Origin of the sequence: Helicobacter sp., assembly GCF_017502485.1 — a bacterium.
GTDB lineage: Bacteria > Campylobacterota > Campylobacteria > Campylobacterales > Helicobacteraceae > Helicobacter_B.
Window position 1 is genome coordinate 1 of sequence record NZ_JAFVUX010000003.1, and the last position, 57671, is coordinate 57671.

Genomic DNA, 57671 nt, shown 5'->3' on the forward strand with positions numbered 1-57671 from the left:
ATCGCTAGAATCTACTTTTTGATTGTGGATTGCTTCGGCTTCGCCTTGCAATGACGAATGGGGCTGGATTGCTTGGGATTCTAAGGGGAGCTGGATAGAGTCTATAAGCTTGATAAAAATCCCTACAATTTCTTTGTAAAACTCTTTGGTAACAGGCTCTAGGGAAAAGGCAGATTCTAGGGCTTGCTTATCTTTACTTGTAGAATCTATGAGAGCTTTTAGCTGCTTTTGTGCGGTGTGAGTGGGGATAGAGCTACCTAGCACGAAGCTTTGGCGGCGGAGATTGCTATGGGTGGGTTTATTAGCCTCAAAGTCAAAGCCTGTGGTGATAAGGCTTAAGCGGAACTCTTTGGTATCGCTTGGGTCATAAAAGCACGCTAGGATATGGGAGGCGTTATTTTTAGCGATTTTGGCTAGCTCTTTATTTAGCGTGTGTGCTACCTACTTCAAATGCGAATACTTGCAGGATATTGCTAGATTCTAGCTCTATGTCTTGGCAGATTGGGGGTGTAGGCGTGGATTATATGCCCATCTTTGTAGGGCGTGGTGGGGGAGTTTAGCAGCTGGGCTTGTGGGAAGGCTTCTTGGATAAAGTCTTTGAAATACTCTGGGTTGTAGGGGGATTTGATAAAGTTTTGTAGGGTCATTGTTTGCTCCAAGGTTTATGGGGTTACTTGTAGGTGATGGGCATTTAAGTGCTAGGTCGTTTAAGTGTGCTTAAAAGACCTAGCAGGTAGCACTACAATCGCGCTAGATTCTAGCTATAGGGTATTAAACAAATCTGTAGAGAGATATCTCTCGGCAGTGTCATTAAGCATTGTTAGCACCTTTTTGCTTGGATTTTCTTTGGCGATCTTTTGGGCGATGGCGACATTTGCCCCGCTTGATATGCCCACCATCACACCGATTCTAGCGAGCTGCTGGGCGCAAGCGATTGCTTGCTCATTTTCCACACACACGATAGAATCTATCACGCTAGTGTTTAGGATTTTGGGGATGAAGTTTGCTCCTATGCCTTGGATCTTGTGTCCAGCGGCGCACCCTTGGCTAAGTAGCGGGGAGGCAGCAGGCTCGACACCGATGATTTGCAAGCCAGAAACCTTCTCTTTTAGCACCTCGCCTACACCACTAATGCTCCCACCTGTGCCAAAGCCTGCGACAAAATAGCCAAGATCACCATTAAAGCTCTCATAAATTTCCAACGCTGTGGTGCGCCTGTGCGCTTCTTTGTTGGCTAGATTTTCAAACTGGCTTGGCATAAAAGAGTTGGGGATACTCTCTAGCAGTCTGCTAGCTTCATCAAGCGCACCTTTCATGCCTTGTGCGGCTGGGGTCAGCACAAGCTTCGCGCCAAAGAGTGCCATCATCTTGCGGCGTTCTATGCTCATAGATTCTGGCATTGTGATAATGATCTTTAGTCCAAGGCTAGCGCAAATCATCGCAAGAGATATGCCCATATTGCCACTGGTGCATTCTACTATGATGGTGTCTTTTGTGATTTGCTTGCGATCAAGCGCATCTTGTATCATCGCAAAAGCGGCGCGATCCTTAACCGAGTGGCTTGGGTTGAGAAACTCGCACTTGCCATAGAGATTTGGGGCAAATTGATGAAGGTGGAGAATGGGCGTGCGACCGATTAGATCCGTGATAGTATGGGCTATAGGCATAAAAATCCTTTGTGGTGAAGTGGGTCTCAAGCTACCAATATTTGTAGCATATTGTCAAGCAAGTGCCAGAATCTAGCCCATCTCTTGAGTCCCACTTGTTACCAAAGTGCCTGCACTTTGGTGCTAGAATCTAGCTTTTATCGCTACTTAGGCTAGTTGCTCGTGCGGTAGCGGAACTGACCCTTTTTAAAGACAATATCAAGTCCCCCGATGCTATAGAGCCACTTGTTTTCTATGGTATTTTTGATAAAAGCTGCAAGTTCGCCTCTAACCCCCCTGCCAAAGACCATTCCCACGCCATCTGTATGCCCTATAGAGCAAACCGTGCCTTTATGGTGGAATACAAAGGGGCGTGTGAAGGGCTTATTAGCAAGCTTAGCGATAAAAAGCTCAGTGATATAGTCACCCATTTGTGCGGATAGTTGAGCGGTGGGAGCGTGGATAATGTCTTTGTCCCTAGCTTGCGCGCTATCGCCCACGACATAGATGTTTGGGTAGGCTTCACATTGTAGCTGGGCATTTACGGGGATTCTACCCTTTTTATTTGGTAGGATTGATTGCTCAATGATCTCGCTACCTTTAACCCCAGCACTCCAAATAATCGTATTCCCTAGAATCTCTAGTGGCTCATCTTGCCCTTTATAGCGAGCGATCACGCGATCATCACGCACTTCTTCAATTGTAGCATTTGAGACAATGCGCACACCAAGCTTTTTAAGCTTGGTTTCTGCTGCTGTGGCAAGCTTGTCATTAAACACGGGCAAAATATGCTCCGATCGCCCTATGCAAGTGATCTTAGGCAAGGAGCGATCAATCCCACAAATAAGGCATAGTTCATCAAGTTGTGTAGCGAGCTCAGCGGTAAATTCTATCCCTGTAAAGCCTGTGCCACACACGATTACAGAGAGATCTTGGACATTTTTTGTGTGGGTGTATTCTTTGAATTTATTTTCGATATTCTTCATAAGTTTTAGTGCGGCATTGAGTGAAGATAGGCGGTAGGTGTTTTTACCCACGCCCTTAATGCCCAAATGATCTGGGCGAAAACCAAGAGCTATGATAAGGTAGTCGTACTCATAAGCTCCGCCATTGCCTATGATTTTGTTCTCCTGTGGGCAAAGCTCTATAATTTTGTCTTTGATGAAGCGGATTTTCTTGGGATCTAGAATCTTGCGGTAGAAGATTCTAGCTTTGCGCGAGCTTAGAGTACCTATGGCAACTTTGTGTAAAAGTGTGGTTTGGTAGTGATAGTCGTGCTTGCTAATAAGCGTAATGTCTGCTTGGGTTTTGAGCTTGCGCTGTAAGCCTAGAGCAGCCTTAAGCCCACCATAGCCACCACCGATGATAAGAACTTTAGGGCGTGATTGTGTCTCTTGCATTAACACTCCTTAACTCTAAAATCCCACTATAGTAACCCAAAAGCCTTTATAAATAAATTAAAAGATTTTTTACTTTTTAGGATTTGGTGGTAGGCTTGCGTTTGGAGTAAGGATCTAGCTTAGATTCTAACCCAGCTAGAATCTAGTTGAGAAAAGTTAGGGCTACATACTAGAATCATATTGTGTAAGGAAGTGCGGGATTGGTAAAGCCCATAGAAATATGGGCAGTATTGATTATAGTGCTGCTTTAGCCTGCTGGACAACCGAAGCAAAAGCCTGAGGGTCGCTGATAGCCATATCTGCTAGGATTTTTCTATCAAGCTCAATATTAGCGCGTTTTAATCCGTGGATAAATTTAGAGTAGCTAATATCATTGATTCTGCACGCAGCATTTATGCGCACGATCCATAGGCTTCTAAAATCTCTTTTTTTCTGCTTTCTATCACGAAACGCATAGCACAAGCTTCTCTCTAGTTGCTCTTTAGCCTTGCGGAAATGTTTCCTACGCCCGCTGTAAAATCCGCGTGCTAGTTTTAATATTTTCTTGTGTCGTCTGCGCCTGACAACGCCTGTTTTAACTCTCATTGTTTCTCCTTGACCTTATATGTAGGTGTAGCTTTCGCTAATCTTTCCCTATTGTAGGGGGACTTGAACTTATGCTTGACACAATAGATTCTTTACAGAATCTAAATTCGCGCTATGCACGAAATGGGGGGACTTAAGCCGTGCTTTACGCTTTGGCGACTTTTTTGTCAAAATATGACTGCGGAATGCCGAGCCACGCTTGACAAGATTTTTCTTACACTTGAAGCGTTTGGCTGCCCCGCGATTTGTCTTCATCTTTGGCATTGTCTTCTCTCCTTTCATAAGATAGGCATAAATGCTTGCAAAACAACATAAGGGCGGATTCTACCACGAGTTTGCTAAAAACTTCTTTATAGTTTGGTGGTGTTATTTAGTGTGCTTAGGTAGATTCTAGGCTATGGGTATTGCTGGCGCGAGTAGCGACCGCCTTGTTTAGGCGGCGGGCTTTAAGGCTTTGCGTGGATTTTGGTGTAGTTATAGGGCGATAGGTTTTCATCAAGCTCAAGTAGTCGCTTATTTGGCGCACGATTTACATCTTTTTCATCAGGCTCATTGTAATAGAGATCGCCTTTTTTATGTCCTTCCATATCTACTGGGTAGCGCAACTCGCCGGGTGCGTATTTTTGCATATCCTTAAAGCCTAGGTTTGATGGTGTGATATGGATATTATCTTTTGCTGCAAGAGAGACAAGTAGGGCTTGTGCTTCTTTTGCCATAGCGATTGACTGCCCCATAATCCTAGCCGCTTCTGTTGGGTTGTGGAATCCTGTGGAGTTTTCCGCATTGACAAAATCTGCTCGCATTTGTGATTTGCGGTGAAGATCAAGCACTGTATTAAGGGCTTGAGAGATTTTCTTGTCATCTGCTATGCCATCAGTTTGGTATTTAGTTAGTCCTCCCATTTGCGCACGCACCTTGGTAATATCTTCTATTAGGCTTACGATCGCATACTCTGCACTTCTTTGCATAGAGGCAATAGAGGTTTGGATATTGAATACCTGCTTTTTAAGATACTCTTCTGATTGTCTATGGCAGGTTTTACACGATGCATTAATATCATTAAGTGGAGAGACAAATTGATGGCTTGTAACTTTCTTTGCACCATTGCGTGTGTATGGCATATGGCAATCCGCGCAAGATATACCATTTTGCGCGTGGATTCCACCGCTTGCTAGCTCTGTCTCTGGGTGCTGGATTTTAATCATAGGGGCCTTAGTGTCTTTATGCACCCAATCTTGCGGGAATTTGTCCTTGATTTTTTCATAGTAGTCATCAAACATTTCAATCTTAAATGGCTCACCCTTTTTCCACTCACTCCAAGGGAAAACAAGCATTGTTCCATCTACGCTAACTTGTGTAGGCTTATTGCCATTGCGCCAATAGTCAATTTGCTCATAAGTTTTTTGTGTGCCATCAAGCCATTTGGCATTTGGATCATTGGCAATACTCTCACCTATTGTGGTGACTTTGCCAGCAGGGGCGAAGTAGTATTCAACATGGCATTGTGAGCAAACAAGCGTGCGCATCTCTTGGCGCGTGGCTTTCACGCCTTGATTCTCATCAATCTCATAACCCCTCGAGACAAGCGCATTGACAAGAGCTGGGCGAGTGATGCGCAGGCTCATATCTTTAGGTGAGTGGCAGTCTGCACAAGTAAGCCCCATTCTCGTGCCACCGTGAAGCCCTAGGTGCTCTGGGCTATCTGGTGCTTGCTCATTAAAGACTGGGACATTTTTGATCATTGTCCAATATTTTGCGCTATTAAATGCTAAAAAATCGCCTTTAGAAACATTTTCTAAAAGCCAAGGACTCCAGCCACTATGGCAGTTCATACAAGCTGTGGGCTGCCCACCAAATGCTTTAAGCCCAGAAGCATTGAGAAAGTCTTTGTTATTGCGAGCTGTTTTCATCTGGTCAGCTTGGATATAGAAGTGGTGTCGCTCTTCATTGAAGTCTTTGGAGAAGGGATACCCAGCCCACATTTTTACAAGCTGTGGGAATCTATCAAGCTTGTTGTAGGAGAGATTCCCACCAAAATCAGTGGATTTGGGTGCAAGTGCCGCACCGCTTAAGTACATATCCAAATAGTCCGGGAATTTCTCCCCCCAAGTGCTTAGGCGCGGATCGCTATCACTAAGCCCAGCAGAAGCCCCTATGTTAAGCGCAGTTTGCTCGCCTTTTTTCCGTCCTATATCTGCTGTGATATACGCGACCAATGCTCCTATAAGGATCGTTACAGCTAGTGCAATCCATAATGTCTTTTTACCCATTTAACTCTCCTTTAATATGTGTTAAAAATCCCGTAAATGCCCTACATTATGGTGACAGGAGATGCAATCCAAGCTATTATTGACTGGATTTTTGCTCTCTTTGCCACCTTTGGTAGGATTAATTGCGTTATGTGCGTAGTTGCCGTGACAGCGCATACAATTTTCCTTGACCCACGCTTTGGTGTCTGCATTCGCAGTAAAGTTTGTCGGTAGATGCTTATCAAATGTAAAATGGTAGGCGTGATCTAGTCCTGTATAAGCCTTAGCTAGCCATTTGCGTGTAAATGAGTGTGGCAAATGGCACTCAATACACTCTACGCCTTGATGTGAGCTCTTCGTCCAATCGTGATAGACCTCATTCATCACATGGCAATTATTGCACGCAACAGAATCATTTGAGAGATAGCTTAACGCATTTGCATTGTATAGTCCATAAATACCATTACCGATGATAAAGCCAAATACACAAACTAGAGTAAATGCGAAGAGAGATTTTTTGCCCATTTGATCTCCTTGCTAACCCAACACAATCCTAAGCTACTCTGCAATACAAGTTGTGAATACTTGGGATTGTATAGAGATAGTCCTTATGAATTCCTAAAAACATCTAAAGTTAGGAACTAGTGAAAGTATATGGGGTATATTATATCTGCAACGCTCTTTAGCTATACTTCCGTGTTTGCAATCTTTAGAGGTGCAATCATAAAGGACTTTTATGCAAAAGCTTATCATTATTGATACATTTGGGTTTTTTTTCCGTAGTTTTTACGCGCTTCCACCTTTGCAAAATTCTCAAGGTTTCCCTACGGGGCTGCTCACAGGCTTTGCCAATCTCATTATGAAGCTTTATAAAAGTAATCCACAAGATTATATTGTTTTCGCCCTAGAAGGTGGAGGGCAAAATATCCGTAAGCATATTTATAAAGACTACAAAGCAAATCGCCAAGAAACTCCCCAAGAGTTGCTACTGCAGCTTCCTGTCGCCATTGAGTGGATTGAGAAAATGCAGCTTGTGAAAATTGCAAAAGAGGGTTATGAGGCAGATGATGTAATCGCTTCTTTGGCTCATCTAGCCAAGGTTAAAGGCATACAAACCCAAATCATCAGCCACGACAAAGATCTCTACCAGCTTATTGACGATGATGTATTTTTACTTGATCCTGTACGACAAGTAGAGATTAGACAGGAGCAGTGCCAGCAGAAGTTTGGCGTGCTACCGCATTTGTTTATCGACTATCAAAGCTTAGTAGGGGATACAAGCGATAATGTCCCGGGCATTAAAGGCATAGGCGCAAAGACTGCTTGCAAGCTTTTGGAGCATTTTGGCTCGCTTGATGCGATGTATGCGAGAGAAAATGAGCTAGAAGAAGTCATTAGCAAACGCCTAGCTCAAGCTATAAGAGAGCAAAAATCAAGCGCACTTCTTAGTAGAAAGCTTGTAACGCTCGTAAAAGACTTGCCTTTAGATGTAGATTTTCAAGTACTTGCTATGCCAGAGAAAAATCCCTTGCATTTAATCATCGATGAGCTAAGTCGCTATGAATTTACTAAAATCGTCCAGCGACTCTCAGGCGAGCCTATGAATGTTAAACACGAAGTGACACTAAAGCCTAAATCTCTAGAATCTACCTCTACAACATTTACCTACAAAGCGCATACCTTGTGGAATCTAGAGCAGATACAAGCCCTACTTACGCCTCTGCCTAAAGATACAAAAATCGCCTATGATTGCGAGAGCACAGGGCTTGATACAAGAAAGGCGGAGCTTGTGGGCTTTAGTTTTTGCTTTGATGGCAAAAATGCTTACTATGTCCCTGTGGCACACACCTACCTAGGCGCGCCAAGCCAACTCTCCTTAGCAGATACAAAAGCGGCATTAGAGCTACTTTTCTCCTACCCACTTATTGGACATAATCTCAAATACGATTTGCAGATTGCCAAAAAGCTAGGCATAGAGCCAAAGCGCGAGATTTATGATTCTATGATTTTGGCGTGGCTTTATGATAGTGCTAGCAAGGTGGGCTTAGATGAGCAAATGCGCAAGTGGTTTAGTTACACAATGCTCCCTTTTAGCGAGGTGCTTGGTAGCAAGCAGAATTTCGCTGAAGTGCTAATAGAATCTGCCACAGAGTATGCTGCAGAAGATGCAGCCGCTTGCTTCGCGCTTTTTCATATAATCTCTACCACCCTAGAATCCAAAGGCTTGCAGCAGCTATCCATCCTTGCTCAAAGCTTGGAGTTTCCTTTTATCCAAGTGCTTGTGGCAATGGAGGACAATGGTATCAGTATTGATACCAAATATTTCCAAGCACTCTCCACGCGCTTTAGTAAGGATCTTTTGGCACTAGAGCAAGAGATTTTCACACTTTGCAATGATGTCTTTAACCTAAATTCCCCAAAGCAGCTAGGCACTATGCTCTTTGACAAGCTTGGATTAAAGGCGCAGCGACAGATTAAAGGCGGATATAGCACTGATGAAAAGACTCTACAAGCCCTGCTAGATGCCCACCCTGTAATCCCGAAAATTTTAGAATACCGAGAAGCAAGCAAGCTGAAAAATACCTATGTAGAGCCACTATTGAAGCATAATGACACAGGTAGAATCTATACTTCATTTCTGCAAAGTGGCACTGCTACTGGTCGTCTAAGCTCCAAGAATCCAAATCTCCAAAATATCCCCGTGCGTAGTGAGCAAGGCAGACTAATCCGAGCGGGATTCCGCGCTAAGAGTGAAGACTATACACTACTCTCGATTGATTATTCGCAAATTGAGCTGCGATTGCTCGCGCATTTTTCGCAGGATTCCGCGCTGGTTGAAGCATTTTGCAATCACTTAGACATTCACTTGCAAACCGCTAGCATTTTGTTTTCGCCCAAGCAAGCGCAAGAGAAGAGACACATTGCTAAAAGCATTAACTTTGGACTCATTTACGGTATGGGTGCGCGTAAGCTTGCTCAAACACTAGGTATAAGCTTTAACGAAGCAAAGTCCTATATCCAAAGCTATTTTGACTTTTTCCCATCAGTGAAGACATTTTTAAAATCTAAAGAGCAAGAGATTTTGCACAATGGCTATGCGCAGACGCTGCTAGGGCATAGAAGGCATTTTGACTTTAGTAACGCCACAGATTTTATGCGCGCTAATTACTTGCGAGAGGGAGTTAATACGATTTTCCAAGGTAGCGCGGCTGATCTTATCAAAATGGCTATGCTAAAAATCCACGCTCATATCCAAGGCTCAAATATTGCTATGCTTTTACAAGTGCATGATGAGCTAATCTTTGAGCTACCCAAACAAAACGCCCTAGAATCCGCCAAAGAAATTACCTATATTATGGATAATATCTATCCTCTAGCTATTCCGCTAGAATCTAGCGTTTCATTAGGAGATAGCTGGGCAGATCTCAAGTAGCCAAAGCCCACTCATATTCCTAGGATCTAACATTGTTATACTTTGTGTGGGAAGCTAGAATCTGCATTGCTATCATTGCGAGCAAGTCCGTTAGATTCTAGCTAGGCAATGTTTAGATAGAGTGCTTAGAGAATCTCTGCGGTGCTTTCATCAATAATTTGCGCACGCAAGATCTTTTGTGTGCTTTGGTTTAGGACTTTGATAATCTGCCCTTGTGTGCCATTTTGCAAGGCTTGCACTTGGGTTTGTAGAGATAGATTTTGGCTTTTTATAATTGCTGTGATCATCTCGCCCTTGCGTACTAGTACGCGCTCTTTTATCTTATCTAGCGTGATAATGTTCCCGGAGCCGATAAGCGATCTCGCAGAGACCTTCCCTAGCGCACTTTGTGGCAGGAGTTTGGTGTTTTTAAGCAGTGCAAGCTTACTGCGCTGCGTGGTGGTATTTTGGCTTGTTATGTCCGCATTTGTGCTAATGAGTGCTGTGGCTTTGATGACACTTAGTTCCGCATCAATGCTATAAGAGATAGGCACAGATACTACACTTGCGCCATTGTGGATTTTAGCAATAAGCGTGCCACTAGATTTTGCAAGTGCATTGGGTGAAAGTGTGCAGATGTTTGGAGCTTGGCAGGAGAGATTGTGCTCTTGTGCTGATTGTGGGGCTTGCAGGCTAATTTGTGTAATGTGGATGTCGTAGTCTTTATACATAGTAGTGTAGGCTTGGGTGATATATTGTTTGAGTGATGACTCTTGCGCTACAAGAGCGTGCGTGAGTAGAATGATTACAGCTAGATACTTCACATCATACCCTTTGCACGAAGTCTGCAAGTAGCAAGCGGACATTCCCACCAAAGTTAATGCGTAAATACACTTGTTCGCCAACCTTACGCACTTCTTGCACAATGCCTAGCCCAAAGATTTTGTGCTTAATCGCACAACCCTTGCTAAAATCTTGACTAGATTCTAGCCCTTGAGAGTTTATGCTAGGCTCATTATCGCTATGCGCATTTGTATCTTCTGGGAGAAGCTTGGCTTCTTTGATGAAGCGTGATCGCGCTAGAGTCTCTCGCTTGCCCTTATAGAATCGTGAATGCGCGTGTGAGACAAAGAGCTTCTCTCTAGCGCGCGTGAAAGCAACATACGCTAGCCTACGCTCTTCTTGCAAGTCGCCCTCTTCGCGCAAAAGTGGAAAAAATCCTTCTTCACAGCCAATGATAAATACATACTCAAATTCCAGCCCCTTAGAGCTATGCACACTCATACAGCTGATACTCTCGCCCACTTCAACATCAGTGCTAGAGCTTAGACTTAACTCATAGAGCAAGTCATCAAGCCCACAATGTGGGTTTTGCATAAAAAAGTCGCGAAAATAGCCATAAAACTCTTCAATATTTGCGCGCCTATCAATATCATCAAAGCTCGTCTCCACACGCAGAGCGAAGCTCTCATCAAAAGCGTCTAAAAACCCTAGCGCACTCTCTTGTAGCTTTACTTGAAGTATTTCTAGTGAGTCAAAGAGTGTGCGCAGTTGTTTATTTTGCGCAGGGGATAGGATAGAATCTAGCACACCTTGCTTATAGGCTTCATAAACGCTAAGGCTATGCGCACTAGCAGTGCTAAAGATCTTTTCTTGCGCAACTTTGCCAAGTGATCGCTTAGGGACATTGATGATACGAGAGAGAGAAAAATCATCATTAAGGTTTAGCACCACGCGGAAATATGCTAGCACATCTTTAATCTCTGCGCGCTCATAGAATCTAGTCGCGCCAATAAGTTTATAGGGGATTTTGGCGCGATTTAAGCCCTCTTCTATGCTGCGAGAGAGAGCATTGAGCCGAAAGAGTATGGCAATTTGTGTAGGAGCAATACTATTTTGCAAAAGTGCAGCAATCTTGCTAGCAATGGTGTTTGCCTCTTGTGTTTCATCACTATGGCTAAGTAACACTATCTCATCGCCATCCCCCCTAGTATTTACTAAGTCTTTGCCAAGGCGGGAAGTATTATGAGCGATAAGTGCGTTTGCTGCGCGCAGAATCGGTTCTTTGGAGCGGTAGTTTTGTGCTAGGGTAATGGTCTTTGCGTCAAAAATTTGTGCAAAATGCAAGATGTGAGTAATATCTGCCCCCCTCCAACTATAAATGCTTTGATCATCATCACCTACGACACAAAGGTTATTATGCGTGGTGCAGAGCTTTTGCAGTAAAGAGACTTGCAAGAAGTTGGTATCTTGGTATTCATCGACCATAATGTAGAGATATCGCTCACTCATCATTGTGGCGATTTCAGCATTGCTAGCTAGAATCTCATAGCTTTTTAGTAGTAGATCATCAAAATCAAGCATATTGTTTTTCTCTAGGAATGCTTGGTAGTCTTGGTAGGCTTTGCTTAGGTCTTGATAGTTTTGATTTTTTGCTTGTTTTTGTGCTTGGCTTGGGGTAATTAGCTTATTTTTACAGCTAGAGATATAGCCTAGAATCTGTGCTGGACTAAAGTGCGCATAGCTAAAATCCAGCTTTTTAACAATACGCTTTTGATCATCACCATCAAGCAAAATGAAGTCGTGCTTGCGCCCTAGATGGTGGATATGTTCACGCAAAAAGAGTAGTCCAAAGCGATGGAATGTGCAAAGCAATGGCGGGTGTAAGGGGGGGCAGCTCTCGCCTAGAATCTGCAATGCCCTAAGGCGCATTTCATTTGCGGCTTTGTTGGTGAAAGTTAGTGTTAGGGTGGATTGTGGTGCGATGCCTACGACTTTGATGAGATAGGCTAGGCGCGTGGTAATTGTCTTTGTTTTTCCACTACCAGCACCTGCTAGGATAAGCAATGCCCCATCAATATGCTGCGCAGCTTCTGCTTGAGCGGGGTTTAGCGTAGAGAGTAGGGTGTCCATAAACTACTTTGCAAGTGTGCTAGTGTTAGATTCTAGCTCGTAGGAGTAGATCTTTTGCGTATCGATTTGGAAGTCAAAAAACTCGGAGCGAAAATTTGCTAAAGACACGAAGTTGTAGTTTGTCGCAGCTGCTTTGTAGTTTTGGGCGGCTTGATAGAGTAACCCTAGGGCATAGCGTGCTTCATAGGCGGTTGGGGTCTCCATTTTAGCAAGTTGTAAAAGTAGGGTCGCATTAGCATAGTTCCCAGCACCCACGGCAGAAACTGCTGTGAGAAAGCGCGTATGACTATCGTCTTCTTTAAGTTCATCAACAAGCATATTAAAAATCGCATAGGCTTTTTGGAAGTCTTTTTGGTAGATACTAATTGTCCCAAGTGTTTGCAAAGTGCCTCGAGGGTCATTATCTTTAGCGGTTAGGTGGTTTTGCATAATGCGTGCTTGATTTTGTAAAGAGCCTGTGATAAAGCCCGTATAGACATAGAGCTCTCTAGGCAAAGCTCCGCCGTAATATAGCGGGCGTAGATCTAGGGTGTTGGAGTTAAATAAGTTATACATATTGAGACTAATATCTTGCAAGCTCTCGCCAAAGCTTTTAGTAAGCACGGCTAAAATATTTACGACCACATCATTTGGAAAAACAGCTTTAAGCGCGTTGATATTAGCTAGCATACTTTGCTTGTCTTTGTTTTTAAGCGCATAGACAAACTCTAGCGCGTAGTAAATAGGCTCTTTGACTTTGGCTTGTGCGACCCAGTCGCTTTCTTGGATTTGGTTGCCATTGAGATAGTTTAGAAAGTTTTCTATAAATGTGTGTTTGATTGGATCTTGGGTGTGGTCTTGAATCTCGTGATTTTGGAAAGATTGCACCATATCAAACACCACGCGCTCGGTATCTTTGTGGCTAAATCGACCTGCGAGTACCGCAAAGATACCAGAGAGATAATCGCTTTGATCAAGATAATATGAGCGGATAAAATGTGCATAAGCATCATCATACCGCCCAAGCTGCGCATAGACTAGCCCTAGGTTGTAGTATAAGATCGCGTGGTTTGGGTTAGTCTTTGTAGCATTTTTAAGAAATACTAATGCTTGTCGTAGATCCTTACTCTCAAGCACGACAAGTGTGCGGATAATTTCTTTGTCGATTTTGGCGGTCGTAGCGGAGCGCAGAAGGATATTTTTTCCTTCTGTGATATTGAGCTGAGCAAAGTTGCTTGCTTGGGTGATTTCTTCTAATGCGCGCTTTGCATCAAACACCCGATATGGCGCGAAGTAAAAGAGCATTTTGTAGCCGATTTTGTCCTTATTCTCAAAGTCGCGCTCCCAAAAGGTCTTTTGTGCGATGCCCACATCAAAGAGCTCTGGATTGATGATGACTTTAATGGGGTAGGTGGTCTTTGCCTGTTCGTGGATTTTCTTGCTTGAAGCGATGGAATCTAAGCTTGCTGCTGCTGCTGCATAGTTGCCAAGCTTTAGCTCAACAATTTGCAGTGCCATAAGGGCTTCTACATCACTTGGGTGCTGTTGTAGGAATTTTACTAAATGATTTCTTGCTGGAGTGTATTCACCCTTGCGCGCATAAAGCAGCCCGATAGCTTTGTTGTCTTCTGGGCGTGCGGCAGCTTGTAAATGTGTTAAAGCATTTGTATCATCGCCAAAGATAGTAAAAATATGGGCAGCTAGGCGGTTGTTTTGCGCACTAAAGTCTAGGGAATTTGGATTAAGCAAGGGGCTTAGGGCTTCAAAATACTTGTCTTTATAGTAGGAGACAAGCGCGTAGACATAGCTATAAAATGGTTCGTTGATAATCTCGCTTAGGTTGTCATTAGCGACTTTCACATAGTGTCCATATAAATCAAATCGATCTAGCTTCAGCGCTGCTACTGCGGCATTAATCGCACTTGCAGAGACATTTTGCCCCGTTTGGATCGAGTCGTTGTAAGCTACGATGGCATCTTGATAGAGCTGGGATTTTAGCTCCATTGTGCCTAAATTGTAGCTAGCGATAGACTGGGAAAAATCAGCGATTTTGCGGAGTACTTCATATGCTTCTTGACGATAGCCTTGATCATAGAGTACATTGCCTTTGATGATGAGATTGGCGACACTAGAATCTGGCGTGTCGTCATTGGGAGCAGGAAGTGGCGTGCTAATGAGCTTTTGCACTTCTTCTTGGGAGATTTCATTTGCTACGCTCTTTTGTGCTGTTTCTTGTTTAGGGTTTTTTGTATTTTTGTTTGGCATAAGTGCTAGAATCAGCAGTAAAAGTAGCAACACAAGTAGTACTGCTCCTCCTCCTAGCACACTATAAAAGGCGATTTTGTTTTCCTTAAGCTTTTGGATTTGGGGGCTAAGGCTAGCAAATAGTCCTTGCATAGGAGTTAGAATATTTTGTAATTTTTCATTAAGCCCATTAGACTCGGTGATTTGGGTCTGTTCTTGCCCTTCTTGGATGCTATTTACATCTGCCATAGCTTTATATCTTATAAGTAGGATTCTAGGATTTTGGGGATTGTTATAGAACCATCTTTTTGCTGGTGGTTTTCCATAATGGCTACAAGTGTGCGCCCTACGGCTAGTGAAGAGCCATTAAGCGTGTGGGCGAAGTGGTTTTTGCCATTTTCTTTGTAACGGATTTTAGCACGCCTTGCTTGAAAGTCGCGCGTGTTGCTAATAGAACTTATCTCGCGGTAGCATCCCTGCCCAGGTAGCCACACTTCTATGTCAATGGTATTGCTCGCGCTAAAGCCTAGATCTCCGCTACACAAGCGCATAAAGCGATGAGGTAGCTCCAAATCGCTTAAAATCTTGCTAGCAGTGCGTAGCATCTTCTCTTGCATTGTGTCGCTAGATTCTGGGTGGGTTATGGCAACTAGCTCGACTTTATCGAACTGATGCTCGCGGATAATGCCTCTTGTATCGCGCCCAGCACTGCCAGCTTCTTTGCGGAAGCAGGGCGTTTGAGCAGTTAGGCAAATGGGCAGGTCATTAGCATTGATGATACAGTCATTATAGAGATTTGTAAGCGTGATTTCTGCAGTGGAGATGAGGTAGAGACTATGCCCCCTTTTCTTTATGCCTTTAGATTCTACTTCGCTAGAATCTGGCTCTTCAAAGCTAGAGAGCTTAAACATATCATCTTCAAACTTTGGTAGTTGCCCTGTGCCAAAGAGCATAGCACTATTAACAATCACTGGGGTGCTAACAAGCTCAAAGCCTGCCTTGCGATTGCTATCGATCATAAAGTTTATAAGCGCGCGAGAGAGTAGCGCACCTTCCTTGCGTAGCACAGAGAATCGACTTTTAGCCAGCTTTACCCCAGCAGTAAAGTCGATCCAGCCATTTTGCTCTGCTAGCTCAAAATGCTCTTTAGGAGTGAAGTCAAACTCTCTAGGATCTAGAATCCGCTCTAGCTCGACATTCTCACTCTCGTCTTTGCCACTTGGTGTGTGGGAGTCTGGGAGATTGGGGATAGTGGCAAGGCTAGATTCTAGCTCTTCTTGCAAAGTTCGCACAACTTCTTGCGCTTGGGTTATGCTGTGCTTGTTAGACTCTAGCTCTTTGCGCAAAGACTCTAGCGCACTAGAATCCACCCCTTGCGTTTTTTGCGCGCCAAATAGTTTGGAGTTTTTATTTTGCAGCTCTTGGAGTGATTCTAGGGACTGCTTGGCACTTTTGAGCTTAGTGGCTAGGGTGCTTAGGTCTTGCAAGATACTAGAATCCACTTGCCTTTTGCCTAGGGCAGAAGCGACATAGTCAAAATCTTGTAGTAAAAGTTTAGTATCTATCATTGCTAGCCTTACAAGGGGGAGTTTATGCGTGATTTTAGCAAAAATGTAGTGGGTTTGCACGCACCTTGTCTAAAAGCTCTCGCCAAACCACTGTGCTATGGAGCTGCGGATCGTCTGGCGTAGCTGGATTCCAGCGATGATGTCTGTGGCTAGGGCTTTTTGCAATAGGCTCACTGCACCGTTGCGAAACTTGCTTAGATATGGGTGGTCAATCTGCGCCCAATCCCCTAGAAAGACGATACGGCTATCATCTCCAAGTCTTGTGCCAATGAGTTTGATTGTGGCATTTGAAGCATTTTGCACCTCATCAAATATCACAAACTTCTTGCGGATAGTGATTCCCCTAGCGTGCGCAATATCAACGACTTGAATATTGTGTTTTTTTAAAAAATATTCCGTGGCATTTTCCTTGTGGATTGTATTGACATTACCACGGTACTCAAGGTAGCTCTTTAGTGAGCTAGAGCGCAAGGAGTCGATGATGAAATTGATCGCACTATAAAGTGGATACATAAAGTAGCCTAGCTTTTGGTCTTCATCGCCCTTGCGGAATCCAAGCTCAGCTTCTTTATCATTAGCAGTGATGGTATTGCGCAGGTATATGATGCCATCAACCATCTCTTGCTTAATCAGCTCTAATCCCGCTTGAAGTGCGATAAGTGTCTTGCCAGAGCCTGTTGAGCCTGTGGCTATTGTGGCGACATTATGCGGATGGGTAAGTAGGCAAAAGAGCATTTTTTGATCCAAATTAATGGGGGTTACATAGGGAGTAGCTTTATCTATCATTGCATCTAAATCCCACTCTTCAAAGCGACCCTGTAGCTTTATGCCAAATCGTTTTTTCCCCGTGAGATAAAGCGAGCTATCGGTGTTATCTTGCTCATCGATATGGATTAGACTCCACTCTTTTAGTGTTTTAAATGTCTTTGTTTTCTCAAGCTGAGCTAAAGGAGTGTCTTTATGGAGAAAGAAGCTATGCCAGAAGTTAATCTCGCTAGGGTTTTCCACACGATCGCGGAAGAGCGATTGGGCATTAAGCCCACTTGCTTTGGTGCGGATTTTTAGCGATATATCATTGGTGAGTAAAGTGAGCCCATAGTCTTTGGCGATTTCTGCGATCCTTGCGTCATTTAGCCCATACTCTAGGTGTTTGGTTTTGTAGCTCGCGCGGTAGATGATTGTAATAGGGATTGCGCCTTGCTTGCTCTCATAGTAGGCTATGTATAAAAAGTCCTGCTCCTTTGGAGGAAATGGCAACTCTTGCCTGCTTGCTTTAGCGCTACTTGTGGTGCGCTTATCAAAATCCCCAATATTGCGGAAGAACTCTCGCGCTAAAAAGCCTACTTCGTGTGAGGTTTTCTTCTTATCAAGCTCTTCTAGCACGATATCACTTATACATAAGGTGTTTTTGGCATTGTCGTAGAGATGGATGATGTTTTCAGGGTCATCGAGTATGATAGAAGTGTCAATGAGATAGGACTTTTTTGGCATTTGTGCTATGCTTTTTTGACAAAGCAGGTTTTTATCACAATTGTGCCAAGCTTGGGAAGCTTAGCTTCTATCTCGTCATCATTATCATTTAGGCGGATATTTTTAACCATAGTGCCGCGCTTTATCGTGCTTGAAACACCCTTTACTTTAAGATCTTTTGTGATAGTTACGCTATCTCCAGAATCTAGTGGGCTTCCGTTGGCATCTTTTGGCATTGCTACTCCTTATGGTAGTGTGCTTGGGATTATAGCGCAAATGTGCTAAAGCGTTAGATTTATCCTAACATCTCGCTGAACCTTGCTCTTTACTTACTATTTATATAGCTAAACGCTAGCGGTAGATTTTGCTACTTACTCCACTTGCTTCAAAACGGCTATAAAGTTTTATAAAACCTCTCACTTCAATCAGGGAGATGAAGTTCTCCAAGCATACGCGGCATACGCGAGAGCAAATTATCGCAGTGTGGGAGCAAGCCAAAGGCAAGCCAGATTAATGACACTATTTCTTAGCCTACATAACACACCAAAATGCGCAAATCGCCAATCACATTCGCGATATAAGCACTGCGCTTGATAGCGTTATCGCTCAAATAATAGCAAGAAGCTTTAAGTAGGCTAGAATCTAGCTAATACCTAGATATGTAACGCGCTTTAAGGGCTACTTGCAAGCAGGCGGGCAAAACACTATAATCGCGCTAGATTCTAGGTGGAGGTAGTATGAGCGCGCAGGAGCTAGGGAAGTTTGGATTCTCACATTTGCTAGAGCTTGCGACTTTCGCGCCAAGTGGGTATGAGAGCACAATGCTTATGGACTCTCTTCATAATGGGGCGCAAGGTGCGCTAGAAGTACAGATCCTAGCTTATAAAAGTTATGCCAAAGTGTTGCAAATCTCCGCCTACGCACTCGCTTTTTCTCAGCCTATCACATTGACATTTTTTCACCCAAAGCCTTATATCAAAAGGCTTTTTGCACTAGATTCTGTGGTATTTGTGCAAGGAGTTTTGCGCGATGATGGTGGGAAATTTTCAATAATCCAGCCAAAGACTATCTACGAGATCAATACCATAATCCCAAAGTTTAAAACTACGCATAAAAATGCAGATATGATAAGACTAACCCAAAGCTTAATTACACAAGAAGCTCTGCAGGAGTGCGGACTGCCTAGTGATGTGGCAAGCTCTCTTGTGCGCATTTTTCACCCGGACAAAGAGTTTTTCCGCGCATTTTGTGTGCGTAAGGGCTTTGATGAGAATACCCTTTATGCACTTAAGTTTTGTGAGATTTACTGCCATCTTTTGCGCCTAAGCACAAAGCGCACAGACTATGCTGCCAAATACCGCTGCATTGGTGATTATCAAGCGTGGGTAAGGAGCTTGCCTTTTGCTCTCACTAGTGCCCAGCAGCGTGTGTGTGCGCAAATTGCCAGCGATCTAGCCAGCACAAAAGCGGCAAAAAGACTTGTGATGGGCGATGTGGGCTGTGGGAAAACGATGGTAATTTTAGCTAGTGTGATGATGGCTTATCCTAAGAAATCCTTGCTTATGGCACCTACAAGCGTGCTAGCAAAGCAGCTCTACGAGCAGGCTCTACTCTACTTACCAAAATCACTAAATATCACTTATATTAGCGCAGAATCTAAGCAGGATTTGCAAGGGCTTTTTGCTTCGCAGGTGGATTTTATCATTGGTACGCAAGCATTGCTCTATCGCGAGATTAGCGGAGAGGAGATTGCGCTTGTGATGAGCGATGAGCAGCATAGATTTGGCGTGAAGCAACGGTATTACTTAGAGAAGCTTGCGACCATAGATTCTACTTCAAAGCCCCATATTTTGCAGTTTTCTGCCACGCCAATCCCTCGTACAATGGCTATGCTAGAATCTAAAATGATTGATGTAAGCATTATTGATGAGCTACCTTATCCTAAAGACATTACTACCACAATCATTTCTAAGCCGTGCTTCCCAGAGCTACTAGCCCATATTAGTGCAGAAGTGGAGGCTGCACGCCAAGTAGCCATCATCTATCCGCTTGTAGAAGAGAGCCAAGTAAGCCAATATCTCTCGCTAAAAGAAGGTGAGGGCTTTTGGCGTGCTAGATTCTCGCAGGTATATAGCACTTCTGGGCAGGACAAAGAAAAGGAAAAGGTGCTAGAAGAGTTTGCACAAAATGGCTCAATATTACTAGCTACCACGCTTATAGAAGTAGGGATTTCTCTGCCAAAGCTCTCTACCATTGTGATTATCGCGCCAGAGAAGCTAGGGTTGGCGACTTTGCACCAGCTAAGGGGCAGGGTGAGTCGCAATGGGCTTAAAGGCTACTGCTATCTCTATACACATACACCAGATTCTGTGCGATTAAGGGAGTTCGCGACGCATTTGAGTGGATTTGACATAGCCCAAATTGATCTCAAATACCGCAAGGGTGGAGACTTGCTCGATGGCAAGCGACAAAGTGGCACACAGTGGGTATGGGCTGATTTAAGTGAAGATGAAGCGATATTTGATCGCGCTAATGCGTGCCTAAGTGACGAAAAATCGATACCCAAATAGCGCGCAGTAGTAGCCAAGCAGCGCGAAGAAATACGACACAATGGTTGTAAAGACAAACAAATACACCACAAACTTTATCCCCCCAGCTTCTCTGCCAAAGGTAATGGTTGCTGCAAAGCAAGGGATATAAAACATCACAAAGATAATAAAAGCAATCGCCGTTGGGAAAGAAATGCTATCGCGCAAGTTTTGTTGTAAGGTGGTGGATTCTTCATTGACATCATCACCTAGTGCGTAGAGGACTCCAAGTGTTGAGACGACCACTTCCTTCGCCGCAAAGCCCGCTACAATTGAGATAGAGAGCCGCCAGTCAAAATCTAGGGGCGCAAAGATTGGGCGCAGGGCTTCACCGATCCTACCGGAGTAAGTTTGGCGCAAGAAGTTTTCATTGTATTCATTGTGTAAATACCATAGCTTCTCTTGTTGTTGCTCTTCGTTGAGTGCGCGAAACTGCTCAGAATCTACCAGCACAGCACGCTTAGCTTCATACTCTTTGGCAAGGGTTGGAGATTTGGGGTATTGAGAGGCAAACCAAATAAGCACGGATCCTAGGAAAATAAATCCCGCTGCCTTTTTCAAAAACATCACCACTTTGCTCCACACGCTAAACCACATTACACGCCAATTTGGCATTCTATACTTTGGCATTTCCATTACAAAGGGCTCCTCATACCCAGCAAAGACAGAGAGCTTGAGCAGCTTGGCAAGCAGTAGCGCGACAATCGTGCCAAAGAGATAAATCCCAAAAAGCACAATACCGGCATATTTTGGGTCAAAAAACGCCCCCACAAATAGCACATAAATAGGCAAGCGTGCGCTACAACTCATAAACCCTATGACAAATAGCGTGATTAGGCGTTCGTTGCGATTTTTTAGCGTGCGAGTAGCCATATAAGCTGGCACAGAGCAGCCAAAGCCCGCTATAAGCGGGATAAAGCTCTTGCCGTGTAAGCCAAATTTATGGAAAAAGCCATCGAGCAAAAAGGCTATGCGTGCCATATAGCCGCTAGATTCTAGTAGCGCGATCCCAAAATACAACACAATAATGAGTGGCAAAAATGCCATAATCGTCCCTACTCCGCCGATGACTCCATCACACAGCAAGGAGGCAAAGTCCTTTATCACAATATGCTCTTTAATCACTTCCGCTAGATTCGCAAACCCTAGCTCAATATAGTCTTTAAAAAATCCGCCCACATAAAAGATCATTTCAAATAGCACAAACATTAGTAGTAGAAAAATAGGAATCCCAAAGACCTTATGCAATAAGAGTGAGTCCATATCTTTGGTTTTTTGTAAGATAGACTTTGGGTAGGTGATTGTCTCTTTAGCTGCGCCTTGGGCGTAGGCTATGGCATCGTGATGGAAGATTCTAGTGATGTTTTTCTCCCCACTTGCAAGTGATAGCTCTTGGCGTGCGCTACTTACACACTGAAGGATCTCGTGGTAGCAGGGCTTATCGTGCAAGTAGATATAAAGCGCACTATCTTGCTTGATGAGCAGGATTGCAAGCTGCCTTGCTGATAGGGGCGAGCTAGCGTATGGGTAGGTTTGTAGCTCATAAAAGGACTGCTGGGTGATAAATAGCTCCACTTTGGCGATAGACTTTTCAATCTTGTCATTATAAATGCGCTTTGGCGCGCACAGGGGTTTTTGCGCATAGGATATGAGCGTATCAAGCAAGAGATCTAGATTCTCACCTGTACTAGCAGAGATGGGCACACAGGGCACACCTAGAATCTCACTTAAGAGTTTGTGGTTGATGTTAATTTGCTCATCTCGTGCTTCATCAATCATATTAAGCCCTAACACCATCTTTACCCCAAGGTCCATAATCTGCCCGCTTAGGGCGAGATTGCGCGAAAGATTGGTAGAATCTAGCACATTTAGCACGATGTCATACTGCCTAGATTCTAGGAAGTCTTTGGTGATTTTTTCCTCTGGGGAGTAGTGGTTGAGTGAGTAGGAGCCGGGTAGGTCGATGATGATGATACGCGTGCTTTGGTAGGTGAAGACTGCTTGAGTTTTTTCAATGGTTACACCACTGAAGTTGCCTACTTTTAGATGTGAGCCACTAAGGGCATTGATCAGCGAGCTTTTGCCGACATTTGGCTGCCCAATGAGTGCTATGGTGAGTGTTTGTATGGGTGATTTTGTAGTGTGGGACATAGAATTTATCCTTTGAACAATTGCTTTAATTATTGAATTATAGTGCTAATCTAAGATTGATTATTATAACCCATAAAGTGTAAATTGCTTAAGTGATAATTTTTCTAAGATGCTCTCCGTGTTAGCTTGGAGCTATCTTGCTTGATTTTAAGCTTCACGCACTACAATAACATTAGAATCCAATAAAGCCTTAAAGAATCTCATCAAAAGAGTCAAAATGCTAGCACTACAAGCTTTGCAGCAGGCACAAGATCGGCTTGCTCCAATTATCGAGTATATCCCACTCTCCCTTGCCCCTAAGCTTTCTTCGCGCTTTGGTACGCATATTTATTTGAAAAAGGAAAACCTCCAACGCACAGGGGCGTTCAAAATCCGTGGCGCGTTTAATAAAATCGCTTCTATGAGCGAAGATGAAAGAGCAAGGGGAGTGATTGCCGCAAGTGCTGGGAATCACGCACAGGGTGTAGCTTACTCCGCTAGGCATTTTGCTATCCCCGCTGTGATTGTGATGCCAGAATCCACTCCGTTGCTTAAGGTCCAGGCTACTAGAGAGCTGGGTGCGGAAGTGGTGCTATGTGGCAATAATTATGATGAGTCCTATGCTAAAGCGTGTGCAATAGCGCAAGATAGGGGCTTAAGCTTTATCCACCCTTTTGCTGATGAAGCCGTTATGGCAGGACAGGGAACTATCGCGCTTGAGATGATTGCTGAAAGGGAGCTAGACATTGTGCTTGTGCCTATTGGTGGGGGCGGACTCATAGGTGGGATCGCTTCTGCTTATCACCACTTAAGCCCACACACTAAGATCATTGGCATAACGGCTAAGGGCGCACCAGCTATGAAAGAGAGCTTTACTCATAAGCATATATGCAACGCAGAATCTGTGCGTACCATTGCTGATGGAATTGCCGTGCGCGATGTGAATGCGCTAAATTTCTCTTATGTGCAGACATTGGTGAGTGATATTATTGAAGTTGATGATGAGGAGATCGCTTCAGCGATTTTGTATCTACTAGAAAATCAAAAGCTCGTGGTAGAAGGAGCTGGGGCTGTGGGCGTGGCAGCTCTCTTGCACAATAAACTTGCTCTAAGTGCAAATGATCGCGTGGGTGTGGTGTTAAGTGGCGGGAATATTGATGTAACAATGCTTAATTTGATTATCCAAAAAGGCTTAATTAAAACAATGCGCAAATTCCAATTCCAAGTGTTGCTTGTCGATAAGCCCGGAGCTTTGCAAGCTTTAAGCGATATCTTTGTCCAAGCACGAGCAAATATCGTGCAAATTGACTATGATAGGACTAGTACCAATCTAGCCTATGGTGATGCGTATGTGATTATTTCGCTTGAGATTAAGGGGCAGGAGCATAAGCAGATGATTTGCGATGTTTTGCGTGCAAATGGCTATGACTTTACAGAGATTCTCTAAAGTAGTGCAAGAGTTTTTCGCGCGCTCTACTTTACTAGTGCGCTTGTGGCTACATAGGCGGTCGCTTCCTAAGGGTCGTAAATATGATCTTGTAGATGTTGGGTTTTTGGGGGGTGTGCTTGGGAGCGTTTTGCTCTTAGTGTATATGGTTGGGGAGATTTCCATTAGCTACAAGGAGCTTATTAAGCTACATAGTAGCGAGTCGTGGCTATTTGCGTGGCTAAGAGTATGTGTGGAGATTTTTGGTAGTAATGACTATGCCCTGCGCTCTAGCTTGATTGCTGTGCATAGTTGCAATATGTGGCTTATGTATATGATAGGAAGAACCTATCTGCGTAAAAAGCGTGATAGTCTCTTCTTAGTGCTGTTATACGCGCTTTTACCCGGTGTGAATCTATCAGCGTTGCTACTTTATGAGAGTGGGTTTATCATTTTTATTTTACTAGTGATTTGCTTTATCCAGCTGCGGTTTAAACGAGTGCCTTATGTGCTTATCTGTCTAGCTGGTATGCTGGATTTGGTGTTTTGTGTGTTATTTATCGCGCTTGGAATCTATGCGATTTTACATAGGAAGAGTAGGGCACTTATAGTTGCACTTGCGGGGTTTGGGGTTAATATGTTTTTGCACTCTAGTTCTATTGCTGGCGTGCCTGAAGCCTACTCTCTTGATGTGTTAGGCGCATTTGCTATGCTTTTTTCTCCATTGTTGTTTTTGTATTATATCTACACGCTATATGCGGCTATTACTAGGCATAAAGATTACTCCCTAATGGTGTTAATAAGCGTAAGTGGGCTGATATTCAGCTTGCTTTTATCCCTGCGGCAAGAAATTGACATCACTAAGTTTGCGCCTTTGTGTGTTGTGGGACTACCTGTTTTGGTGTATGGATTCTACAATGATATGCGCGTGCGCTTGAAAATGTATCGCACACGATTTAAGGTGCGTATAGGGCTAGTTTTTTTTGTACTGTGTGTTGAGAGCTTTTGTCTCTTTGGCAATAAGCTTACTTACCTTTTTAGCGATCAGGCAAATTTTGCGCGCAACTACTACATTGCAAAAGATGTAGCAAGCGCGCTAAAAAGTCGCGGTATAGAGAATCTAAAAGTGCAAAACAGGACACTTGCTTTACGGCTTGGATTCTACGGGGTTTTGGCGGGTAATGAGGCGTGCTTGTATGAAGAACCTACCCCCATAACTCAAAAAAGCGAGACGATAGAGATTGTGTATGTGGGGAGGGTTGTGGCTAGATATAAGCTTGTGAGAAGCAATGCGTGCCGCATTTAGTGCGTTTGAGCTAGTTGTTTCCATTGCGATTTTGGGTGTGTTTGTAAGCTTTGCTATGCCAAGCAGTGCGCATACACTACACCAAGCAGCGCAAATCACACTTGCTTATATCCGCTATACTCAGCATTTAGCCCTAAATGACTCACTAGTGTTTTTTACCCCTAAGCAAACTGCCTCCCTAACAAGTTTGCATCCTTCCATTGACCCCCACAAGCTTTTAGACTCTAGTAAAAACTTCTGGCAAATCCAATTCCACCAAAGCGGAATCTACACACTAAATAGCTTTAGTGTGTTTTTTGACACGCCACGATTTTCACCTACCACAGATAGAGACAATCAACCCCAGTCCGGCGATCTCATCGCCATAAATGGGAAAAATAAACGCTGCTTATCAGGGTATAGTAATGTCAATATCTCCATAGAGTGTCGCAATAATAGTGAGATTCTCGTGCGCTTATATGAAAGCTTTGGGGTAGAATCTATTAGCTTAAGCACAGAGCTTGCCTGCCAAGAGCTATGGACATTTCGCGTGGAATTTGACCGATTTGGTAAGCCTTTTTGTGCTAAAAATGCCAGAACCTTGCAGACTCCTATGCAAATCACGCTTAAAAAAGGCGCGCATACAAAACATATTTGTATTTTGCCACATAGTGGCTACGCCTTTATCGCACCTAGGTGCTAAAGGAGTTCTGCTATAATGCGCGCTAATTTGACTCCAAAGGCAAGGTGTGCTTACTAGCAAGATACGACAAACCCTACTGATGTGGCTTTTGTTTATGGGATTCTCCTATGCTACGCTATCGCAAGAGAGTCCGCTTAATATCCGGTACAAAGACCCTGCCACAATGTCGCTTAAAGAGCTACAAAATGAGCTAATCTCTATTAATACCACTTTAACAACAAGCAACAATCCTTGGCTAAAGCGCTACACAGATTATGCCAACTACAATCGCATCATGCGCCAAATGCACACGCTTCAAGATGAGATCTTACATATCAATGCTCATGACATTGGTGCGCTTAATGAAAAGCGTCTAGCCATAGAGACCTTGGAGCGACAGCTTGATTTGCTAAAGGATGCTAAAAGCGATCCTTTTAGAGACTTGATCCAAAAACCAGAGATAAGCGAAGTGCCTGCTATCACCAATCCTTTTGCCATCATTGGTGGGCTATCTTTCATCAATAATTTGCAAAACACAAAAGCCACATTTGTAAGCAATAAAGAAAGCCTAGAAATCGTGCTAGCACTTATTGAGCGTAAATGCAGACTACTTGAGCAGCTAAACAAGATTGACAAATCCAAAGTCCAAAAAGAGCTAGCCCTTGTGCAAGCAGAGCTACTAGAGTTTCAAAGTGCTTATAACATCATCTCCACAAGCATTGATATTTATAACAAACGCTATGATGAAGTCTATACCCTGCTCTCACACCAAATACAAAAGCAAACTTTCAAGCTTATATATATCGCTTTAGCCATTCTTGTTAGCATAGGGTTGGCATTGGGGCTTAAGCTTCTCATCAAGCGATATATCATCGACAATGAGCGCACCTACACAGCAAATAAAATTATCAATTTTTTTAATATCACCATTATTGTGCTTATTTTGCTCTTTGCCTATTTGGAGAATGTAACTTATCTAGTTGCGGTGCTGGGGTTTGCTTCTGCTGGGCTTGCTATTGCGATGAAAGATTTATTTATGAGTATTTTAGGGTGGTTTGTGATTGTGATTGGAGGGAGCGTGCATGTGGGAGATAGGGTGCGCGTGGAGAAAGATGGCAGTGTCTATGTGGGTGATGTCTTAGATATTTCTATGCTGCGTATTACAATGTATGAAGATGTAACCTTAACTAGCTTTGCACACAATCGTCGAGCCGGGCGTATAGTTTTTATCCCTAATAACTTCGTCTTTACGATGATGATTGCTAATTACACACACAATGGTATGCAAACGGTGTGGGATGGGATAGATTTTTGCATCACTTTTGATTCTAATCATCAAAAAGCCTTGCAAATCGCCCTTGATATTACGGTCAAGCATTCTAAATCTTACACTCAGCTTACTAAAAGCCGCTTGCGCAAAATGCGTGATCGCTATTCGCTTAAGCACGCTAATGTCGATCCTAGGGTGTATAGCTTTATCGCGCCAAATGGTATTACTATCTCTGTGTGGTATCAAACAAACGCCTATGCTACGCTAACATTGCGCAGTCAAATATCGCTAGAGATCACACAAGCCTTTTTGCAAGAGCCAGATATTTTCATCGCCTACGAGACGACTAAGTTTGTCCAAACGCCTTATGACGGCTTTGGCGATAAATCCCATTGAGAAGGCGTTGTATGAAAGAGATAAAACAAGAAAAACCAAAAGTGTTTTTCAAAACTTTTGGCTGTCGTACTAATCTTTATGACACACAGATTATGCGTGAGAATCTAGGGGAGTTTGATCATACTTTGGAAGAAGAGTGCGCGCAGGTGGTGGTGATAAACTCCTGCACGGTAACAAATGGCGCGGATTCTGGTGTGCGTAGCTATGTAAGAAAAGTAAGAGGTATGGGCAAGTCTGTGGTGTTTGCAGGCTGTGGTGTAAAGACGCAGGGTAGGGCGTTGTTTGATAAAGGCTTGGTTGATGGTGTGTTAGGGCATAGCCATAAGGAATCAATAGCGCAGGCTTTAGATAAGCTCGCACAAGGGGAGAAGTTCTTTTATGAAGATAGCTTAGAGCATTTGGATTCTACTATTGTGAGTGAGTTTGTGGGCAAATCGCGTGCTTTTATCAAAATCCAAGAGGGTTGTGATTTTGCCTGTAGCTATTGCATTATCCCCTCTGTGCGTGGCAAATCACGCTCCCTACCACTTAAGCAGATTGTAAGGCAGGTGCAGGTGCTTGTAGATTCTGGTGTGCAAGAAGTCGTGCTTACAGGCACAAATGTTGGGAGCTATGGGCGAGATAGCAACAGCTCTTTACCAAAGCTTTTGCGCGCATTATTTGCACTAGATGGCTTAAAGCGCGTGCGTATCGGTAGCCTTGAGCCAAGCCAAATTGATGAAGAGTTTTGCGAGCTACTAGCCCACTCAAAGCTAGAGCGGCATTTGCATATTGCTTTGCAGCATTCTCATAATGCAATGCTAGCACTAATGAATCGTGCCAATCGCTTTGAGAGTGATTATGAGCTATTGCACAAAGTCGCAGCTCTAGACTATGCCATTGGCACAGATTACATTGTGGGACACCCCGGAGAGAGTGAGAAGATATGGGAGCAAGCTTTGAGTAATGTCCGCACACTTCCACTAACTCATATCCACCCTTTTGTGTATTCTGTGCGCTCTGGGACTGCTTCTGCTAGTATGGGCGATCGTGTCAATGGCACTCTGGCTAAAGAGCGTCTCCATAGTCTCAATACACATATACAAGAAGCAAACCTTATCTTCCGTCAAAAAAGAATGGCGCAAAATAAGCCTCTGCAAGTGCTTATTGAAAAACAATTAGGTGATGTGTATGTCGGGCTTGATGAGCATTTTAATAAAATTTTTATAGAATCTAAGCAGGATTTAGGGCGGTGGGTAGAAATTGTAGAGTATGAGATTAAGGAGCATAACTATGCCAAAATCTAAGCATCTTTTGGTAGTGATTGTGGGCGTGGTGGTGTTTTTGATCCTAGTGCTAGTCCTAGTGTTGAAGGATAATGCTAAGGTCATTTCAGCTGCCACGCTAGAAAATGCCTTGCAAAAAAGTTTCATTATAAAGCTTTGGGAAAAAGATGATTATCTCTACGCTCAAACAAAAGATGCTCGGGTATATAAGATTCTGCGCTCTCAAGTAAATCCCGCCATCATCAAAACTATGCCCATAGATAGAGCATACACAAAGTGGTTTGTGTATGGTGTCGCTGCTTTGCTTATGCTAGTTATTGTCGCTGTGGTAGCGGCTTTAGTGCGCGCGCGCAAATCACACCTAAATATCACGCCAATTAATGCCACCGCGCTCAAAGATTCACTAGAATCCACCATCGTGCCACTATACTCTAATATGCGCTTTAGCGATGTGGCGGGTATTGATGAGGTTAAAGCGGAGCTATTGGAGATTGTAGATTTTCTAAAATATCCGCAAAAATACCAGCGATTTGGTGTCAAACTCCCCAAGGGTATACTGCTTAGTGGTGTGCCCGGCGTGGGCAAGACACTTCTAGCTAAAGCTCTTGCTGGGGAGAGTGGAGTGCCATTTTTCTACCAAAGTGGCTCTGGCTTTGTGGAAATGTATGTGGGTGTGGGTGCAAGAAGAGTACGCGAGCTTTTTAGTAGGGCAAAGGCTAGTGCACCTTGCATTATCTTCATCGATGAAATTGATGCAATTGGCAAAGCGCGCAAAGAGGGCAGCAATAATAGCGAGCGAGAATCTACCTTAAACCAACTGCTTGTAGAGATGGATGGTTTTAGCGATAATAGTGGCGTGGTCGTGCTTGCAGCTACAAATCATATTGATGCGCTTGATCCCGCGCTTTTGCGTAGTGGGCGATTTGATAGGAAGCTTTTCATCGAGCTGCCTAATAAGCAAGAAAGAGAGCAGATTCTATCAATGTATCTTGCCAGCAAGCCAAATACCCTAGCCCAAACGATCCCCCAAATCGCTAGTGAGACTTCAGGTTTTAGTGGTGCAAGCCTTGCAAGCCTTGTCAATGAAGCAGCACTTAATGCTATCCGCAATCAATCCCTTACAATCTCTAAACGCGACTTTGATGAGGTGTATAGCAAAATCCACAGTGGGCTAAAGCGGTTGCCTCTGCTAGAATCTAGCTTGCGTGATGTGTATGCAATCTATCACGCAAGTAAATTGCTCTATGCGCTACATAATGGGCTAATTGTGCAAAAGGTAACATTGTTTGAGACACTTTTGGCGCACTTTTCTGCCCACACGCTAAGCCATAGTGAGCTACTTAAGCGAGTTGGATTCTATCTTGTAGGTGATAGGGCTACGCGTGCGGTGTTTAAGGATAGTTTTGGAGTGTTTGGAGAGGATTATCAAAGGGCGTGCAAGCTCATTGGCGATGGGCAGAAGCTTGGACTAGTTAGTGTGCAGGAGAATTTACCTAGCGCATTTGTCTTTTCTAGTTCTAGTAGTGGGATTGAAGCGATAGACTCTCTTACAAACTTTGTTTTACGCAATAGGGAGGCGATTTTCACCATAGCAGCAGTGCTACTCCAAGAAGAAAGGCTTGAGATAGAAGAAAGGTTTGAGGGTGGGCAAGATTCTATTTCGAGCTTTATGCACTACTATGCAAAAAGAGCTGAAAACTCGATTGTATCGCGCTTACAGGGCTATTTGATATAGCCTAGTTTATAAAGCTCATTAGCTATACGCACGACAATGGGTCCAGCATTACCACCACTTTGCCCGTGTTCAATCAGCGTGGTAATGGCATATTGAGGGTTATGTGCTGGGACAAATGCTGTCATCCACCCGTGTGATCGGTGAAAGTAGGCTAGCTCACTCTCTTTGGCACGCTTTTTTACTTCTTGTGGGATTGAAGTAACTTGCGCGGTCCCTGTTTTGCAAGCAATTTTGACCTGTGCGCCATAGACTCTGCGCGTGCCTGTGCCTCCGGGCGCATTGCACGCTTCTACCATACCCTTTTGGATAGCGGGGAGCTTTGTCTTTTGTAGGTCATTTAGGACATTTTTTGGATCTATGATGTTTTCATCATTGTTTTGCTTTTTTAGGAAGTGCGGCGTGGTGAGCTTGCCACTTGCAAGCAAGGCGGTGTAGCGTGCGATTTGCATAGGGGTGGCTAGGAAGTAGCCCTGCCCGATGGAGGTTTGCACTGTGTCACCCACATACCAAGTGTGTCCATAACGCTGGGCTTTCCAATTTGGCGAAGGGAGAATCCCTCTAGACTCCCCGGGGAAATCCACACCCGTGCGTTCGCCAAAGCCCATAGTCCTAAGCACATTTGTCATATTATCAATTCCAACCACTTGTGAGAGTTTATAGAAATACACATCTACGGATTCTCGCAAGGCTTTAAACATATCCGAGCTTCCGTGTCCACCTTGCTTCCAGTCGCGGAACTGCCATTCGCCGATTTTGATTGAGTAGGGTGTGTCAATTTTGGTCCATTCATTGATATCACCATATTCTAAAATCGCCATTGCGACGCCCATTTTGATAACAGAGCCGGGTGGATATTGCCCATTGACAAAGCGATTGATAAGTGGCGTGTGCGGGTTATCAGTAAGTGTGCGCCACTTTGCCACACTAATACCCCCTACAAAGTCGTTTAAGTCATACTCTGGATAACTCCCAGCTGCTAGAATCTCACCATTTCGCACATCAAGCACGATTACTGCACCATTTTGCTCGCTGTATTCTTCATCGATTGCTCGCTGGAGCTTGGCATCGATGGTTAGAGTGATGTTATTTTGTGTTTGTGGGGAGAACTCTTCTGCTTCGGATACGCGCTGATTATAGGCATTGACAATACTATTGCGATAACCCAGCTGCCCTTGTAAAATCGTATTGTAGTGCCGCTCTATACCCTCTTTGCCAATGATGGAGGTGTATTTACTCACAGGATCATAGAAAACATCATTTTTATCTGCTCTGCCGACATAGCCGATAATGTGTGAGGCAAGCGAGCCATGTGGATAAAATCGGCGGAAAGTAGGCTGTACGCGGATATTGTCTTCTTGTATAAGGGCTGCGTAAGCTGTTTGTATATCATTGCTTGGAATATGGTCGATGACTTTGATAAGGTCGTGGTTATAGGCAGAGTTTTGCTTAGTGTAGGCTTGTATAAGTTCATCGAAGTTTTGATCTGGGAGATGCTTGATGATCATAGCAATAGCAGCGCGCAAGTCTTTGTCATTAAGGAGTGGCTCTAAATACACGCTGAAAAACAGCTCATTAACAGCCAAAGGCTCGCCATTTCGATCAAAGATTAGTCCCCGAGCTGGCACAAGCACTTCTTGCTTAGAGATATTGCGCTTAGCGATTCTCTCATAGTGGTCGTGCCTCTGGATTGTGATGATAAAAATGCGCAGTATTAGGATAATCCACACAAGCATAAAGACAAGTAAGACGATTTTATAAGGGATGCCAAGGCTTTTCATCATCTATCTCTGCTTAAGTTTTTCATACAAAATTCCCACGCATGACTCACATAAAAAATACACGATAAACACACTATGGAGTCTAAACTCAAGCCTAGAGCCAAACATTTCAAAAATATACATCACAAAAAAGTAACTAAGATAGAGCATACCCACATACCAAAAGACAAAGAGAGCGTTATGTCCAAAGATTAAGTTAAATTTCTCTGTAATGATATAGCGCACGATCAAAAACACTAGTGGCAAAATTCCTAGTGGCAACTGATTTTGTGCTTCTAAAATCACTAGACAAATGAGAATCCCAATAGTGGCAATGAGATTTTGTCTTTGATGAATGTCCATAAAAATGATAAATAGCAGTCCAATTAGCGGAGGCAAAAACAAAAATATGCGATTGCACATTGTCCAAATAAAAAACCCACAACAAAGCAGAGCGACTTTAGTGATCTCTTTGTAAGTGCTGTTTTTCATCTTTTGGACCATAATGCTTCCTTAGTCATTGCTACCCAAAAGCGCGCGCAATATACTCACCCGTGTCATATCAAGGAGAGTTTGCGGATCTTGTGGGGATTTGGGGCGGTAGATTGTTTGTGCTATTGTAGCGTTATTTGTGGTGATTAGTGTTCCTTTTTGGCGTAGCTTTGCTAGCTCGTTTTTGGTAAGCTTATCGGCTTTAGTGTAGATGGGTAGCAAGATTTGATCATTAAGGAGAATCGCTTGAATCTGGCGTGCCAGATTCTCATCAATGGGGAGATTTCTATGTCTTGCATCAATTAAGTGGATAAAGACTTTGATACTTCTTCGATGCTGTAAAAATTCCCAAAGATTGCATTGCCAAAGCGCTTGCTCTTGTTTAGAGATTTTGGCATAGCCAATGCCGGGCAAGTCGATAAGTGATATAGGGATACTACTAGATTTAGCACTATCAAACCATACAGAGGAAAAAAAATTAATAAGTCGTGTTTTGCCCGGGGTGGAAGAGCTTTTGGCAAGATTAGATTCTAGGAGGGTGTTGATAAAGGTGCTTTTGCCTACATTGCTTCGCCCTAGCATAACAATTTCACTTGTGTTTGGGGCTGGACACTCACTAAGCTTGCTTGCAGAAGTGAGAAAACTGGCATTTGAGATAGTGATCATTATGGACTGCTAGAATCTAGCGGAGTAGATTCTGGCTCTAGAATAGAATCTACTTGCCTAGATTTTGACTCTGGTTGTTTGATTTCGGGGCTATTTTTGTTGTTTTGCATATCGTTTAGATCGATGATTACACGCACAGGGGCGTTGTTACTGCTCTCAACATTGGCAAAGTTGTTGTCGTTGTTGAGTGTGATTCTCTCTCCTTTTAGGAAGTTTGGCTTGCCGATTTCTTGTACTTGGGCTCTGCCAATGAGCTGATATTCATTAGCCTCGACGAGATAGATAAGCGTATCGCTTTTGCCCTTAAGTCTTCTGCCATCTCGGGTAAGTAGGAGAAAATCTACATTCCCCATAGCTTCAAGCTTGAGTGGCTTGCGCGCTTTATTGACATAGATTCTCACTTCATCGGCATTAAGCTTGTCTTCACCTTTGACCATTTTGACCTTGCCTGTGGCTATGGTAACACCCTTTTTCTCATCAGCAAAGACCTTTTGTGCTTGTATATCAAGCTCTTGTGCCAAAGCAACACCAACAAGCACGCTAACAAACGCGCCTAAGCGCATTAGCTGGCGTATAGATTCTAGCGCATCTATGATCACTTCCCATCCTTTCGCGCTTGCAAGTCTATCTTAGCAGTAACGCTACTTGCAGTTGTGGTTTGAAGTTTTTGATTATAGATGATATTTTGTCCTTCCATACTACCTTCCACTGAGCTCGCCCAAAATGCCCCACTCCCTGTGAAAACCTCATTTTTTGCATCGTATTTCGCGCGCTTGCTATAAAAGACTTCGCCACTGTTTTTCGCATAGACACCGCCTTTGTTGAATGTATAGATATTGTCTGTACGCGTAATTTCTTGCCCATAGACATATTCGATTATGCGCGGTGCATTGGGTATGTGCGGCTGGATTTTGTGCAAAATTGTTTCAAAGCTTTGTTCATATTCTGCATAGCGCAGGGCTTTTGTGCCTTTGATATGTGTTTCTACGCCTGTATTTGTAGCTTGGTAAATAGAGAAGTCATAGAGTTCTACAAGGGGTATTTGTGATTGCTTGAGTAAGATTGCTTGAGTATCTCTAGCAAAGGTTACGATAAAGGCAAGAATCCCAGTAAGTGTTAGTGCGAAAAACCAATGCATACCATAAGCGATATTGCAATAATGCTTTAGCGCATAGATGGGCTTGCGCCATTTTGGATTGTGTAAAATGTGTGAGTTATTCATAGAGAGCTAAAAATTCTTGGTATTCTTCTTCATTGCGCCGCAGGATAAACTCTATCATTTCTCTAACAGCTCCATAGCCACCCCTGCAAGATAGCACCACATCAGCCTTTGTATGCATATATGGATTGGCATTAGCCGGAGCAAAGCACAAGCTAGATTCTCTAAACATACCTAGGTCATTAATATCATCGCCTATGCAAGCTACTTCATCTTTGGAGAGATTAAGTCCAGAGATTATGTTTCTAGCGATTATGGACTTATCTTCCACACCCATAAAAATCCTAGTAATCCCAAGCTCACTAGCTCTTTTTCGCAATGACTTAGACTCTCGCCCAGAGATGATGGCAATCTCTCGCCCAAGTTTTAGCCATGCTACAATCCCTAGTCCATCGTGGATATGAAAGGATTTTGCTTCATAAGTGCCACTATCTAGCTCAAGGAGATTTATCGTGCCATCAGTGAGTGTGCCATCAACATCAAGCAGTAGTAAGCGTATCATAGGCAGCCTTTAGTGCTTGGGATTGTTATGCGATCATTTTTGCTTAATGCCCTGCGCAAAGCCACGCCAAATGCCTTAAACGCAGCTTCTGTGATATGGTGGAGGTTTTTGCCCCTTTTTAGCACGATATGCGCGCTAATATTGGCATTGAAGCATATCGCGCGAAACCACTCTTCTACAAGCTCCACATCAAACTCCCCCACTTTCCCACGATAGTTCTCTCCCATATCAAATACCAAAAACGCGCGATTGCTAATATCAATATCACACTCCACACACGCTTCATCCATTACCACAGCAGCATTGCCAAATCGCTCTATCTGGGATGCAGGGTAAATGCTTTGTGCCAAAAGCTTGCCAAGCACAATCCCGCTATCTTCTACGCTATGGTGAAAATCCACTTCTATATCGCCTTTACACTCTAGCCTTGTGTCAAAAAGCGCGTGCTTGCTGAAGGCTTCTAGCATATGGGTGAAAAACCCAATGTCTGTTTGTATTGTGCTTGTGCCACTTCCGTAAATCTCTAATGATGCGGTAATTTGTGTCTCTTTTGTCAATCGCTCTAGCTGCTGCATATTGCTCCTTATCCTAGAATCTAGCTCGTTAATCTCGCACGATTACGGGACTTAGATTGTGCGACTTGGCGAAGTCTTGTGCTTCTTCTTCACTTTGGAATCCTTGCAAAAAGACCCGATATAAGCCATCTTGCTCTTTGATGCGCGCATTATAGTCTGTATCGCTGTATTTTTGCTTAGTAGATTCTGCACCATTTTTTTGCTTAAACACTCCTAGCTGTAGCGAAAACGACCCACCAGAGACTGATTGACTCTCGCTATCACCTACTTCAAATTCATCTTGGATCGCCTCATTTGAGACACTAAGGGAGTTTTGGTAGTGCTTATCGACTTTCCCACCAAAACCTATGACTTCTATACGCACTTTTGCTGTGCCTTTTTGAACCATATCAATGTCTTTTGCCGCGGCATTAGAGAGATCGATAATGCGCCCATCGACAAAAGGACCACGATCATTGATACGCACAATGGTTGTCTTGCCATTGTCTTTATTAAAGACTTTTACAATAGTATTCATTGGTAGAGTTTTGCTAGCAGCAGTGTGGGCGTGCATATTGTAAGTCTCACCATTTGAGGTAGCTTTGGCGTGGAAGTTTGGACCATACCAGCTAGCAATACCATCAAAGGTTTTACCTACTTTCACTTGTGTGGGGTAATACCACTTCCCAGCGATTTGGTAAGGGCGCATAGTCGCGCGCTGGATTGCTTCACTCTCTCGCATACCACGCAAAAGTGAGGCATTATTCCCGCTAAAGCTATCACTTGGGGCATTGCTCGCACTAAAATTACTGCCGGATTTACCATTTTTACCAAGGCTAAAGACATCGCCATCAAAGGTTTGGTTGATATAGTTTGGCGTAAGTGCGCTTGTGGAGCGATATGACTGCAGAGAATCATAATCGCTAAAAGCTCCAATACCCCCGCTATACACGCTTTCGTTTGCACAACCCACTATAAATACCGCGACAATGCCCATCAAAGCCCATGTAACGCCTAGGAGAGTGAAAATATTATGGTAGGGTCGTTGGGCTTGCATTTTAATTTTGCGTGATTTTTTGTAGTATGGGGATTATGATTTTTTGGTTAGCAAAAATTGTTTGCTTGCTGGAGAAGTTGTTGCTAAGCTTTAGTTCTTCCATACTTATGCCGTATTTTTTAGCAATAGAAGCAAGACTCTCGCCTTTTTTGACTTTATGAAAGATAAAGTTTGCAGTGGCAACGGTGTGTGGGTTGAAGTTTTGCTTGAAGTATGCGAGCCTGTCATAAGGGATATAAATGGCGTATTGCTTGCTTGATTGTGGGAGAAAATTGTAAGTTAGGTGGCGGTTGTATTTCTTAATGTCAGCTAGGCTCATTCCAGCACTTGCTGCGATACTTGCAAGCAGTGTGCCGCCCTTTACCTGCACTTGGGCTAGTGTGTCAAACGCGCCTCGATTTAGGAGATACTCTCTATTAACAGATTGCATTTTTTGTGTATTGCTAAAGGCTAGGGACATACTTAAAATCGTGCGGATATATTGGCGTGTCTCGCCGGGGAGATATTTTTCCTGCTCATCAAGTAGCACTTCTAGCTTGCTACTGCCAGCACGCTCAATTGCTTTTTTGAGTCGCCCAAGTCCGCAGTTATACGCCATTGCTGCGAGATACCACTCTCCTGTGGCATTGTAGAGAAACTGCAAATATTTAATGGCTGCTTGCGTGCTTTTTATAGGGTCTCTGCGTTCATCGATATAGTCGTTAATCACAAGTCCTAAGTCTTTAGCGGTATAGGGCATAAACTGCCAAATCCCTACCGCGCGCTTTTTGCTGTATGCTCTTGATGAGAAGCCAGACTCTGCCATCGCTAGGAACAAAAATTCTTGTGGAATCCCCGCTTGCACGATCATTGAGCGGATAATGGGGATAAACTCATAGCTTGCATCAAACTGCTGCACAAAGCGTGTCCAGCGCGTATCAGTGCTGGTGGATTGCAAAATAGCGTTAGTTTGCAAGGTGTTTAAAAACTCCACGCCAACACCTAGAGAATGCAGCGTAGAAGCAGTGTGATTGTCAGGTATAAAGCCTCCTGCTTGCACACTTGTAAGCAAACTTGCTAATAAGAGCCCCTTGGCAAAGTTCTTGCGTGCCTGCGTTTTAGCAGTGGTCATACAATTGCGCATATTTGTGCGTTGCAATAGTGGTGATGAAAGCGACACGCTCTACTCCTTACATTTTAGAAAGACTAGAATCTTATAGGTTTCAATGGATTTGGTGATTAAAAAAGTTGCGATTATAGCAGATTTTCTAGCGATCATAATACCCATTACCTAAATCTTGCGCCCTAGCTTGTGCTAATGGCAAAGAGTGTGTGAGCATTATTGGTGCTTATTGTTGCTAGCTGTTCTTGTGTAGTTGATAGAATCTCAGCAACTCTTTGGGCAATTAGTGGGATATATTCTGGGCTATTGCGTTGCCCTCTGTGTGGGTGGGGCGTGAGATAGGGTGCATCAGTTTCTAGCACGATGCGCTCCAGAGGGATTTTGGGCAACACCTCTACAAGCCGTCTAGCATTTTTAAATGTCGCCACCCCGCCAATGCCATAATAGAATCTATCACTAAGTTTTAGCAAAATTTCATCAGCATTATAGCAGTGCAAAACTCCGCGCGCCTTTGGGTACTGGGATAGAATCTCATAGGCATCATTGCTGGATTCTCTTATATGCACAATCAGTGGCAAATCCCGCGTTATCGCCTGCTCAATATGTGTGATAAAAACTTCTGTTTGGTTGTGTTTTTGCTCTTGCTTTGGAAAAGAGTCTAAGAAGTGGTAATAATCTAGCCCGCACTCACCTATAGCTACGCATTTTGGCTCATCAAGCAGACTGAAACACTCTTGCAAGGTAGTGTGGTTTGTATTAGCATTGCTGTGGCTAATCTCGCAAGGGTGTAGCCCGCAAGCAAAGTAAATATGCGGATACTGCGTGGCTATCTTTCTTGCGCGCGCAAGTGTATCAGGGCTAGCAGCTGGGATAATACACCCCTTTACCCCTAGTTTTTGCGCGCGTTCTACAACTTCATCTAAATCCGTTTCATAACGCTCATCATCAAGGTGGCAATGTGTATCGATAAATATTGACATTATAGATTCTTTTAGCATAAGTTTTAGGCACATTGTATCCTAAAGATTCTTGTAATGCTACATCATAGGCTAATGCCTTGCATACAAAGTTTTGCTACAATGCGCACTATGTCTTAATAATCATAATTAACAGGATTTGGGATGTTTAGTGGATTGGTGCGAGAGATCGCAAAGGTGCGTGCGCTAGAGAATAATATTTTGCGACTTGAGAGTACATATACACCGCAAATTGGTGATAGTATCGCAGTAAATGGTATGTGCCTAACGGCAATAACACTCCATAGCGATGGATTCTCCCTAGAGATTTCTAAGCACTCTGCACAAAGTGTCGCCATAGAAAACTACACGAAATTTGTGCATATTGAGCCAGCGTTGCGGGCGGACTCTCGGCTAGATGGGCATTTTGTGCAGGGGCATATTGATAGTATTGGCACAATTACTGCCATAGATTCTCACGCGAACCAAACACTCTTTACCATCGCAGTAGATGAGCGCACACTAGGGCTTGTGATCCCACAAGGCTCAATCACAATCGATGGCATTAGTCTAACGATTTCTAGCGTGGGGGAGAGAGCTTTTACACTGACTATCATTCCCCACACAATGCAAAATACTCTATTTTCCAGCTATAAGGTAGGTAGGCGTGTAAATATTGAGACAGATGTCCTCGTGCGCTCAGTTGCGCATATTCTTGCTAAAATGAGCAATGCAGAATCTATGCGCGCTTTTGCTAGATCTATCATAAGTCCAGTGCCAAACTGGAGCGAGCTTGATGATATTGTCCTGAGGTATTAAAGCATATGCAAAAGGCAGTAGCTCTAGCCTATGATGTCAAGCAAGATAACGCACCAAGGGTGCTAGCAAGTGGTAAGGGTACTATCGCAGAAAAGATTATCGCCAAAGCCAAAGAATATGATGTCCCACTCTTTGCCAATGATGAGCTAGTGGATATGCTTTTGCAAGTGGAGATTGAGAGTGAGATTCCAGCAGAGCTGTATGAAGCAGTTGTGCGGGTCTTTGTTTGGCTTAATCGCCTAGAGTCTAATGCCCAGCTAAGTCGCACATAGTGGAGTTTTTATGCAGGCGGTGAGATTCTTGGGACTTGTTGCTTGTATCGCTATTTGTAGCGCGTATTTGCAAGGTTGCTTCTTGCAGGATTTTAATAAGCAAGCCCGCCAAGAAGGTTATAATGCATTTTCATCAAAAAAACCTTCGAGCAATCCCACAGACTTTGCAAAAAAAGCAGAATCTATGCGCGAAAAAGCGTTAAAGCAGGGTGCGAAGGATTCTAGGAGGGTGGAATCTAGCGCACTTGGCGCACTTTTGTCTCAGCAAAAGCAGTGGAAATCAACTCCCTATGTCTCTGGTGGTGCGAAAAAGAGTGGTGCAGATTGTAGTGGCTTTGTGCAAAGTGTTTTTAGCGAGAGCTTTTCTGTGCAGCTCCCTCGCACCACGATTGATCAAATGAAAGGTGGTAAGAAACTGGGTGGTAAGCAGGTGAACCGGAGCAAGCTACGCACAGGGGATTTGGTGTTTTTTAAAACAGGGCGAGGCGCACTTGGCTATCATGTGGGGATTTATCTTGAAAATGGAGAGTTCTTGCACCTATCGGCAAAAGGTGGCGCGAAAATTGCTAGCTTGTCTAATAGCTATTGGTCTCCTAAGTTTATCAAAGCTGTGCGCTATGATATGCCCTAGAATGTGCAAGGATAATGTTTGAGAGTGTTTAGAGGTTTGTGTCTCTATGTAGTTTGTGGTTATGTGGCTTTAAGTGCGCTATCTTTAGAAGAAGCAATCAGTAAGGCTCTGCGCCACTCGGCTAAAGTGCAAAGCCAGATGAACTATGCCTATGCTGCTACTTACAACAAATACTCCACTTATGCCAACTTCTTGCCCACGCTTAGTAGTGGCTACACATATAGCTACAATGCTCCAAGTCTCTCGCCACACTATTCTTTAAACGACATAAACTTAAGTGCGAGTATGAATCTCTTCCGCGGTTTTAAGGACTACTTGACCACTGCAGAATCTAAGCAGAATCTTAGTCGCCAGCAGTTTTTGCTTCATAGTGCTAAAGCAGATGTAGTCCTAAACACTCGACTTGCTTATATCAAAATTTTGCAGAGCAAAGCCCTGCTAAACACTGCGCAAGAGTCTGCACGCTTGCTCAATGAACAACTTAAAAAGGCGAACTCCTTCTACCAGCAAGGCTTGCGCGCTAAAAATGAAGTGCTCACAATGCAGCTACAACTCTCCAATGCGAATATTTCACTAGAAAATGCCAAGATGAATCTTGCTTACGCGCTCAATGAGCTAGAAAATCTCCTTGGGGAGAAGGTAGAAGTAGGGCAGATAGAAGAGATACAAAAGGTGCATCTACATCAATACGATAGGGCAAGCCTAATCGCCCAGATTCTAGAGCGCAATCCTGATTACCTTCTAGTCAAGTCCCAAGCAAAATCCGCGCAGATAACATTCCAAATGACAAAGGCGCAGTTTCTCCCTCAGCTTGATATAACAGGCATTAAGCATTGGTATATCGATGGCGCAGGCAAGGCAAACAACTACTACGGCTTACAATCGCAAGTGCGATTAAACTTCACGCTCAATCTTTTCAATGGCTTACGCGACGGCTTTGCCTATCAGGTTAAAAAGTATGATATGTATGCTCTTAGGCAAAATCTCGTGCAGTATGAGCGCAATGCTGCTTTGCAAATTGATGGGCTTTTGCGTGATTATGCTAATGCCAAGCATCAGCTCACCATCTCTCAAAGCTCTTTGCATCAAGCTAAAGAAAACTACATTATCACAAACAACCGCTACTTGCAGAATCTCTCCACTTATACTGAGCTAATCAACGCCCAACTATTGCTTACAACAATGCAGACAAACATCAACCAAGCGCGCTATAATATCGTAAGTATTCAGTCTAGAATCGAGCGTCTAACTAACCCTTAAAGTAGATTCTAGCCCCACTTGCTATTTGTGGCAAGGTGAGCCAAACTAGAGCAAAGGCTTTCTATGCTTACGATAATCAAACACAATCTTGGCGTGTATTTTATGGTGCTCGCCTGCTTAGAGTTTGCCCTAATTGGTGCTTGTGCGAAGATTTTGAGCGAAGATGGACTTCCTAGCATTGAGATTATGTTTTTCCGCAATGCTCTTGGGACACTTTTTATGTTTTATCTCTTGCGCAAAGTTAAGGTCCATAAAGATGGTGGGCATTTTCTCTTGTTACTTTTTCGCGGATTAGCTGGGACAATCTCTTTGTATTTGTTTTTTTATAATATTGCACATATTTCACTTGGTGGGGCATTTGCTTTCCAAAAGATCTCCCCCATTTTTATTACACTTATTGCGTTTTTTCTCTTCAAAGAAAACATAGGACTAAGGGGCTGGCTTGGGATTTTCATCGCATTTTCTGGGGTGCTTTGCATCTTCCAGCCTTTTGATTCTAGCCTTGCACAAGTTGATAGCAAAAATGCCCTGCTTGGTATTGTCAGTGGGTTTTTCGCTGCACTTGCACTCATTAGTGTGCGCGGACTGCGCAATTTCTACCCCGCAGAGTATATTGCTTTTTCATTTATTGCTATTGGGACGATTCTGCCGTTTTTCTCTATGTTTATTGGGGTGTTTTACGCACCTAGCGGGGCGGACTTTTTTATCGCGCCATTTGTTATGCCAAGTGCGAAATCGTGGATTTTTATAGGCATTATGGGGGCTATTGGCGTGCTTTATCAAATCCACATTACCAAAAGCTATGGCGTAGCAAAAAAGGCAGGGGTAGTTGCAGGGGTGAGCTACCTTGATGTGGTGTTTTCTGTGTTGATTGGTGTGGTGTTTGATGGTTTCCCTAGCACGCTAATGCTTCTTGGTATTGGGGCGATTGTCTTTGGGGGGTTGATTTTGGTGTTTAGGAAATTATAGCCTTTGCTATAATAGGGCAAAAACAAAGGCGGTCGTATGATTCTTAGTGTCCCAGCTACAAGTGCCAACCTTGGACCCGGGCTTGATGTACTTGGGCTTAGCTTAGATTTTCGCAATGAGTTTCATATCACTCAAGCGCGTAAAAGTAGCGTAGAGATCTATGGAGAGGGGCAGGGGGTGCAGCGGTTTTTGGAGGATAATATGTTTGTAAAGATTTTTCGCAAGACTTTAGAGCAGCTGCAAGGTGGTGCTGGGGAGTTTCGCTTTGAGTTTTATAACAAAATCCCTGTGTCAAGAGGTATGGGCTCTAGTTCGGCGGTGATTGTAGGAGCGATTGCAGCAGCCTATAAGGTCGCAAATGTTCCCATCGATAAGCAAGGGATAATAGAGCAGGCTCTAGCGTATGAGCCACACCCTGATAATATCGCACCCGCGACTTTTGGAGGTTTTACAATCTCTATGCTAGGGGGCAGAGCGGATTCTGGCAAGGTATTTTCTATTAAGCACACTATGCCTGCATATTTGCGTGCAGTAATGGTGATCCCCAACCGCTCCATTTCTACGAAGTATTCTCGCCAAAGTCTGCCTAAAAAATACACCAGCTATGATGTCATCTACAATATGTCGCATACAAGTGTTCTAAGCGCGGCGATTATGCAAGAAAGATGGGATTTACTAAGGCTTGCTAGTAGAGATAAGCTCCACCAAGAGCGTAGGATGCGCCAATATCCTGTGCTTTTTAGCGTGCAAAAGTGCGCGCTAGAAAATGGTGCGCTAATGAGCACGCTTTCAGGTAGCGGGAGTAGTTTTTTTAATCTCTGCTTAGAGAGCGATATGAGCCACTTGCTCCAAGCCTTGCAAGATAGATTCCAGCACTTTCGTGTGATCCCTATGCGGCTTGATAATGGTGGGCTAATCTTTAGCGATGAGAAGATATAGGGCTAGATTCTAGCTTTTGTTGAATGGATTGATCTCGCCAAGTAGGTTGAGTGCTTGAGAGCGTTTGTTACTCTCCACACTTTTATGGGCATCGTTTAGAGCGGAGATAAGTAGAATCTGCAGTGATTCTTTATCCTCTAGCAAAGAATCATCAATACTAATATCAACCACTTCTCCAGCACCATTCATACTAACCCCCACAAGCCCTCCTCCGCTTTTGGCTGTGATAATAGAGTCTTGTGCGCTAGATTCTAGCTCTTTGATCTGCTCTTGCATCGTGTTTAACAGGGATTGAAACTGATTTATATCAAACATTCTTGCTCCTATTGTTGTAATAAGTGATTGTTTTCATCGACAAAGGCGATTTTTGGCTTATGGGCTTTGGCTTCATCTGCTTCCATACTTGCATAAGCGATGATAATTACCACATCACCTACGCAAGCAAGCCTAGCAGCCGCACCATTTATACATACCATTCCGCTACCACTCTCCCCTAGCATTACATAAGTGCTAAATCTTGCGCCATTATTGACATTGACTACATCAACTTTCATACCTTCAAGCAACCCCACTGCCTTACATAGCTGCTTATCAATGGTGATAGAGCCGACATAGTTGATATTAGCATCACTCACACGAGCGCGATGGATTTTGGCATAGAGCATTTCAAAGTGCATAGATCCTCCTATAATGTATCAATATAGCCATCTTGCGGCAGGATTAGCGCAATATCGCGTGGTAGATAGAGCAAAATCTTATCAAAAAATATTTTATGGCTAAGCATATCGCCACAGACAAAGACTTGTCCCAAGGCGTAGTTCTGTGCCATATCGCGCACGAAGTTCCCTATAAACTCCGCTAGAGAATCTAGCACGCCAAAGGCTATCATCTCGCGCTCAACGCCTGCAAGCGCAAAGCTCATACAGCTGCGTAAGATTCTAGGGTAGTCAAGCTCCAAGCCACCTTGGGCAGTTTTTTTAAGCTTATAGTCAATGCGCGGACCTTTATCGCGCAAGCATAGCTTGGCATAATTTAGCAAGCTTTCTTTAGCATAATCATCGCTTGCACTACTCTTACAAAATCCAAGAACTCGCGCAATAATGGCAAATATATCAGTAAGGTTTTTTGAGATTCTAGGGGTAGAATCTAGGCTAGATTCTAGTGCGTTCAATGTTCCAAAATGTGCCTGATAGTTTGCTAGTAGTCTATCTGCACCCTTATACTCACGCGCTAGAGTCTCTAGCATAAAAGCTTCACTGCTAGCAAAGCACACAGGTAAAGCTTGCTTATAGCTCATACCATCATAAATCCATATCGCGCTATTATGAGAGAGAGAGAGATAGCACACAAGCATAAGGCTAGCATTTTGCTCACGCTGTGTTTTGGGCTTTAGAGTGTTAGGTTCTAGGGATTTGGTTTGTTCTTGTGCTATATCTTGGCGCGGATAATGCATATCGATAATACCAAGCAGATCGCGCTTGCTCTTGCGATCGTGTAGGTAGATTCCATCACGCCCATAAATAACACGCTCTAGCTTTGGTGCAGCATACAAAGAGGTGTATGTCAAGTGGGGAGACTTCTTGCTCTTGCGGATAAAGACATACTCTACCCCACAAGTGCGCGCACAAGAGCCTAGCAACATAAGCATAGGATCAAAAGCTAGCAGGCATTCAATCTCCACACCACTTACCAAAAGTTCATCGCTGAAGATGTTTTTGGGGCAGAGTTTCATACTAGGCTTTTCCACACTAGCAAGGCAGGATAGCTGGGCAGAATCTATACGCATAAAGCTTTGTAATGCTCCCATTTCCCAAAACATTAGCACGCTAGATTCTAGAGGCTTTGTAGATAGCTCATAGCACCCTCGTGTAGTGGCAACGATGATTGGCTGCGTGGAGAGAGAGCGAGCTAGAGAATCCAAGCAGGAAAACAGCGCGCTAGGAGTGATTGGCTTTAGACTTTGGCTAGAATCTTTCGCGTATATATGGGAGAGAAACTGCTTGCATAGGCGCGTAAAGCTAGAATCTCGCTTCTCAAAGCTCTGTATTAGTGCTAGGGTATCGCTTACCATAGGCAGGGGTTTAGTGCATTTGCGCACATTGTGGTAAAAGCGCAAGGAAGACTTACTCATATACTCTGGCTCTATATGATCAAAGACCACATACATACTTAAAGGCAAGGCGCGTGATAGCTCATTGGCAAACTCTAACACACGCTCGCCAAAATCCTTGGGCTTGGAGTCAGCGCACTGGCTGGTAGAATCTAGCGATCTTGGGGATTTTTGTTTTGTGGGCGAATAATCTTTGGTATCAGGGCTTTTTAGAATAAAGGCGTATTGATAGGGCAGATTTGTCTCGATAAATTCTTTGGCATAGGCAAGATTATACGCTTTGGCTATGCGTGTTAAGATTGCTTCAAATGGCGTGATATAGGAGATAGGCTTGCTTGTATGAAAGATAAAGGCGAGCAAGCTAGTAGCCTTTGTAGGAGTTGTCGGCGATGGTTTGGATAGGAGTAGAATCTATCTTTTTGCTATCAAAGCCGAGGGTTTGCAACTGGTTTAATACCTCTTGCTCTAAAGTCGCAAAGTGCGCGAGAAGCTCGCGTGATAGATTAAATGTGGTATCCTCGCCTATGATTTTTGGCACGATACCTATGATATGTAAAGGTGGGAGATCGCCAAGAAGCTCAATCATTCTTAGTGTTTGGAGCATTTCGACTTCGTGCGCACTTCCAGCCCAAGTGATAGCATCAGGGATTGCAGAAAATGGGAAGCTATACACATCGCCAACTTGCGCACCCTCGACATTAACGGTATCAAGCACAATCACAGAATCATACTCCACAATCATGGGGATAAGGGCTTGTGCGAGTGTGCCACCATCGACAAACTCCACGCTATGGCTTGATGAGGTGAATGTATAATTGACTTTCAGGTAGTTGCATAAATGCACGCCAATCCCCTCGTCGCCAAAAAGGATATTGCCTATCCCCAGCACCAAAACACGCAAACTTAGACTTTCAAATCGTTTTGATAGCGCACACCACTAATGATCGCATCTGCTCCACCATTTGGGTACTTCACAGAATTCCACACGACAAGATAAACATGCACGGGGATAAAAACCACAAATGCCCAAGTCAAAATATGATGAATCACACGGACATTTGCTAGTCCGCCGCAGAGTACTTCCACCCATTTAAAGCTAGCACCTAGCACAGCACCTAGCCCGCTATGATAAACATTTCCATAGAGTGCGACACCTGTTAGGCACACAAGTAATGTCAGCACACCAAGTGTAAAGTAAGTGATAAACTGCAGGGGATTATATGCACCCTCTATATGTGGGTGCTTACCAACAAATAGGTAGGTTTTAATCGAAGCGATCCATACTTTTACATCGATAAACTGCTTTAATGATCGCCGCTCCTCTTTGCTTCCTTCTTTATCAAAAAAGAAAAGATACACACGGAAAATCGATATTGCAATGAGAATGAAGCCTAAAATCAAGTGAATACTACGGATATAAGCTTGGGTAAAAAGTGTGGGCTCAGCACTTGGTGTAGGACTCAAAAATGGTAGTGCGATATAAAACCCAGTGCCAATGAGCCCAAAAATAGAAAAAGCACGCAACCAGTGAAAAATCCTAGTCAGCCCAGAAAACTCCGTATGCGCTTGGAAATCTCTCTTGCCAGAATTTATTGCTCCTCTCATGATCTCTCCTTATATGCGAGCAAATGATGGTGCTATTTTGTATTGACTAAGCTCCGCGCCTTTAGTATCCATAATATGCACTGCACACGCGATACAGGGGTCAAAAGAGTGTATATGGCGGATAATCTCTAAAGGCTTAGTAATATCGGCGACTTTTGTGCCAATTAGACTCATTTCATAGGGACCTTTCTTGCCTTGAGAGTCTCTTGGGCCGGCATTCCAGGTAGATGGCACGACTGCTTGGTAGTTCTCTACTTTGCCACCTTTGATTCTCACCCAGTGGCTTAGCATACCTCTAGGTACATTGCCGATATAGCGACCCTTATATTCTTTGCTCTCGTCGATGCTATAAGGTGCGCAGGTGCGCGTATCAACCTTTAGATTCTCCACTAGTGTATCAAATGCTTTTAGTCCATAATCACACAACACACGCGCTTCAATACATCTCGCCGCTGTTCTACCAAGTGTGGTAAAGAGTGCCTCTACCGGTAAGCCTGTTTGCTTTAAAAATTCTTGCGCCACTGGCGTGATGTAGGGATTTTTGGCTGCAAGCCCTACTACAACAGTCGCTAAAGGTCCCACCTCCATAGGCTCGCCATCATAGCGCGGAGATTTGATCCATGAGTATTTGCCATCGTGTTTAAGGTTTTTAGTGGGGATTTCCTTGCCATCTGGTCCTATGCTTACTCCATCATCAAAGCCTGTGTAATCTGGTGTTGTCTGTCCATCATAGGGGTGAAGCGCGACTTTATCAGTATTTTCATACTTATACCAAGAGTTTGTAACCTCTTCAGCGATTAGATTCTCATCTAAATCATAAAGCTTGCTTAAATCGCCATTTTTTACAATCCCTGTGCTATATAAATATTCATTCTCACTAACTCGCATTTCAGCGTGTGATAGGAAGTTTTTCACTCCGCAGCCTGTTTGCGCCACTGAAGGCTCACTAGCATACACTTGGGCTGCCATTACAAGATCTGCCCAATATGCGCGATACACGAAGTCCGCTACCATTTCAAACTTACTCTTCCACTCACCAAGCCTTGATGGATCTAAAATATCCATAACAGAAGTTATTCCGCCTACGGTCAAGCTTTGTGGGTGGGGCTGCTTGGCGCCAAAGATCGCCATCATTTTTGCCACTTCTCTTTGTATTTCAAGCAGTTTTAGATAGTGTGATAGGACAATGAGATTTTGTTCTGGGGAGAAACGATATGTCCTATGCCCCCAATAAGCGTTTTGGAATGGTCCTAGCGCGCCTTGCTGGACGAAGTCTCCTACGCGCTTTTGCACTGCTAGAAGCTCGTTTTCCCCAGCGCATAAAGGGATTTTAGCGTATTTATAGGCTTCTTTTGCTGCTTTTGCTGGGTCGGCTTTGAGCGCGCTAGTAATATCGCACCAATCAAGCCCGTGTAGCGTATAGAAATGCACAATGTGATCGTGCAAAAAGAGTGAGATATTCATAAGGGAGCGCACCATTTGGGCATTGAGCGGGGGCTTAATACCTAAGGCATCTTCAACAGCGACAATACCGGCTTTATAGTGGCTATATGTGCAAACGCCACAGATTCTTTGCGCGATGAAGCCTGCATCCCTAGGGTCGCGCCCTACGATGATTTTTTCTAACCCTCTCCATAGAGTTGATGAAGAAAACGCATCAACAATGGTGTTGTTCTCATCAACAATGACTTCTATACGCAAGTGCCCTTCGATTCTTGTGATTGGATCTACAATAATTCGCTTTGTCATTTTCTCTCCTTAATCCGTGCTATTTGGCTTTTACCATACTTGATACGACTGCGTGTGCGGCAATCCCCACAGCCGTTACAGCAAGCACCGCCGTGCCGATTGTATCAGCAGTTTTATCCGCGCCATAGCCATTATAGGCGGTGTGGAAAGGTGTGTTCCCTAAAGGTCGCTCAAATGGACTCATCGTATCCCAAAAGTTTGGCTCACTGCAACCAATGCAACCATGCCCTGCTTGTATGGGCCAGCTTGTATGGGAGTTGAAGCGCAATTTAGAGCAGTTGTTGAAAGTATAGGGACCTTTGCAACCCACTTTGTATAGGCAGTAGCCTTTCTCCGCGTTGCTATCGCCAAACGCTTCTACAAACTCGCCTGCATCAAAATGCCCTCTTCGTTCGCATAAATCGTGGATTCTGTGTCCATATGCCCAAGTAGGTCGCCCAAAAGCATCAGTTGGAGGTGTTTTACCAAACATAGCAAAATACAGCACATTGCCTACGATATTTTTCTCGCTAGGTGGGCAACCGGGGACTTTGATGATAGGCTTTGAGATGATTTTGTCAAGTGGCTGGGCGTTGGTAGGGTTTGGTGCAGCAGCTTGCACACCGCCATAGCTTGAGCAAGTCCCAATGGCAAAAATTGCCATAGCCCCTTCTGCGGCGTGCCGACACTCTTGCGCACCTGTTGTGCCATTTGCTCCAATGGTTAGGAAGTATTCACTACTACCTTTTGGTATCCCACCCTCTACCATTAAGATGTAGTTGCCGTGATGCTTTTTGATAGCAGATTCTAGGTTTTGGGTGGCTTGGTAGCCTGAAGCTGCCATAATGGTTTCGTGGTATTCAAGGTTGATCATATCAAAGAGTATAGAATCCACGCTTGGATCCTCTGTGCGGAGTAAGCTTTCACTGCAGCCGGTGCATTCTGCCATATGTAGCCAGATCACAGGCGTGCGGTTGGCAATCTCTGCAGCGCGAGCAGTGAGTGGTGCGAAGCTCGCTGGTAAGGAAAGTGCAGCAGTCATAGCTCCAGCCCATTTCATAAAATCACGGCGTGATATACCCTTGCTTTCTAGCTCTGCTATAAGCTCTTTGTCTCCGTTGTGTGCGGGGAGCTTTTCTATGGCATCAAGCCTAGCAGAAACTTCTGCCATAAGGGCTTTGGTGGTCTTTGTTTGAAGCAAACTAGAATCTATGTGGTTTGGCGCGACTTTTTTGTTTTTTTGCATTTTCTCTCCTTGGTAAGCTTATGATTCCTATGGTTGATTGTAGGGATAAAGTGCTAAAATATCACTTAAACCCCTAAAATTTGGGTTTGCACCCTCATTAATAGTAAAGTCCCAAATGTGGCAGCACTAAGTGCAGAAACTTAGCCAGAGTTACGACCTTATCACAATGCGGATTTTTCATCCTGCAGATCTCCATACCACTTAAGAGAGCTTTGACGCGTTGTCCTTGTCTTGGATAAGAAAATCTCTTGTGATCTCATTTTCATCAATGCAGATTTTATAAAACTCCAGCGTTAGAAGCCTCACCAATAGCCCAGATGAGAGCAAGACTTAGTAGCTATGTGTTTGTTTTGGTATAAAAAGTAATGATTCTAAAGCTATACACAGGGTTTGACATATGCACTTGGGCGATAGTGATTGTCTTTCATATTTTACTATCGCGTGTGTGGGATGTTGAGAAATTACGCAGGTATGGGGGAAAATATCGCAGTGGTAAATGTCGCTTGCTATCCCACTTTTGGTACGCGCTCCAAAGTCCTAATCCCACGCATACAAGCCACAGCCCCACATCAATCACGCTCTCATACAATCCAAAGTCAGCTAGAGATCCCACTGCTAAACTTACACAAGCAAGTAGGGCAAAGGTCATTGAGTATAGCCCACAAGCGATGATAAACCCTGCGATAATGGTTATCTGCACTCTAGAATCTATATGGTAGATATCCACCAAGCCTATGCCCAATACTCCAAGGTATAGCCACAGCCCAAAGCCACCCCATAGCATCAGTGTAGGAAGTGGCATTATGCGCGCTTCTAGCAAAGCTTTGTAGCGATCTTTTGTGCAACGCTTGAGCAAGATTCTAGCTAGGTAGCATACGCTAAGAGCTAGGCTAAGTACGCTAGGTGTATCAAAGCAGGCTACATAATATTCACACGCGCTATACCCTAGAATCTTCACATTACACGCTGCTACAATCACCACGCTTAGCACTGCCCCATAGCGTAGCTTGCCAAAAAATGCGAGCAAAAGTGCCAATAGACAGAGGCTAATCATTGCGCACCTCTTTGGCATCGTAAGCGTTTCTTTGCAAGGCGGAAAAGGAGCTGTCATTGTAAGTAAGTGCATTAGAATCTAGTCTTCTGTCATTGTGAGATTTTGTGGTGGTAAAATCGTGGCGACCCACTTTTTGCGTATTTGTATGGACCGCTTTGCCTTTTTTTAATACTTGCAGTGATGAAAAAAGAGTATTACTACTAGATTCTAGCTCTTGTGTGCTAGATCGTGCTTGTGTTTTATGCGCATTAAGCACTTGCTGCGCTTGTAGCACTAGGGCGGATTTGCTAAGGATTAGGCTTTTGATATGTGTGCGCTTGTAGGTGTAGGCAATATGCACTTGATCAAAAGAGAGCGCGACACTTGGGTAGGAGACTTCGCTAGATTCTATACTATCAAGCAAGGCTAGTGGCACAAACTCCACTTGCGCGCGCCCTAGGCTCTCTGGATTTAGTGCGAAGAGCCAGAGTTGCTTTCTTGCGTGGGGCAAACTAGAATCTAATACATTAGAATTTGGCGCATTAGATTCTAGTTTGGTAGGTGAAGAGATTGGGGGGGGGGGCGTTATGTAGTAGAAACACCACGCCATTTGTGCTAAAAAGTATAGAAGAGCTATTGTAGTTGATAAGATTACTAGGCTTTGGGGGTTGACATTGCATACTCTGGTGCGGCAAAGATGTAAGCTCGCATAGGCTTACTTGCATTGGACTTGGTGTGTAGTTACGATATACGCCTACGGCTGTTGTCGCGTTTAATGGGGCAAAGCTTGGCTGGAGTTTGGAGTGTGTCTTCGCCCCGATGGTGGGCAGTGGTTTAGTGATAGAATCTAGCTTCAAGCTAGGGTTAAAGTGTAGGAGCAGTGGATACTTGCGCGCTAGCTCGTGGTAAAGCGGTAGGATAAACCCACCATCTTCTAAAAGCAGAGCAGATGAGCGCACAAGGAAAGAGAGATTAGCAAAGGGGCTAAGTGTAAGCTCTTGCCTGAAGTGCAAATGCTCTAAAGTTTTATCAAACTCAAGCCAATATACCCTGCTAGTCGCCCAGCCTCCAAGGCTTACTCCCACGACAAACAAATGCACCCTTCCCCTAGAATCCACAAAGCTTACAGGGTTACCAAGTTTGGCGATAAACTTTCCGCTAAGGTGGGAGAGGAGGGCTGGAGTTAGGATTTCTCTAGGGGCACTCCATTTACTAGTTTTTAGCGTCGGCTTTTTGGCTAAAAATGGCGATTGTTGTGGCGAGTCGGCGGTTACATACGCCAAAGTATGCGCCTTTGACTCACCTTGCAAAGCCCCATTTTTATCACAAAAATCCTGCCACCCAGTCGCGTTTGTAGAAAACACATTTTGGGCGTTTGCGCAAATCCTAGAATCCTTTGCTGGCTCGTGTAGAGTTTGGGCTCCACTCCTAGAATCCACATTTTCAAACGAGGATTCTAGTTCAAGTTGCTCGCAGTAGGATTTTTCACGTGCAAATTTTGGGGCAGAGCTAGGCTTGTGGTCTGCGGTTGCTCCAAAATTTGCTAAATCTGCGAAATGCTTATCCGAAGCCAAATCTTTTACAAAAAAGCTTTGGTAGATTCCTACATCTCTCGCCCCTTCCCTACTCCCAGCAAAAAACAAAGCCATAAAAGCATAGGAGTCGCGCAGGCTTTGGGGTATGGCGGTGCGCTCAAGTGCAACAATCGTGCTTGCGTGCGCGCTAGGCGTTGGGTTTGGGATAGTGAAGTAGCAAGGCTCTAGCGCAGGATTTACACTAGAGTCTAACGCCATAGATTCTATCCCTATACTAGATTCTAGGCTAGAATCTAGTATAAACGCACGCAAGCTTGGCGAATTTGTCCTAAGCCACGCAAAAGCCATCGTTATTAGCATAAAGACTATGATAAAGCCCAAACCCCACTGCTTTGCGCGATTGCTAGGTATCATAGGTGGATTACAAGCTACTTGCTATGGATTTCATAAAGCTGCATAAGCTTTAGGTAGAAGTCTTCTTCACTCTTTGGCACAAGCACGCCATCATTAAGGGGCATAAGGTCATAGTGGAGCTTTTGGAGGTTGCTGAAGCGATTGGGGAAGAGATGGGCAATAAGCTTTGCTGAGATACTTGGGCGCACAAGCACACTAGGAGGTAGTAGTCCAGCCTTGAAAAACTCTAAGATAGATTCTGTATCGTAGCTGATGTGATGATGCTTGCCGTGTGGGCAGGTGGTGCGATTGACAAGCATTTGGCATACATCGCAATACACATACCCGCCTTTAATGCTCGTGCTAATCCCGCTTATCACATCAAGCACAGAATATAAAGTATTGCGCTCATAAAATACAGAGAGATTGGGGGTGTTGTCAGAGACGATGAAGTGCGTGCAGCCATAGTTCCTAGCGACCATTGCGTGTAGGAGAACATTGTTTGTCCCTGTGAAGAGATAGGTGTCATCAAGGGGGATGGTGCATATCCTATCGCTCATAAGATACTCGTGCATAGCCAGCTCCACACACTCCTTTTGCATATCATAGTGGATAATGGTGTGGCGATAGGGTTTTAGCAAAAATAGTACGACCAAATCGCTCATTGATAGTGCATCGCGGATTAGGGCTTCGTGTGCTTTATGGAAGATTTGTCCATCAAGCACGAGTCCTGTAATATGCTTGGCATTGTGTGCGGTGATTTGCTCCTGTAAGCTTGCTTTAGCTTCTTTAATATCTGGGAAATGTACTTGATACTCCCCGCACACTGCAAGATCTCCAAGCCTAGAGTAAATCCTATCAAACTCTGCTCCACCTTGCAGTCCTGTGAGCTGGATCGTGCGCACTTGGCGATCGATAGGGAAGACTTCTTCAACCCTTAAGTGCCCCACTTTTTTTCGCTCAAAGACAATATCAAGCATATCATTTGGCTTGGTGGATTCTAGCACTTTGCGATTTCTTTTACCCGCTGGGTTTAGCACAAAGGGCGTGAGATAAGAGTCTAAATGCAGGGTTTTGCTATTAGCTAGGCTTGAGATTGGGGCTAGTAAGCCTTCTTGGACTAGGGCTAGGGAGCTTAGGGCTTCTTTGTCGATGTAGAGAGCCTTGGGTGTTGGTGATTCAGCCTTGAGTGAGCAATTTGATGCGATTTGGGCAAATTGTGGGCAGTCATTACCATCTAGATAACTCCCGCCTCGAAATTGCCCAGAAGCCTGCAAAGTCTCACTGCAATGCTTAGAATCTAGTTTTTTAGATTCTAGTGTGTCTTGCTTTGAAGCAGTGCTAGCTTGTGGTGAAAGCAAGGGTGCTAAGCTTGTGGAGCTAGAATCTGTGCTGTGTCTTTGCATTGCTTAAATTCTCTCATTTTTTGCGTAAAAGTCCGTATTTCTTGCGCTTTTCCCACAGGCTTTTTCTGCTCATACCAAGCTTTTTTGCCAGCTCAATATCAGGGTAGCGACTCTCAAATTTGGCGATGATGGTTTTGACATAATCGTGTATAGACATAATATCCCCGCCTAGCTCTTGCGTGTTTGGGATATGTGAGATGTCGATCACTTGCTGGAACTGCACCTTATCTGTAGAGATAAAGGAAATAATCATAGGATACCTATGTGCCAGCTCTAAAAACTCCTTTCTCTCCTGTTTTTTTAGCTCTTCAAGGTTGGTAGCGTAGTAGATTTTCTGCTTTTGGGGGGTGTTTTTGAAGATATTTTTGTAGTCTTTGTCTTTTAGCGTAATAAATTCAAACAAGATATTTTTCTCCTTAGCGTATTTCATCGCATAAATATCCGCACTACGCTGGGAGGTGCTCTTAATGATAAATGGAGGATTATACTGTAAGAGACTTGGGGTGTTGAGCTCTTTTTGTATGAAGTCAAAGTAGGCATTATAAAAATCCAGCACGCGCTTTGTTTCTGCAAACTCATTGTAATGGCGTATTTTGCGCACAAGCTCATCGATCATAAAGGGCTTTAGTACATAGTCTCTAGCTCCAGCTAGCAGAGGTTTGCTTACGGTGTCATCGCTGATATATGAGATCATCATAATGATGATAGAATCACTATGCTGCTTAATGAAAAACTCGCAGTTTTGGTTGTAGATATTTGATGAGATCAAAATTGCGTGGTAGGATACGCGCTCTTTTGGGATACTTTGGCTAATGGTGCATTCATAGCCGGCATCACTAAGCTTGCCCGCGATGCTTTGGGCAAGATAGACTTCATTTTCTAAAATTAGTAATTTCATCGCATTCCTTTATCGACACATCTGCGCCACTTCTGTAAAAGAAACAAGCCTAAGGCAAACACTGCTCATCACACACACTCCCTCCGCTCTCCCTATAAAGCCTAGATACTCTGTCGTGGTGGCTTTGATATTGATAGCAGAGAGTGGCACGCCTAAAATCTCCGCGATCCTAGCGCGCATAGGTTGCTTGTATGTGCTAAGGCGTGGGGTTTGTGCGATAATGGTTAGATCAATATTATAAAGCTCATAGCCTACACTTTTGGCAAAGTCCCACACAATCTCTAGTAGCTTTGCAGAATCTGCCCCAGCCCATGTACTGCTAGAATCTGGAAACCACTCGCCAATATCTCCAGCTCCCATAGCACCTAAAATCGCATCAATCAAGCTATGCAGTGCGACATCACCATCGCTATGGGCTTTGAAGCCTAGCTCACTCTCTATTACCACGCCACCTAGCTTCATCACCTTGCCTACTTCAAAGCTATGTACATCAAGTCCATTGCCTACATAGGTGGCGCGTGTCCAGCTTGGTACTTCTTGCATAAGTACTTGCTCTAATGCGAGCAAATCACTTGCTAAAGTTATCTTCTCTAATGCTCTATCCCCTTGTATATAGCGCACTACTCCGCCATTTGCCTTAATGATTGAGCTCTCATCTGTACCTTGCTTAGATTCTAGTGCGCTGCGTAGTGTGCTTGTGCGCGAGAGCTGGGGGGTTTGGATTCTAGAGAGCTTGCTTCTATCAACATATGTGCCATCATAAATGCTTGTATCAGGCACCTCCAAAATCGGTGCGACACAATCCACCCTAGATTCTAGGCTAGAATCTAGTCCTGTAGCAATAAGTGCGGTAATGATATTTCGCCCCACTGCCACCACTCCCGCGCGCGCTACATCGCTTACAAGCACCCACTCGCTATTAACACATTGCATGGCATTTTGTAACGATTCTTGCCGAGAATCCCCACCAACTACAATGGTATAGGAGCAGAACTTTTGCATATAGGGAGCTTCTTGCTCGCTTGCAGTGATATAGATTTGTGCAAATGGATAGATTGCGCTTAGTGTATCGGCTACAAGTAACCATAGGGGCTTTTCTCCCACGCGTAGCCACTGCTTTTTGATCGCGTGTGTTTTGGGGGTTGTTTGGGTGAAGCGACTTGAACTGCCTGCTGCCATAAGGATAAGCGAGATAGACTCCCCCTGTGCTAAATGCGTAGAATCCCCACAAGACACGCTTGATCCTTGCTTGATAGGCGGAAGCGATTGGGTCGTTTTGTTTCTATACACCGCAAGCCTTTGTTTAGGAATGTTACAAAATTATACTTACTTTTGCTTAAACTTTTTTATCAAGCGCACACACGCTTCGCGATTATGGAATAAATAGTGCTTAAAATCATATACTGAAAGCCAAGGAGCATGTATGCTAGATGGAAAGAGCATTCTCATCACTGGTGGGACAGGGAGCTTTGGGAAGAGATTTGTCGCTAAAGTGCTAGAGCGGTATAAGCCAGCACGCGTGATTATTTATAGTCGCGATGAGTTGAAGCAGTATGAGATGGGCCAGTGCTTTAATGATAAATGTATGCGCTACTTTATCGGTGATGTGCGCGATGAGACTAGGCTAGAATCTGCTATGGCAGGGGTGGATATTTGTATCCACGCAGCCGCACTAAAGCATGTTCCCATAGCAGAATACAACCCCATAGAATGTATCAAAACCAACATTCAAGGTGCTAGCAATGTAATCCAAGCAGCTCTCACTAATGATGTCTCCCATATTATCGCACTCTCTACTGATAAGGCTGCTAATCCTATCAATCTCTATGGTGCGACCAAGCTCTGCTCAGATAAGCTTTTTATTAGCGCAAATAATATCAAAGGTAGCAAGCAAACGCGATTTAGTGTCGTGCGCTATGGGAATGTGCTGGGCTCAAGGGGGAGTGTGCTACCATTTTTCAAAAAGCTTATAGAAGAGGGTGCAAAGGAGCTGCCAATCACTGATGAGCGAATGACACGCTTTTTTATCACGCTAGATTCTGGGGTGGAGTTTGTGCTAAAGAGTTTGGAGCGGATGCACGGGGGAGAAATCTTCGTGCCTAAAATCCCAAGTATGAAAATCATTGATCTAGCGCGCTGCTTAGCTCCACACTTGCCTATGAAATTCATAGGAATCCGCCCGGGTGAAAAGCTACACGAAGTGATGATCCCAGAAGATGACTCAAGGCACTGCTATGAATTTGATGATTTTTATGTGATTGAGCCTAGCATTGTCTTTC

The 57671-nt window shown here is 43.9% G+C and carries 53 protein-coding genes (1 of these 53 running past the window's edge); 15 read left to right on the plus strand and 38 right to left on the minus strand.

What is annotated here, in order from left to right:
* The 8 genes from IKB69_RS00745 to nrfH all read right to left on the minus strand — a co-directional run.
* A partial coding sequence (locus IKB69_RS00745) for a hypothetical protein (protein WP_290945111.1) occupies positions 1-264 on the minus strand: 264 nt, incomplete at its 3' end.
* Between the two features lie 209 nt (positions 265-473).
* A complete protein-coding gene (locus tag IKB69_RS00750) occupies positions 474-647 on the minus strand; it encodes a hypothetical protein (protein WP_290945113.1) in 174 nt (57 codons plus the stop codon).
* 114 nt (positions 648-761) lie between these two features.
* Entirely contained in the window at positions 762-1667 is a 906-nt protein-coding gene (gene cysK, locus IKB69_RS00755) for a cysteine synthase A (RefSeq protein WP_290945115.1), read from the minus strand.
* A 152-nt stretch (positions 1668-1819) separates the two neighbouring features.
* Positions 1820-3046, minus strand: coding sequence for an NAD(P)/FAD-dependent oxidoreductase (locus IKB69_RS00760; RefSeq protein ID WP_290945117.1), 1227 nt, complete (start codon positions 3044-3046; stop codon positions 1820-1822).
* A gap of 234 nt (positions 3047-3280) precedes the next feature.
* Positions 3281-3631, minus strand: coding sequence for a 50S ribosomal protein L20 (gene rplT, locus IKB69_RS00765; protein ID WP_290945119.1), 351 nt, complete (start codon positions 3629-3631; stop codon positions 3281-3283).
* Between the two features lie 69 nt (positions 3632-3700).
* On the minus strand, positions 3701-3895 hold the full coding sequence (gene rpmI, locus IKB69_RS00770; RefSeq protein WP_290945121.1) for a 50S ribosomal protein L35: 195 nt from the start codon (positions 3893-3895) through the stop codon (positions 3701-3703).
* A 182-nt stretch (positions 3896-4077) separates the two neighbouring features.
* A complete protein-coding gene (locus IKB69_RS00775; RefSeq protein ID WP_290945123.1) occupies positions 4078-5901 on the minus strand; it encodes an ammonia-forming cytochrome c nitrite reductase subunit c552 in 1824 nt (607 codons plus the stop codon).
* A 21-nt stretch (positions 5902-5922) separates the two neighbouring features.
* On the minus strand, positions 5923-6405 hold the full coding sequence (gene nrfH / locus IKB69_RS00780; RefSeq protein WP_290945124.1) for a cytochrome c nitrite reductase small subunit: 483 nt from the start codon (positions 6403-6405) through the stop codon (positions 5923-5925).
* Positions 6406-6616: 211 nt separating this feature from the next.
* Here nrfH and polA point away from each other — a divergent pair, with 211 nt between their 5' ends.
* Positions 6617-9313 carry a DNA polymerase I gene (gene polA / locus IKB69_RS00785; RefSeq protein WP_290945126.1) on the plus strand — a complete coding sequence of 899 codons (2697 nt, stop codon included), beginning with the start codon at positions 6617-6619 and terminating at the stop codon, positions 9311-9313.
* 125 nt (positions 9314-9438) lie between these two features.
* On the opposite strand, the gene flgA is transcribed toward polA, so the two are convergent.
* The 6 genes from flgA to IKB69_RS00815 all read right to left on the minus strand — a co-directional run bounded on the left by flgA (position 9439) and on the right by IKB69_RS00815 (position 17702).
* Positions 9439-10116, minus strand: a complete 678-nt coding sequence (flgA, locus tag IKB69_RS00790; RefSeq protein ID WP_290945127.1) for a flagellar basal body P-ring formation chaperone FlgA — start codon at positions 10114-10116, stop codon at positions 9439-9441.
* A 1-nt stretch (position 10117) separates the two neighbouring features.
* Complete coding sequence (locus tag IKB69_RS00795) at positions 10118-12205, minus strand: UvrD-helicase domain-containing protein (RefSeq protein WP_290945128.1); 2088 nt, start codon at positions 12203-12205, stop codon at positions 10118-10120.
* A 3-nt stretch (positions 12206-12208) separates the two neighbouring features.
* Positions 12209-14677 (minus strand): tetratricopeptide repeat protein, encoded by a 2469-nt coding sequence (locus tag IKB69_RS00800; RefSeq protein WP_290945129.1) that lies wholly within the window; start codon positions 14675-14677, stop codon positions 12209-12211.
* Between the two features lie 11 nt (positions 14678-14688).
* On the minus strand, positions 14689-15996 hold the full coding sequence (serS, locus tag IKB69_RS00805; protein WP_290945131.1) for a serine--tRNA ligase: 1308 nt from the start codon (positions 15994-15996) through the stop codon (positions 14689-14691).
* A gap of 69 nt (positions 15997-16065) precedes the next feature.
* Positions 16066-17487, minus strand: coding sequence for a PhoH family protein (locus IKB69_RS00810; RefSeq protein WP_290945133.1), 1422 nt, complete (start codon positions 17485-17487; stop codon positions 16066-16068).
* A gap of 5 nt (positions 17488-17492) precedes the next feature.
* Positions 17493-17702 carry an alkylphosphonate utilization protein gene (locus IKB69_RS00815; RefSeq protein WP_290945135.1) on the minus strand — a complete coding sequence of 70 codons (210 nt, stop codon included), beginning with the start codon at positions 17700-17702 and terminating at the stop codon, positions 17493-17495.
* A 501-nt stretch (positions 17703-18203) separates the two neighbouring features.
* On the opposite strand from IKB69_RS00815, the gene recG reads away from it, so the two are divergent.
* Positions 18204-20036, plus strand: coding sequence for an ATP-dependent DNA helicase RecG (gene recG, locus IKB69_RS00820; RefSeq protein ID WP_290945137.1), 1833 nt, complete (start codon positions 18204-18206; stop codon positions 20034-20036).
* Here the strand turns inward: recG and feoB are convergent.
* Positions 20007-22205 (minus strand): ferrous iron transport protein B, encoded by a 2199-nt coding sequence (gene feoB, locus IKB69_RS00825; RefSeq protein WP_290945139.1) that lies wholly within the window; start codon positions 22203-22205, stop codon positions 20007-20009. The two genes, recG and feoB, sit on opposite strands and share 30 nt — an antisense overlap.
* A gap of 217 nt (positions 22206-22422) precedes the next feature.
* Here feoB and ilvA point away from each other — a divergent pair, with 217 nt between their 5' ends.
* The 6 genes from ilvA to IKB69_RS00855 are packed head-to-tail and all read left to right on the plus strand — an operon-like array spanning position 22423 to position 30243.
* Positions 22423-23631 (plus strand): threonine ammonia-lyase, encoded by a 1209-nt coding sequence (gene ilvA / locus IKB69_RS00830; RefSeq protein ID WP_290945141.1) that lies wholly within the window; start codon positions 22423-22425, stop codon positions 23629-23631.
* On the plus strand, positions 23588-24916 hold the full coding sequence (locus tag IKB69_RS00835; protein WP_290945143.1) for a hypothetical protein: 1329 nt from the start codon (positions 23588-23590) through the stop codon (positions 24914-24916). The genes ilvA and IKB69_RS00835 overlap by 44 nt, the downstream gene beginning before the upstream one ends.
* Positions 24900-25598 carry a hypothetical protein gene (locus tag IKB69_RS00840; protein WP_290945145.1) on the plus strand — a complete coding sequence of 233 codons (699 nt, stop codon included), beginning with the start codon at positions 24900-24902 and terminating at the stop codon, positions 25596-25598. Before IKB69_RS00835 ends, IKB69_RS00840 begins: the two co-directional genes overlap by 17 nt.
* Positions 25599-25644: 46 nt before the next feature.
* Complete coding sequence (locus tag IKB69_RS00845; RefSeq protein ID WP_290945147.1) at positions 25645-27243, plus strand: mechanosensitive ion channel domain-containing protein; 1599 nt, start codon at positions 25645-25647, stop codon at positions 27241-27243.
* Positions 27244-27254: 11 nt separating this feature from the next.
* Positions 27255-28529: a tRNA (N(6)-L-threonylcarbamoyladenosine(37)-C(2))-methylthiotransferase MtaB gene (mtaB, locus tag IKB69_RS00850; protein ID WP_290945149.1), complete on the plus strand. Its 1275-nt coding sequence runs from the start codon at positions 27255-27257 to the stop codon at positions 28527-28529.
* Complete coding sequence (locus IKB69_RS00855) at positions 28516-30243, plus strand: AAA family ATPase (protein WP_290945151.1); 1728 nt, start codon at positions 28516-28518, stop codon at positions 30241-30243. The genes mtaB and IKB69_RS00855 overlap by 14 nt, the downstream gene beginning before the upstream one ends.
* On the opposite strand, the gene mrdA is transcribed toward IKB69_RS00855, so the two are convergent.
* The 10 genes from mrdA to IKB69_RS00905 all read right to left on the minus strand — a co-directional run bounded on the left by mrdA (position 30231) and on the right by IKB69_RS00905 (position 38566).
* Positions 30231-32024, minus strand: coding sequence for a penicillin-binding protein 2 (mrdA, locus tag IKB69_RS00860; RefSeq protein ID WP_290945153.1), 1794 nt, complete (start codon positions 32022-32024; stop codon positions 30231-30233). The two genes, IKB69_RS00855 and mrdA, sit on opposite strands and share 13 nt — an antisense overlap.
* Positions 32025-32504 carry a hypothetical protein gene (locus IKB69_RS00865; RefSeq protein WP_290945155.1) on the minus strand — a complete coding sequence of 160 codons (480 nt, stop codon included), beginning with the start codon at positions 32502-32504 and terminating at the stop codon, positions 32025-32027. It lies immediately after the preceding gene.
* 9 nt (positions 32505-32513) lie between these two features.
* Positions 32514-33158: a ribosome biogenesis GTP-binding protein YihA/YsxC gene (gene yihA, locus IKB69_RS00870; RefSeq protein WP_290945157.1), complete on the minus strand. Its 645-nt coding sequence runs from the start codon at positions 33156-33158 to the stop codon at positions 32514-32516.
* A complete protein-coding gene (gene lptA, locus IKB69_RS00875; protein ID WP_290945159.1) occupies positions 33158-33757 on the minus strand; it encodes a lipopolysaccharide transport periplasmic protein LptA in 600 nt (199 codons plus the stop codon). Before lptA ends, yihA begins: the two co-directional genes overlap by 1 nt.
* Positions 33754-34380 (minus strand): hypothetical protein, encoded by a 627-nt coding sequence (locus IKB69_RS00880; RefSeq protein WP_290945161.1) that lies wholly within the window; start codon positions 34378-34380, stop codon positions 33754-33756. The genes lptA and IKB69_RS00880 overlap by 4 nt, the downstream gene beginning before the upstream one ends.
* A complete protein-coding gene (locus IKB69_RS00885) occupies positions 34373-34879 on the minus strand; it encodes an HAD hydrolase family protein (RefSeq protein ID WP_290945163.1) in 507 nt (168 codons plus the stop codon). Before IKB69_RS00885 ends, IKB69_RS00880 begins: the two co-directional genes overlap by 8 nt.
* On the minus strand, positions 34876-35454 hold the full coding sequence (hisB, locus tag IKB69_RS00890; RefSeq protein WP_290945165.1) for an imidazoleglycerol-phosphate dehydratase HisB: 579 nt from the start codon (positions 35452-35454) through the stop codon (positions 34876-34878). Before hisB ends, IKB69_RS00885 begins: the two co-directional genes overlap by 4 nt.
* 28 nt (positions 35455-35482) lie before the next feature.
* Complete coding sequence (locus IKB69_RS00895; protein WP_290945167.1) at positions 35483-36490, minus strand: septal ring lytic transglycosylase RlpA family protein; 1008 nt, start codon at positions 36488-36490, stop codon at positions 35483-35485.
* Position 36491: 1 nt separating this feature from the next.
* Positions 36492-37649 (minus strand): lytic transglycosylase domain-containing protein, encoded by a 1158-nt coding sequence (locus IKB69_RS00900; protein WP_290945169.1) that lies wholly within the window; start codon positions 37647-37649, stop codon positions 36492-36494.
* 125 nt (positions 37650-37774) lie between these two features.
* Entirely contained in the window at positions 37775-38566 is a 792-nt protein-coding gene (locus IKB69_RS00905) for a TatD family hydrolase (protein WP_290945236.1), read from the minus strand.
* A 147-nt stretch (positions 38567-38713) separates the two neighbouring features.
* Between IKB69_RS00905 and ribE the strand changes: the two genes are divergently transcribed.
* The 6 genes from ribE (at position 38714) to thrB (ending at position 43438) form a co-directional block, all read left to right on the plus strand.
* Positions 38714-39367 carry a riboflavin synthase gene (ribE, locus tag IKB69_RS00910; protein WP_290945171.1) on the plus strand — a complete coding sequence of 218 codons (654 nt, stop codon included), beginning with the start codon at positions 38714-38716 and terminating at the stop codon, positions 39365-39367.
* A 5-nt stretch (positions 39368-39372) separates the two neighbouring features.
* Positions 39373-39639: an EscU/YscU/HrcU family type III secretion system export apparatus switch protein gene (locus IKB69_RS00915; protein ID WP_290945173.1), complete on the plus strand. Its 267-nt coding sequence runs from the start codon at positions 39373-39375 to the stop codon at positions 39637-39639.
* 10 nt (positions 39640-39649) lie between these two features.
* On the plus strand, positions 39650-40270 hold the full coding sequence (locus IKB69_RS00920) for an NlpC/P60 family protein (protein WP_290945175.1): 621 nt from the start codon (positions 39650-39652) through the stop codon (positions 40268-40270).
* 24 nt (positions 40271-40294) lie between these two features.
* The gene (locus tag IKB69_RS00925) at positions 40295-41530 is read left to right on the plus strand and encodes a TolC family protein (protein WP_290945238.1); all 1236 of its coding nucleotides are present in this window, start codon (positions 40295-40297) and stop codon (positions 41528-41530) included.
* Between the two features lie 63 nt (positions 41531-41593).
* Entirely contained in the window at positions 41594-42499 is a 906-nt protein-coding gene (locus tag IKB69_RS00930) for a DMT family transporter (protein ID WP_290945177.1), read from the plus strand.
* A gap of 36 nt (positions 42500-42535) precedes the next feature.
* On the plus strand, positions 42536-43438 hold the full coding sequence (gene thrB, locus IKB69_RS00935) for a homoserine kinase (protein ID WP_290945180.1): 903 nt from the start codon (positions 42536-42538) through the stop codon (positions 43436-43438).
* Positions 43439-43447: 9 nt separating this feature from the next.
* Here the strand turns inward: thrB and IKB69_RS00940 are convergent, their stop codons facing one another.
* The 13 genes from IKB69_RS00940 to IKB69_RS01000 all read right to left on the minus strand — a co-directional run bounded on the left by IKB69_RS00940 (position 43448) and on the right by IKB69_RS01000 (position 56682).
* Complete coding sequence (locus IKB69_RS00940) at positions 43448-43753, minus strand: YbaB/EbfC family nucleoid-associated protein (RefSeq protein ID WP_290945182.1); 306 nt, start codon at positions 43751-43753, stop codon at positions 43448-43450.
* Between the two features lie 8 nt (positions 43754-43761).
* Entirely contained in the window at positions 43762-44115 is a 354-nt protein-coding gene (gene panD / locus IKB69_RS00945) for an aspartate 1-decarboxylase (RefSeq protein ID WP_290945184.1), read from the minus strand.
* An 8-nt stretch (positions 44116-44123) separates the two neighbouring features.
* A complete protein-coding gene (locus IKB69_RS00950; RefSeq protein ID WP_290945186.1) occupies positions 44124-45908 on the minus strand; it encodes a hypothetical protein in 1785 nt (594 codons plus the stop codon).
* A 1-nt stretch (position 45909) separates the two neighbouring features.
* Positions 45910-46449 (minus strand): HyaD/HybD family hydrogenase maturation endopeptidase, encoded by a 540-nt coding sequence (locus IKB69_RS00955; protein WP_290945188.1) that lies wholly within the window; start codon positions 46447-46449, stop codon positions 45910-45912.
* A 2-nt stretch (positions 46450-46451) separates the two neighbouring features.
* On the minus strand, positions 46452-47153 hold the full coding sequence (gene cybH, locus IKB69_RS00960) for a Ni/Fe-hydrogenase, b-type cytochrome subunit (RefSeq protein WP_290945190.1): 702 nt from the start codon (positions 47151-47153) through the stop codon (positions 46452-46454).
* A gap of 9 nt (positions 47154-47162) precedes the next feature.
* Complete coding sequence (locus IKB69_RS00965; protein ID WP_290945192.1) at positions 47163-48902, minus strand: nickel-dependent hydrogenase large subunit; 1740 nt, start codon at positions 48900-48902, stop codon at positions 47163-47165.
* A gap of 19 nt (positions 48903-48921) precedes the next feature.
* Positions 48922-50052: a hydrogenase small subunit gene (locus IKB69_RS00970; protein ID WP_290945240.1), complete on the minus strand. Its 1131-nt coding sequence runs from the start codon at positions 50050-50052 to the stop codon at positions 48922-48924.
* Positions 50053-50551: 499 nt separating this feature from the next.
* The gene (locus tag IKB69_RS00975) at positions 50552-51181 is read right to left on the minus strand and encodes a hypothetical protein (RefSeq protein WP_290945195.1); all 630 of its coding nucleotides are present in this window, start codon (positions 51179-51181) and stop codon (positions 50552-50554) included.
* Positions 51174-51770 (minus strand): hypothetical protein, encoded by a 597-nt coding sequence (locus tag IKB69_RS00980; RefSeq protein ID WP_290945196.1) that lies wholly within the window; start codon positions 51768-51770, stop codon positions 51174-51176. The genes IKB69_RS00975 and IKB69_RS00980 overlap by 8 nt, the downstream gene beginning before the upstream one ends.
* The gene (locus IKB69_RS00985; protein ID WP_290945198.1) at positions 51703-53109 is read right to left on the minus strand and encodes an exo-alpha-sialidase; all 1407 of its coding nucleotides are present in this window, start codon (positions 53107-53109) and stop codon (positions 51703-51705) included. The genes IKB69_RS00980 and IKB69_RS00985 overlap by 68 nt, the downstream gene beginning before the upstream one ends.
* 14 nt (positions 53110-53123) lie before the next feature.
* Entirely contained in the window at positions 53124-54494 is a 1371-nt protein-coding gene (locus tag IKB69_RS00990; protein ID WP_290945200.1) for a sulfate adenylyltransferase, read from the minus strand.
* A 13-nt stretch (positions 54495-54507) separates the two neighbouring features.
* Complete coding sequence (locus IKB69_RS00995; protein WP_290945202.1) at positions 54508-55392, minus strand: response regulator; 885 nt, start codon at positions 55390-55392, stop codon at positions 54508-54510.
* A gap of 9 nt (positions 55393-55401) precedes the next feature.
* Positions 55402-56682, minus strand: coding sequence for a bifunctional 2-C-methyl-D-erythritol 4-phosphate cytidylyltransferase/2-C-methyl-D-erythritol 2,4-cyclodiphosphate synthase (locus IKB69_RS01000; RefSeq protein WP_290945204.1), 1281 nt, complete (start codon positions 56680-56682; stop codon positions 55402-55404).
* Between the two features lie 133 nt (positions 56683-56815).
* On the opposite strand from IKB69_RS01000, the gene pseB reads away from it, so the two are divergent.
* Positions 56816-57671, plus strand: the 5' portion of a protein-coding gene (gene pseB, locus IKB69_RS01005; protein WP_290945206.1) for a UDP-N-acetylglucosamine 4,6-dehydratase (inverting). The gene runs 128 nt beyond the window's last position; the window shows 856 of its 984 coding nt (coding positions 1-856); its start codon is at positions 56816-56818; its stop codon lies beyond the right edge, outside the window.

What these genes read in the sequence shown, in the direction of transcription:
- IKB69_RS00750 (WP_290945113.1), bottom strand. Translation starts at nt 647, where the DNA reads ATGACCCTACAAAACTTTATCAAATCCCCCTACAACCCAGAGTATTTC.
- cysK (WP_290945115.1), bottom strand. Translation starts at nt 1,667, where the DNA reads ATGCCTATAGCCCATACTATCACGGATCTAATCGGTCGCACGCCCATT.
- IKB69_RS00760 (WP_290945117.1), bottom strand. Translation starts at nt 3,046, where the DNA reads ATGCAAGAGACACAATCACGCCCTAAAGTTCTTATCATCGGTGGTGGC.
- rplT (WP_290945119.1), bottom strand. Translation starts at nt 3,631, where the DNA reads ATGAGAGTTAAAACAGGCGTTGTCAGGCGCAGACGACACAAGAAAATA.
- rpmI (WP_290945121.1), bottom strand. Translation starts at nt 3,895, where the DNA reads ATGCCAAAGATGAAGACAAATCGCGGGGCAGCCAAACGCTTCAAGTGT.
- IKB69_RS00775 (WP_290945123.1), bottom strand. Translation starts at nt 5,901, where the DNA reads ATGGGTAAAAAGACATTATGGATTGCACTAGCTGTAACGATCCTTATA.
- nrfH (WP_290945124.1), bottom strand. Translation starts at nt 6,405, where the DNA reads ATGGGCAAAAAATCTCTCTTCGCATTTACTCTAGTTTGTGTATTTGGC.
- polA (WP_290945126.1), top strand. Translation starts at nt 6,617, where the DNA reads ATGCAAAAGCTTATCATTATTGATACATTTGGGTTTTTTTTCCGTAGT.
- IKB69_RS00795 (WP_290945128.1), bottom strand. Translation starts at nt 12,205, where the DNA reads ATGGACACCCTACTCTCTACGCTAAACCCCGCTCAAGCAGAAGCTGCG.
- IKB69_RS00800 (WP_290945129.1), bottom strand. Translation starts at nt 14,677, where the DNA reads ATGGCAGATGTAAATAGCATCCAAGAAGGGCAAGAACAGACCCAAATC.
- serS (WP_290945131.1), bottom strand. Translation starts at nt 15,996, where the DNA reads ATGATAGATACTAAACTTTTACTACAAGATTTTGACTATGTCGCTTCT.
- IKB69_RS00810 (WP_290945133.1), bottom strand. Translation starts at nt 17,487, where the DNA reads ATGCCAAAAAAGTCCTATCTCATTGACACTTCTATCATACTCGATGAC.
- IKB69_RS00815 (WP_290945135.1), bottom strand. Translation starts at nt 17,702, where the DNA reads ATGCCAAAAGATGCCAACGGAAGCCCACTAGATTCTGGAGATAGCGTA.
- recG (WP_290945137.1), top strand. Translation starts at nt 18,204, where the DNA reads ATGAGCGCGCAGGAGCTAGGGAAGTTTGGATTCTCACATTTGCTAGAG.
- feoB (WP_290945139.1), bottom strand. Translation starts at nt 22,205, where the DNA reads ATGTCCCACACTACAAAATCACCCATACAAACACTCACCATAGCACTC.
- ilvA (WP_290945141.1), top strand. Translation starts at nt 22,423, where the DNA reads ATGCTAGCACTACAAGCTTTGCAGCAGGCACAAGATCGGCTTGCTCCA.
- IKB69_RS00835 (WP_290945143.1), top strand. Translation starts at nt 23,588, where the DNA reads ATGTTTTGCGTGCAAATGGCTATGACTTTACAGAGATTCTCTAAAGTA.
- IKB69_RS00840 (WP_290945145.1), top strand. Translation starts at nt 24,900, where the DNA reads ATGCGTGCCGCATTTAGTGCGTTTGAGCTAGTTGTTTCCATTGCGATT.
- mtaB (WP_290945149.1), top strand. Translation starts at nt 27,255, where the DNA reads ATGAAAGAGATAAAACAAGAAAAACCAAAAGTGTTTTTCAAAACTTTT.
- IKB69_RS00855 (WP_290945151.1), top strand. Translation starts at nt 28,516, where the DNA reads ATGCCAAAATCTAAGCATCTTTTGGTAGTGATTGTGGGCGTGGTGGTG.
- mrdA (WP_290945153.1), bottom strand. Translation starts at nt 32,024, where the DNA reads ATGATGAAAAGCCTTGGCATCCCTTATAAAATCGTCTTACTTGTCTTT.
- IKB69_RS00865 (WP_290945155.1), bottom strand. Translation starts at nt 32,504, where the DNA reads ATGGTCCAAAAGATGAAAAACAGCACTTACAAAGAGATCACTAAAGTC.
- yihA (WP_290945157.1), bottom strand. Translation starts at nt 33,158, where the DNA reads ATGATCACTATCTCAAATGCCAGTTTTCTCACTTCTGCAAGCAAGCTT.
- IKB69_RS00880 (WP_290945161.1), bottom strand. Translation starts at nt 34,380, where the DNA reads ATGAATAACTCACACATTTTACACAATCCAAAATGGCGCAAGCCCATC.
- IKB69_RS00885 (WP_290945163.1), bottom strand. Translation starts at nt 34,879, where the DNA reads ATGATACGCTTACTACTGCTTGATGTTGATGGCACACTCACTGATGGC.
- hisB (WP_290945165.1), bottom strand. Translation starts at nt 35,454, where the DNA reads ATGCAGCAGCTAGAGCGATTGACAAAAGAGACACAAATTACCGCATCA.
- IKB69_RS00895 (WP_290945167.1), bottom strand. Translation starts at nt 36,490, where the DNA reads ATGCAAGCCCAACGACCCTACCATAATATTTTCACTCTCCTAGGCGTT.
- ribE (WP_290945171.1), top strand. Translation starts at nt 38,714, where the DNA reads ATGTTTAGTGGATTGGTGCGAGAGATCGCAAAGGTGCGTGCGCTAGAG.
- IKB69_RS00915 (WP_290945173.1), top strand. Translation starts at nt 39,373, where the DNA reads ATGCAAAAGGCAGTAGCTCTAGCCTATGATGTCAAGCAAGATAACGCA.
- IKB69_RS00920 (WP_290945175.1), top strand. Translation starts at nt 39,650, where the DNA reads ATGCAGGCGGTGAGATTCTTGGGACTTGTTGCTTGTATCGCTATTTGT.
- IKB69_RS00930 (WP_290945177.1), top strand. Translation starts at nt 41,594, where the DNA reads ATGCTTACGATAATCAAACACAATCTTGGCGTGTATTTTATGGTGCTC.
- thrB (WP_290945180.1), top strand. Translation starts at nt 42,536, where the DNA reads ATGATTCTTAGTGTCCCAGCTACAAGTGCCAACCTTGGACCCGGGCTT.
- IKB69_RS00940 (WP_290945182.1), bottom strand. Translation starts at nt 43,753, where the DNA reads ATGTTTGATATAAATCAGTTTCAATCCCTGTTAAACACGATGCAAGAG.
- panD (WP_290945184.1), bottom strand. Translation starts at nt 44,115, where the DNA reads ATGCACTTTGAAATGCTCTATGCCAAAATCCATCGCGCTCGTGTGAGT.
- cybH (WP_290945190.1), bottom strand. Translation starts at nt 47,153, where the DNA reads ATGAGAGGAGCAATAAATTCTGGCAAGAGAGATTTCCAAGCGCATACG.
- IKB69_RS00965 (WP_290945192.1), bottom strand. Translation starts at nt 48,902, where the DNA reads ATGACAAAGCGAATTATTGTAGATCCAATCACAAGAATCGAAGGGCAC.
- IKB69_RS00970 (WP_290945240.1), bottom strand. Translation starts at nt 50,052, where the DNA reads ATGGCAGAAGTTTCTGCTAGGCTTGATGCCATAGAAAAGCTCCCCGCA.
- IKB69_RS00975 (WP_290945195.1), bottom strand. Translation starts at nt 51,181, where the DNA reads ATGATTAGCCTCTGTCTATTGGCACTTTTGCTCGCATTTTTTGGCAAG.
- IKB69_RS00980 (WP_290945196.1), bottom strand. Translation starts at nt 51,770, where the DNA reads ATGGCGTGGTGTTTCTACTACATAACGCCCCCCCCCCCAATCTCTTCA.
- IKB69_RS00985 (WP_290945198.1), bottom strand. Translation starts at nt 53,109, where the DNA reads ATGATACCTAGCAATCGCGCAAAGCAGTGGGGTTTGGGCTTTATCATA.
- IKB69_RS00990 (WP_290945200.1), bottom strand. Translation starts at nt 54,494, where the DNA reads ATGCAAAGACACAGCACAGATTCTAGCTCCACAAGCTTAGCACCCTTG.
- IKB69_RS00995 (WP_290945202.1), bottom strand. Translation starts at nt 55,392, where the DNA reads ATGAAATTACTAATTTTAGAAAATGAAGTCTATCTTGCCCAAAGCATC.